General features: G+C 51.1%; 56 protein-coding genes and 2 tRNA genes (2 of these 58 running past the window's edge). 27 read left to right on the forward strand and 31 right to left on the reverse strand.

Annotation, left to right across the window (positions count from 1 at the left end; translation table 11 throughout):
- A protein-coding gene (ribF, locus tag SIL79_RS00770; protein WP_071238256.1) for a bifunctional riboflavin kinase/FAD synthetase crosses the window boundary here: on the reverse strand, window positions 1-503 show its 5' portion. The gene continues 433 nt to the left of window position 1, outside the view; the window shows 503 of its 936 coding nt (coding positions 1-503); it begins with the start codon at window positions 501-503; its stop codon lies off the left edge, out of view.
- A 65-nt stretch (window positions 504-568) separates the two neighbouring features.
- Window positions 569-2,128, reverse strand: coding sequence for a murein biosynthesis integral membrane protein MurJ (gene murJ, locus SIL79_RS00775; protein WP_144362143.1), 1,560 nt, complete (start codon window positions 2,126-2,128; stop codon window positions 569-571).
- A gap of 255 nt (window positions 2,129-2,383) precedes the next feature.
- Between murJ and rpsT the strand changes: the two genes are divergently transcribed.
- Window positions 2,384-2,650 (forward strand): 30S ribosomal protein S20, encoded by a 267-nt coding sequence (gene rpsT, locus SIL79_RS00780; protein WP_039034886.1) that lies wholly within the window; start codon window positions 2,384-2,386, stop codon window positions 2,648-2,650.
- Window positions 2,651-2,712: 62 nt separating this feature from the next.
- Here the strand turns inward: rpsT and SIL79_RS00785 are convergent, their stop codons facing one another.
- Window positions 2,713-3,009: an ArsR/SmtB family transcription factor gene (locus tag SIL79_RS00785; RefSeq protein ID WP_025011907.1), complete on the reverse strand. Its 297-nt coding sequence runs from the start codon at window positions 3,007-3,009 to the stop codon at window positions 2,713-2,715.
- A 135-nt stretch (window positions 3,010-3,144) separates the two neighbouring features.
- On the opposite strand from SIL79_RS00785, the gene SIL79_RS00790 reads away from it, so the two are divergent.
- Window positions 3,145-4,548: a M28 family metallopeptidase gene (locus SIL79_RS00790; protein ID WP_144362130.1), complete on the forward strand. Its 1,404-nt coding sequence runs from the start codon at window positions 3,145-3,147 to the stop codon at window positions 4,546-4,548.
- A 73-nt stretch (window positions 4,549-4,621) separates the two neighbouring features.
- Here the strand turns inward: SIL79_RS00790 and yaaA are convergent, their stop codons facing one another.
- Both yaaA and SIL79_RS00800 read right to left on the reverse strand, forming a co-directional pair.
- Complete coding sequence (gene yaaA / locus SIL79_RS00795; RefSeq protein WP_039034888.1) at window positions 4,622-5,398, reverse strand: peroxide stress protein YaaA; 777 nt, start codon at window positions 5,396-5,398, stop codon at window positions 4,622-4,624.
- Between the two features lie 112 nt (window positions 5,399-5,510).
- Entirely contained in the window at window positions 5,511-6,998 is a 1,488-nt protein-coding gene (locus tag SIL79_RS00800; RefSeq protein WP_039034934.1) for an alanine/glycine:cation symporter family protein, read from the reverse strand.
- A 428-nt stretch (window positions 6,999-7,426) separates the two neighbouring features.
- On the opposite strand from SIL79_RS00800, the gene SIL79_RS00805 reads away from it, so the two are divergent.
- The 5 genes from SIL79_RS00805 to SIL79_RS00825 all read left to right on the forward strand — a co-directional run bounded on the left by SIL79_RS00805 (window position 7,427) and on the right by SIL79_RS00825 (window position 14,431).
- Entirely contained in the window at window positions 7,427-9,793 is a 2,367-nt protein-coding gene (locus SIL79_RS00805; RefSeq protein ID WP_039034889.1) for a phosphoketolase family protein, read from the forward strand.
- Between the two features lie 287 nt (window positions 9,794-10,080).
- Window positions 10,081-11,184 (forward strand): OmpA family protein, encoded by a 1,104-nt coding sequence (locus SIL79_RS00810; protein ID WP_039034935.1) that lies wholly within the window; start codon window positions 10,081-10,083, stop codon window positions 11,182-11,184.
- Window positions 11,185-11,429: 245 nt separating this feature from the next.
- Window positions 11,430-12,383 (forward strand): transaldolase, encoded by a 954-nt coding sequence (tal, locus tag SIL79_RS00815; RefSeq protein WP_039034890.1) that lies wholly within the window; start codon window positions 11,430-11,432, stop codon window positions 12,381-12,383.
- Between the two features lie 38 nt (window positions 12,384-12,421).
- Window positions 12,422-14,059 (forward strand): glucose-6-phosphate isomerase, encoded by a 1,638-nt coding sequence (pgi, locus tag SIL79_RS00820; RefSeq protein WP_101094713.1) that lies wholly within the window; start codon window positions 12,422-12,424, stop codon window positions 14,057-14,059.
- A gap of 189 nt (window positions 14,060-14,248) precedes the next feature.
- The gene (locus tag SIL79_RS00825) at window positions 14,249-14,431 is read left to right on the forward strand and encodes a DUF3545 family protein (RefSeq protein ID WP_071477005.1); all 183 of its coding nucleotides are present in this window, start codon (window positions 14,249-14,251) and stop codon (window positions 14,429-14,431) included.
- An 87-nt stretch (window positions 14,432-14,518) separates the two neighbouring features.
- Here SIL79_RS00825 and SIL79_RS00830 read toward each other — a convergent pair whose 3' ends face one another.
- The 3 genes from SIL79_RS00830 to SIL79_RS00840 all read right to left on the reverse strand — a co-directional run bounded on the left by SIL79_RS00830 (window position 14,519) and on the right by SIL79_RS00840 (window position 18,394).
- A complete protein-coding gene (locus SIL79_RS00830; RefSeq protein ID WP_039034893.1) occupies window positions 14,519-15,061 on the reverse strand; it encodes a hemerythrin domain-containing protein in 543 nt (180 codons plus the stop codon).
- Window positions 15,062-15,299: 238 nt separating this feature from the next.
- On the reverse strand, window positions 15,300-16,397 hold the full coding sequence (locus SIL79_RS00835) for a response regulator transcription factor (protein WP_215774113.1): 1,098 nt from the start codon (window positions 16,395-16,397) through the stop codon (window positions 15,300-15,302).
- Entirely contained in the window at window positions 16,385-18,394 is a 2,010-nt protein-coding gene (locus SIL79_RS00840; protein WP_071477003.1) for a hybrid sensor histidine kinase/response regulator, read from the reverse strand. Before SIL79_RS00840 ends, SIL79_RS00835 begins: the two co-directional genes overlap by 13 nt.
- 98 nt (window positions 18,395-18,492) lie before the next feature.
- On the opposite strand from SIL79_RS00840, the gene nfo reads away from it, so the two are divergent.
- Window positions 18,493-19,347: a deoxyribonuclease IV gene (nfo, locus tag SIL79_RS00845; protein ID WP_144362128.1), complete on the forward strand. Its 855-nt coding sequence runs from the start codon at window positions 18,493-18,495 to the stop codon at window positions 19,345-19,347.
- Window positions 19,348-19,392: 45 nt separating this feature from the next.
- Here the strand turns inward: nfo and tpx are convergent, their stop codons facing one another.
- The 3 genes from tpx to SIL79_RS00860 all read right to left on the reverse strand — a co-directional run bounded on the left by tpx (window position 19,393) and on the right by SIL79_RS00860 (window position 21,524).
- Window positions 19,393-19,929 carry a thiol peroxidase gene (tpx, locus tag SIL79_RS00850; RefSeq protein WP_233962797.1) on the reverse strand — a complete coding sequence of 179 codons (537 nt, stop codon included), beginning with the start codon at window positions 19,927-19,929 and terminating at the stop codon, window positions 19,393-19,395.
- Between the two features lie 164 nt (window positions 19,930-20,093).
- Window positions 20,094-20,918: a mechanosensitive ion channel family protein gene (locus SIL79_RS00855; RefSeq protein WP_025009451.1), complete on the reverse strand. Its 825-nt coding sequence runs from the start codon at window positions 20,916-20,918 to the stop codon at window positions 20,094-20,096.
- A 30-nt stretch (window positions 20,919-20,948) separates the two neighbouring features.
- Window positions 20,949-21,524, reverse strand: coding sequence for an OmpA family protein (locus SIL79_RS00860; RefSeq protein ID WP_071477000.1), 576 nt, complete (start codon window positions 21,522-21,524; stop codon window positions 20,949-20,951).
- 577 nt (window positions 21,525-22,101) lie between these two features.
- Between SIL79_RS00860 and SIL79_RS00865 the strand changes: the two genes are divergently transcribed.
- Window positions 22,102-22,239 (forward strand): hypothetical protein, encoded by a 138-nt coding sequence (locus tag SIL79_RS00865; protein ID WP_157822968.1) that lies wholly within the window; start codon window positions 22,102-22,104, stop codon window positions 22,237-22,239.
- A gap of 64 nt (window positions 22,240-22,303) precedes the next feature.
- On the opposite strand, the gene SIL79_RS00870 is transcribed toward SIL79_RS00865, so the two are convergent.
- Window positions 22,304-22,861 carry a DUF4136 domain-containing protein gene (locus SIL79_RS00870; RefSeq protein WP_319618900.1) on the reverse strand — a complete coding sequence of 186 codons (558 nt, stop codon included), beginning with the start codon at window positions 22,859-22,861 and terminating at the stop codon, window positions 22,304-22,306.
- A 178-nt stretch (window positions 22,862-23,039) separates the two neighbouring features.
- On the opposite strand from SIL79_RS00870, the gene SIL79_RS00875 reads away from it, so the two are divergent.
- The 4 genes from SIL79_RS00875 (at window position 23,040) to ruvX (ending at window position 24,886) form a co-directional block, all read left to right on the forward strand.
- On the forward strand, window positions 23,040-23,354 hold the full coding sequence (locus SIL79_RS00875; RefSeq protein WP_319618901.1) for a hypothetical protein: 315 nt from the start codon (window positions 23,040-23,042) through the stop codon (window positions 23,352-23,354).
- Window positions 23,355-23,535: 181 nt separating this feature from the next.
- Complete coding sequence (gene yciH / locus SIL79_RS00880; protein ID WP_144361726.1) at window positions 23,536-23,865, forward strand: stress response translation initiation inhibitor YciH; 330 nt, start codon at window positions 23,536-23,538, stop codon at window positions 23,863-23,865.
- A 27-nt stretch (window positions 23,866-23,892) separates the two neighbouring features.
- Window positions 23,893-24,453, forward strand: a complete 561-nt coding sequence (locus SIL79_RS00885) for a YqgE/AlgH family protein (protein ID WP_162206688.1) — start codon at window positions 23,893-23,895, stop codon at window positions 24,451-24,453.
- A 13-nt stretch (window positions 24,454-24,466) separates the two neighbouring features.
- Window positions 24,467-24,886, forward strand: coding sequence for a Holliday junction resolvase RuvX (ruvX, locus tag SIL79_RS00890; protein ID WP_025009458.1), 420 nt, complete (start codon window positions 24,467-24,469; stop codon window positions 24,884-24,886).
- Window positions 24,887-25,002: 116 nt separating this feature from the next.
- Here ruvX and SIL79_RS00895 read toward each other — a convergent pair whose 3' ends face one another.
- From SIL79_RS00895 to SIL79_RS00925, 7 genes are all read right to left on the reverse strand, one after another.
- Window positions 25,003-26,133 carry an aminotransferase class V-fold PLP-dependent enzyme gene (locus tag SIL79_RS00895; protein ID WP_162206638.1) on the reverse strand — a complete coding sequence of 377 codons (1,131 nt, stop codon included), beginning with the start codon at window positions 26,131-26,133 and terminating at the stop codon, window positions 25,003-25,005.
- Between the two features lie 10 nt (window positions 26,134-26,143).
- Window positions 26,144-26,878: a tryptophan 2,3-dioxygenase family protein gene (locus SIL79_RS00900; protein ID WP_044733990.1), complete on the reverse strand. Its 735-nt coding sequence runs from the start codon at window positions 26,876-26,878 to the stop codon at window positions 26,144-26,146.
- Window positions 26,879-27,051: 173 nt separating this feature from the next.
- On the reverse strand, window positions 27,052-28,065 hold the full coding sequence (gene hemH / locus SIL79_RS00905) for a ferrochelatase (protein WP_162206639.1): 1,014 nt from the start codon (window positions 28,063-28,065) through the stop codon (window positions 27,052-27,054).
- 34 nt (window positions 28,066-28,099) lie between these two features.
- Window positions 28,100-28,696 (reverse strand): glutathione peroxidase, encoded by a 597-nt coding sequence (locus tag SIL79_RS00910; RefSeq protein WP_082014316.1) that lies wholly within the window; start codon window positions 28,694-28,696, stop codon window positions 28,100-28,102.
- A gap of 57 nt (window positions 28,697-28,753) precedes the next feature.
- Window positions 28,754-29,863 carry a hypothetical protein gene (locus tag SIL79_RS00915; RefSeq protein ID WP_319618902.1) on the reverse strand — a complete coding sequence of 370 codons (1,110 nt, stop codon included), beginning with the start codon at window positions 29,861-29,863 and terminating at the stop codon, window positions 28,754-28,756.
- Between the two features lie 157 nt (window positions 29,864-30,020).
- Window positions 30,021-31,133, reverse strand: coding sequence for a PilT/PilU family type 4a pilus ATPase (locus tag SIL79_RS00920; RefSeq protein ID WP_144361728.1), 1,113 nt, complete (start codon window positions 31,131-31,133; stop codon window positions 30,021-30,023).
- Between the two features lie 9 nt (window positions 31,134-31,142).
- Complete coding sequence (locus tag SIL79_RS00925; protein WP_025009461.1) at window positions 31,143-32,180, reverse strand: type IV pilus twitching motility protein PilT; 1,038 nt, start codon at window positions 32,178-32,180, stop codon at window positions 31,143-31,145.
- A gap of 36 nt (window positions 32,181-32,216) precedes the next feature.
- Between SIL79_RS00925 and SIL79_RS00930 the strand changes: the two genes are divergently transcribed.
- The 8 genes from SIL79_RS00930 to SIL79_RS00965 all read left to right on the forward strand — a co-directional run bounded on the left by SIL79_RS00930 (window position 32,217) and on the right by SIL79_RS00965 (window position 39,255).
- Window positions 32,217-32,912, forward strand: a complete 696-nt coding sequence (locus SIL79_RS00930) for a YggS family pyridoxal phosphate-dependent enzyme (protein ID WP_144361729.1) — start codon at window positions 32,217-32,219, stop codon at window positions 32,910-32,912.
- Between the two features lie 132 nt (window positions 32,913-33,044).
- On the forward strand, window positions 33,045-33,863 hold the full coding sequence (proC, locus tag SIL79_RS00935) for a pyrroline-5-carboxylate reductase (RefSeq protein WP_144361730.1): 819 nt from the start codon (window positions 33,045-33,047) through the stop codon (window positions 33,861-33,863).
- 23 nt (window positions 33,864-33,886) lie between these two features.
- Window positions 33,887-34,438: a YggT family protein gene (locus tag SIL79_RS00940; protein WP_039034907.1), complete on the forward strand. Its 552-nt coding sequence runs from the start codon at window positions 33,887-33,889 to the stop codon at window positions 34,436-34,438.
- Window positions 34,438-34,725 (forward strand): DUF167 family protein YggU, encoded by a 288-nt coding sequence (gene yggU, locus SIL79_RS00945; RefSeq protein WP_037467122.1) that lies wholly within the window; start codon window positions 34,438-34,440, stop codon window positions 34,723-34,725. The genes SIL79_RS00940 and yggU overlap by 1 nt, the downstream gene beginning before the upstream one ends.
- 62 nt (window positions 34,726-34,787) lie before the next feature.
- Entirely contained in the window at window positions 34,788-35,222 is a 435-nt protein-coding gene (locus tag SIL79_RS00950) for a DUF4426 domain-containing protein (protein WP_071476997.1), read from the forward strand.
- Between the two features lie 218 nt (window positions 35,223-35,440).
- On the forward strand, window positions 35,441-36,043 hold the full coding sequence (rdgB, locus tag SIL79_RS00955; protein ID WP_028779022.1) for an RdgB/HAM1 family non-canonical purine NTP pyrophosphatase: 603 nt from the start codon (window positions 35,441-35,443) through the stop codon (window positions 36,041-36,043).
- On the forward strand, window positions 36,043-37,179 hold the full coding sequence (gene hemW, locus SIL79_RS00960; protein WP_319618903.1) for a radical SAM family heme chaperone HemW: 1,137 nt from the start codon (window positions 36,043-36,045) through the stop codon (window positions 37,177-37,179). The genes rdgB and hemW overlap by 1 nt, the downstream gene beginning before the upstream one ends.
- Window positions 37,180-37,395: 216 nt before the next feature.
- Window positions 37,396-39,255: a DUF885 domain-containing protein gene (locus tag SIL79_RS00965; RefSeq protein WP_319618904.1), complete on the forward strand. Its 1,860-nt coding sequence runs from the start codon at window positions 37,396-37,398 to the stop codon at window positions 39,253-39,255.
- A gap of 441 nt (window positions 39,256-39,696) precedes the next feature.
- Here SIL79_RS00965 and SIL79_RS00970 read toward each other — a convergent pair whose 3' ends face one another.
- The 5 genes from SIL79_RS00970 to trmB all read right to left on the reverse strand — a co-directional run bounded on the left by SIL79_RS00970 (window position 39,697) and on the right by trmB (window position 45,954).
- A complete protein-coding gene (locus SIL79_RS00970; protein WP_039034912.1) occupies window positions 39,697-40,644 on the reverse strand; it encodes a LysR family transcriptional regulator in 948 nt (315 codons plus the stop codon).
- 315 nt (window positions 40,645-40,959) lie between these two features.
- On the reverse strand, window positions 40,960-41,763 hold the full coding sequence (locus SIL79_RS00975) for a YggN family protein (RefSeq protein ID WP_319618905.1): 804 nt from the start codon (window positions 41,761-41,763) through the stop codon (window positions 40,960-40,962).
- Between the two features lie 2,214 nt (window positions 41,764-43,977).
- The gene (glsB, locus tag SIL79_RS00980; RefSeq protein ID WP_039034940.1) at window positions 43,978-44,892 is read right to left on the reverse strand and encodes a glutaminase B; all 915 of its coding nucleotides are present in this window, start codon (window positions 44,890-44,892) and stop codon (window positions 43,978-43,980) included.
- On the reverse strand, window positions 44,892-45,215 hold the full coding sequence (locus SIL79_RS00985) for a YggL family protein (RefSeq protein WP_025009472.1): 324 nt from the start codon (window positions 45,213-45,215) through the stop codon (window positions 44,892-44,894). The genes glsB and SIL79_RS00985 overlap by 1 nt, the downstream gene beginning before the upstream one ends.
- Before the next feature lie 22 nt (window positions 45,216-45,237).
- Complete coding sequence (gene trmB / locus SIL79_RS00990; RefSeq protein ID WP_039034913.1) at window positions 45,238-45,954, reverse strand: tRNA (guanosine(46)-N7)-methyltransferase TrmB; 717 nt, start codon at window positions 45,952-45,954, stop codon at window positions 45,238-45,240.
- Window positions 45,955-46,124: 170 nt separating this feature from the next.
- Between trmB and mutY the strand changes: the two genes are divergently transcribed.
- A complete protein-coding gene (gene mutY / locus SIL79_RS00995) occupies window positions 46,125-47,231 on the forward strand; it encodes an A/G-specific adenine glycosylase (protein WP_208157501.1) in 1,107 nt (368 codons plus the stop codon).
- A 2-nt stretch (window positions 47,232-47,233) separates the two neighbouring features.
- Window positions 47,234-47,512 carry an oxidative damage protection protein gene (locus tag SIL79_RS01000; protein WP_039034915.1) on the forward strand — a complete coding sequence of 93 codons (279 nt, stop codon included), beginning with the start codon at window positions 47,234-47,236 and terminating at the stop codon, window positions 47,510-47,512.
- Between the two features lie 555 nt (window positions 47,513-48,067).
- Here the strand turns inward: SIL79_RS01000 and SIL79_RS01005 are convergent.
- The 3 genes from SIL79_RS01005 to SIL79_RS01015 all read right to left on the reverse strand — a co-directional run bounded on the left by SIL79_RS01005 (window position 48,068) and on the right by SIL79_RS01015 (window position 49,707).
- Window positions 48,068-48,406: a thioredoxin family protein gene (locus tag SIL79_RS01005; RefSeq protein ID WP_039034916.1), complete on the reverse strand. Its 339-nt coding sequence runs from the start codon at window positions 48,404-48,406 to the stop codon at window positions 48,068-48,070.
- Between the two features lie 172 nt (window positions 48,407-48,578).
- Window positions 48,579-49,154, reverse strand: coding sequence for a YceI family protein (locus tag SIL79_RS01010; protein WP_319618906.1), 576 nt, complete (start codon window positions 49,152-49,154; stop codon window positions 48,579-48,581).
- Window positions 49,155-49,158: 4 nt separating this feature from the next.
- Window positions 49,159-49,707, reverse strand: coding sequence for a cytochrome b (locus tag SIL79_RS01015; RefSeq protein WP_071476904.1), 549 nt, complete (start codon window positions 49,705-49,707; stop codon window positions 49,159-49,161).
- Between the two features lie 376 nt (window positions 49,708-50,083).
- Between SIL79_RS01015 and SIL79_RS01020 the strand changes: the two genes are divergently transcribed.
- Window positions 50,084-50,159: transfer RNA gene (locus SIL79_RS01020), tRNA-Phe, on the forward strand.
- Window positions 50,160-50,166: 7 nt separating this feature from the next.
- Window positions 50,167-50,242: transfer RNA gene (locus SIL79_RS01025), tRNA-Thr, on the forward strand.
- Between the two features lie 273 nt (window positions 50,243-50,515).
- Here the strand turns inward: SIL79_RS01025 and SIL79_RS01030 are convergent.
- On the reverse strand, window positions 50,516-51,634 hold the full coding sequence (locus SIL79_RS01030) for a general secretion pathway protein GspB (RefSeq protein WP_226684737.1): 1,119 nt from the start codon (window positions 51,632-51,634) through the stop codon (window positions 50,516-50,518).
- On the reverse strand, window positions 51,634-53,289 hold the full coding sequence (locus SIL79_RS01035) for an ExeA family protein (RefSeq protein ID WP_215774087.1): 1,656 nt from the start codon (window positions 53,287-53,289) through the stop codon (window positions 51,634-51,636). The genes SIL79_RS01030 and SIL79_RS01035 overlap by 1 nt, the downstream gene beginning before the upstream one ends.
- 167 nt (window positions 53,290-53,456) lie before the next feature.
- Between SIL79_RS01035 and SIL79_RS01040 the strand changes: the two genes are divergently transcribed.
- Window positions 53,457-54,698 carry a multifunctional CCA addition/repair protein gene (locus SIL79_RS01040; RefSeq protein ID WP_071476907.1) on the forward strand — a complete coding sequence of 414 codons (1,242 nt, stop codon included), beginning with the start codon at window positions 53,457-53,459 and terminating at the stop codon, window positions 54,696-54,698.
- A gap of 227 nt (window positions 54,699-54,925) precedes the next feature.
- Window positions 54,926-55,192, forward strand: coding sequence for an Lpp/OprI family alanine-zipper lipoprotein (locus SIL79_RS01045; protein WP_025010519.1), 267 nt, complete (start codon window positions 54,926-54,928; stop codon window positions 55,190-55,192).
- A gap of 130 nt (window positions 55,193-55,322) precedes the next feature.
- On the opposite strand, the gene SIL79_RS01050 is transcribed toward SIL79_RS01045, so the two are convergent.
- Both SIL79_RS01050 and SIL79_RS01055 read right to left on the reverse strand, forming a co-directional pair.
- Window positions 55,323-56,132, reverse strand: a complete 810-nt coding sequence (locus tag SIL79_RS01050; RefSeq protein ID WP_039034921.1) for a putative RNA methyltransferase — start codon at window positions 56,130-56,132, stop codon at window positions 55,323-55,325.
- 9 nt (window positions 56,133-56,141) lie between these two features.
- Window positions 56,142-56,657, reverse strand: the 3' portion of a protein-coding gene (locus SIL79_RS01055; protein WP_319618907.1) for an undecaprenyl-diphosphate phosphatase. Its footprint extends 285 nt past the window's final position; only the last 516 of its 801 coding nucleotides appear in the window; its start codon lies off the right edge, out of view; it ends in the stop codon at window positions 56,142-56,144.

Raw genomic sequence — 56,657 nt, forward strand, 5'->3', positions numbered from 1 at the left:
ACCATGGTGGAACTGACCCTGTGATCGCCAACCAAAAAGCTTTGGGTACTGACTACCGCAAAACCGTGTTGTTCACCGGCAGTGCGAAGCAGCTCAAAGTTGCCCTGACGCGCCCGTCCAAAACAGAAATCGTCACCGACCACCAGATACTTGACCCCAAGTTTACGCACCAGCAACTCTTCGACAAACTCCTTGGCCGGCATCTGGGCAAACTTTTGATTGAAATTGACACACACAAGTCTGTCTATTCCCAGTTCAGCAAGCAACCTGACCTTATCACGAAGCAGGCTCAAGCGCGCAGGGGCATCCTGGCCGCGAAACAGTTCCTGCGGTTGCGGCTCAAATGTCATCAGGGTGGCCGGCAAACCAAAGTGACGCGCCTTTTTGACCAGATTGGCTATCACTTCGGCATGGCCCCTGTGTACACCATCAAAGTTACCTATGGTCAGCACACAACCGCGATGGGCCGGCAATATATTGTGTATTCCGCGAATCAGTTCCATGAAATCAATGACTGCTCAAACGTAAATTGGCGGATTATATAACAGCTCGGCAGCAGAATCAGCCCTCAGTTCCGGGCTTTGAGCCGCCACGGACGGATCCCAAACAGTACCAATGCCATAAAGTACCCTAAAGCACCGCCGAGTATCAGGGAAAACAGATGAGCGAATCGCTCAACAAACGACCACTCAAGCCATTGCGCCTGCTCTGGTGAAAAGTAAATTAACAGGCAAACCATTGCCGCCGTTGCCAATAAGACCTTGATAAAAAAGATAATAGTTTGCTTACTAACTCTATATACACCAGCCAGATGCAAACCGCGATATAGAAGAGACGCGTTGAGTAAAGCAGACAGAGAAGTAGCAATGGCCAGTCCTACATACCCAAATGGCACGGCAAAAATAATATTGAAACCCATGTTGCTAACCATAGCAATGATGCCATAACGCACAGGTGTCTTGGTGTCCTGACGAGCATAATATCCGGGCGCCAGCACCTTGATCAGCATAAAACTCAACAAACCTGAGCCGTAGGCCACCAGAGAATAGGAAGCCATTTCCACGTCATTGACGCTAAAGGCACCACGCATAAAAAGCACCATCAACATGGGCTGAGCCAATACAATCAGCCCCATCATGGCCGGTAAACCCAGCAGCAGAATGGCGCGAACCCCCCAATCCATAGTGCGATCAAACCCCTCCCCCTCTGCATTAACGTGTTTTTTGGAAAGAGCAGGCAAAATAACGGTAGCAATGGCAATACCAAATAACCCCAGCGGGAACTCCAACAAGCGATCCGAATAATAGAGCCAACTGATGGAGCCTGTAACCAGAAAACTGGCGATAAAAGTATCCAGCAGCAGGTTAATTTGTGACACAGAAACCCCAAATAACGCCGGGATCATCAAAGTGCGGATTTTAACCACCCCGGGATGATTCCAGCCCCAAGAGGGCTTGACCAGCGCTTTTTCCTGCAGCAGAAAAGGAATTTGAAACAAAAACTGAATCACACCACCGAAGAACACCCCCCAGGCCAAACCGATTTCAGGCTTATCCAGGGTAGGACTCAACCACAGAGCTGCAGCGATAATGGCGACGTTGAGAAATACCGGAGTAAAGGCCGAAACGGCAAAACGGCCACGGGTATTGAGAATCGAGCCGGCCAAGGCGGTAAAAGTGATAAACCAAAGATAGGGAAAAGTGATCTTCAACATTAACGAAGCCAGTTCAAACTTGGCGCCGTCAGGCTCATCATTAACCCAGGCCATAAACCAGCCTGCACCAAACAAAGCGGTCAATATTGGCGAAGCCAAAACCCCAATCAAGGTCACGACTGTTACCAATAACCCCAAGGTACCGGCTACCTTTGATAATAAGAGTTTGACCTCTTCGCTGGACTCTTTCTCCTGATACTGAGTCAATACAGGTACAAAGGCCTGAGCAAAAGCACCTTCAGCAAACAATCGCCGCAAAAAGTTAGGGATCTTGTTGGCAAAAAAGAACACATCGGCACTGCTGCCCGCGCCCATCAAGTTGGCGACTACCACATCCCGTATTAATCCCAATACACGGGAAATCAAGGTCATGACGCTGACGATAGCGCCGGACCGTACCAATTTTTTGCTCAAATATTCCCCCAGAAGACTCAAGCCGCCATAAACGGCGGCAAGTCTCAAAAATTCCACTTAAGCTCTGTCACATGCCAGCAATTGCTGGTAGAATTGCGCCACATCTTACACGAGTTGGGTTGAGGATAGCCAAATCAGGTTGGATTAATTTATCTTTATGATGGATATTCAATCATTGTCATTGACAAAGTGACGAAAACCGGGCATTCTCCTCGGCCTTTAAAAGTATCAAATCCAGTTTTTAGGAGTTGCACCTTGGCTAATAGCAAGACTGCAAAGAAGCGCGCGCTTCAATCAGAAAAGCGTCGTCAACACAACGCTAGCCGTCGCTCTATGTTGCGTACCTACGTGAAAAAAGTTATCGCTGCTATCAAAGCTGGCGATCACAAAGCGGCTACTGAAGCTTTCGCTGTTGCACAACCCATTCTTGACCGTATGGCAACCAAAGGCCTGATCCACAAGAATAAGGCTGCCCGTCATAAGGCTCGTCTGAACACTCGTATCAAAGCACTGGCTGCTTAATTCGATACCTGTATAAAAAAAACCGGCATTGCCGGTTTTTTTATATCTAAAATTCAATAACATCAATGACAATAGATGTTATTCAACAGCTTGATGATTTCGCGCACTTCTTCACTCTTGAGCGAATAGTACACTGTCTGGGCTTCTTTGCGGGTGGCCACCAGATTGTCTTTACGCAACCAAGCCAGATGCTGAGACAAAGCCGACTGACTCAATCCCAGTTTCTTGTTCATTTCCCCAACGCACATCTCTCCCTCACTCAGGAGATAGCACAGAATAAATAAACGCCTCTCATTGGCCAGCGCCTTCAATAACACGACGGCATGGTCCGCTCGCTGCTGCATCAACTCAATATTCATGACGAGCCTATTCTCCTAATACAAACTCCGTCCCTAATATAGCCTTGCCTTACGGAGATAGTCGGGACATAAAGCACACTTTTTGTTAGATTGTTTTCAAAAATGGGACATACCTAATAAAAACAAAGGAAACACATGAAAAGCTATCGAACCGCCCTGTTACTTCCACTGTTGATTTCATCACTTATTGGCTGTCAATCCCCCTCACCTTCCAATACAAATCAACTGCTTGCTGAGTCATTGCAGCAAAAAGCCCTCAGTTCTGACCTCGGCTTTCAAATTGTGGAATCTTTAACTGTGGAAGTCGGCCCTCGCCTGGCTGGTAGCCCAAAAGACGCCGTGGCGGTTGCCTGGGCGGAGAAAAAGCTACAGTCACTGGGTTTTGACCGTGTTTATAAAGAAGCTGTGGAAGTTCCGGTGTGGGAACGCGGTGAAGCCAGTGCCAGCATAGTGACCCCCTTCCAACAGCCTCTGGTTATCACGGCATTGGGAGGTAGTGTGGCCACTCCTACTGAAGGTATCACGGCCAAGATAGTGCGTTTTGACAGCCTCGCTACACTTAAAGAAGCCAACCCTGATGATGTTGCCGGCAAAATTGTCTTTATCGATCAGAAAACCGAGCGACACAAGACAGGTAAAGGTTATGGCAAGAGCGTAGGGGGCCGCTCACGAGGCGCTATAGAGGCTGCGCGAAAAGGTGCCCTGGCAATAGTTATCCGTTCAATAGGTACAGATCATGACCGTATGGCCCATACCGGCACCATGCGTTATGAAGAAGGCTTAAAGCGGATCCCGGCGGCGGCCATGTCAGCGCCGGATGCCGATCTGGTCAATGCCATGCTCAAGCGTTCTGCCGATATAACCCTCTCTTTGAAGATGTCTCCCAAGAACAAGGGCAGCGCCATTTCCTATAACGTCATCGCCGAAGTCACCGGTAGCAGCAAGCCAGATGAAATCGTACTGATAGGGGCTCATCTGGACTCCTGGGATGAAGGCACGGGCGCTATAGATGACGGTGCCGGGGTCGCGATTGTCACCGCGGCCGCTAAGCTTATTCAAGATTTGCCGGAAAAGCCGGCTCGGACGATACGTGTCGTGCTCTATGCCGCCGAAGAGATAGGCTTGGTTGGTGGCAAGGCTTATGCCAAGGCCCACGCTGCAGAACTGGATAAACACTATATCGCCGCCGAATCGGATTTCGGGGCTGGCCCTATCTACCGCATCGACTTTCAGGTCAATGAGCAAGTGCTGCCCAAACTACAGCAACTGACCCAGGTGATGCAACAAAACGGCGTTGCCGCCGGTGACAACAGTGCCTATGGTGGTCCGGATGTTTCCATGTTGCCGGCCAGTGGCGTTCCTGTGGCCTCCCTGCGCCAGGATGGTACCGATTACTTTGACTACCACCACACCCCCAACGATACCCTGGACAAGATAGATCCCAAGGCGCTGGCACAAAACGTTGCGGCCTATGCCCAGTTCGCCTATTTGATGGCACAGTCTGAACTGGAACTGCGACCGCTGCCTGCCAAGCAGTAAATCACACGCTTTAGAAGCCAAAAGCCGTTCAATAATGAACGGCTTTCTTATCTTTATATAGCGGGAAAGGGTATCAGCTCTGTTCTTCCCGCAGGAACACAGGGGAGCCAGGGCTGGACTCGGCTTCACTGTAATAATAGCCGGCGCTGTTAAATGCCTTTAATCGCTCCAGACTCTGTTCCTCTTGCTCCAACAGGTAACGAGCCATCATGCCTCTGGCCTTCTTGGCGTAAAAGCTTATTACCTTATACTGACCATTTTTACAGTCTTTGAATACAGGCGTGATAATACGTCCGGCAACCTGCTTGGGTTTAACCGCTTTGAAGTACTCGTTGGACGCCAAATTCACCACAATATCATCCCCTTGCTGAGCCAATGCCTGATTGATGGCATCTGTGATGATATCGCCCCAAAAGGCGTACAGGTTACTGCCCCTGGGATTCACCAAAGAGGTACCCATTTCCAGCCGATAGGCTTGCATCAAGTCCAGGGGCCTCAAGAGACCATAGAGCCCGGATAAAATACGCAGATGCTGCTGAGCCCGAGCAACCGTTTCCGGGGCAAGGCTGTCTGCATCCAGACCTGTATATACATCACCACGGAAAGCATAGAGTGCTTGCTTGGCATTCTCCGGGGTGAAATCAGGCTGCCACTCGGCGAATCTGGCGGCATTTAAGCCGGCAATTTTGTCACTGACTTTCATCAAAGAAGCAATATTGGCTGGGGTCAGCTCCCGGCAAACCTGAATAAGCTCGCTGCTGTGCTCGAGAAACTGTGGCAGGCTGTATTCAGATACCGCCGCCGGGTTGTCATAATCCAGCGTCTTGGCCGGTGAAACCAAAATCAGCATATTCACTCCGTCTTATTTGGTATAGAACTGCCCATGATACTGGCAGTAAATAAAAAAACCACGCATTGATAGCGTGGTTTTTCCGATGGCCCCAATCTGGGGCCGGTTTCAGTTACCAGCCTTTGCCACTGCGAACCACAGGTTCACCGGTCCAGATACCCTCTTCAATATGTTCTTCAAGCTCAGGAAACTTGCTCTTATCAAACACAGGTTCTTTGCCTTCACTCAACTGATCGCGGTAATCATTAATCACCCGCATGGCAATACCGGAAAGCAGTACCAAGGCAATGATGTTGACTGTCGCCATCAAGCCCATGGAAAGATCGGCCAAATTCCATACTAAGGTTATTTTCGCCACAGCTCCAAACATCACCATGCCTAGTACGCACAAGCGGAACAGGGGCAACACTTTACGGCTATTATTGGAAAGGAACAGCACATTGGTTTCGGCATAAGAGTAGTTGGCGATTATTGAGGTGAAGCAAAACAGTAAGATGGCAAAGGCAACAAAAAAGCCACCCCAATCTCCAACATGAGTGGTCAAAGCCGCTATGGTCAGTTGGATCCCTTTGTCCCCCTCGCCGATATTAACACTGCTGAGATCGCCAGCCAGCAAGATTATTGCGGCTGTTGCACTACAGATAACAATAGTGTCCATAAACACTCCTATCATCTGTACAAACCCTTGGGAAGCAGGATGGTTTGGTGTCGGTGAGGCGCTGGCAGCGACGTTGGCAGCACTCCCCATACCCGCCTCGTTGGAGAATAAACCGCGGGCTATCCCTGACTGCATCGCCTGAGCCACAGTATAAGCCACCCCACCGGCAGCGGCCTCTTGCCAACCGAAGGCGCTGTTGACTATCAGTTTGAGAATGGTCGGCAATTGCTCAATATTCATCCCGACAACGACCAAGGCGATCAGGATATAAGCAAAAGCCATAATAGGTACAACTACCTCGGATACCCGCGCAACTTTACGCAGCCCACCCATGATGACCAAGCCACTGGTGATCACCAGCAGAATACCTATCCAATAAGTTGCTTTAATGTCAAACCAGTAAGCCTCTTTGACATCAAACACAATTTCCAATGCTCCCGTAATGGTATTGGCCTGAACGGCATTGAAAACCAAACCAAAGGCAATGATCAAGAATACGGAGAAGAGAATCCCCATCCAGCGCTGGCCAAGCCCCCTTTCCATATAATAGGAGGGGCCGCCACGAAACTGGTCATCTTTATCTTTTACCTTATAGATCTGAGCCAAAGTCGACTCAATCATGGCCGTAGCCATACCCAACAGAGCGATAAGCCACATCCAAAAAACAGCACCAGGGCCACCGGCACCTATGGCAACGGCCACCCCGGCCATATTACCGGCACCGACCCTGGCGGCCATACTGGTACAAAATACCTGAAATGAAGACAAGCCGCTGTCACAGCCCTGCCTACTGGTAGCCATCACCTTGGCAGAATGCCCCAGGTGAGTAAGCTGAATGAACAAAAGCCTTAGAGTGAAGTACAAGCCAGCGCCCACCAAGGCATAGACCAATAGTTTTCCCCAAAGCAGAGAGTTCAAAAAATCGACTATGGTTTCTATTATCATAATTGTAAGCTTTCCCGTGACAAACCTGGCCCATCTCTGACGGTATATCGCCAAGTTTGTGGTTAAGATTCCTTCCTGAATGAAAAAGGATAAGCGTCGGCCAGTTTCTTTTCGAATTATCCTACATACCCCAAGGTATGCCGACCGGGCTTGAGGGCGAAGAAAATAGCATAGGAACTTGAAAATACCGCGTGATCAAGATCACACTTAATCACTCGACCGACAGTAAATTCACCATAAAAATACCAGAACAAACTAGAGTTTTAACTTGAACAACAATGGTGTCACACGAATTTTCTAAAAAAACCACCAGCTAAACAAACTTTCAAAACTTGGATGTTGGGCACGTTTTTGTAATAAAACTACAAATATAGTAGCCACAAGATAATCTGATTCACTTTTAGCTAGCTCAAGCGAGGCACGATATGACCCAAAAGCAAGAGATAGGTGCACTGAAGAAATTTGTCCGGGCCACTAACTTCCTGGCAACCTCACAGATTTACCTGAAGCACAATGTATTGTACAAACGCCCGTTACAACACAGTGATATAAAGCCAAGGCTCTTGGGCCATTGGGGAACCTGCCCGGGGATCAACTTTGTATACGCTAACGTGAACAGATTGATTACCAAGCACAAGCGCCCGTTCCTCTATCTGGTCGGCCCAGGTCACGGTTTCCCCGCTGTACAGGCCAACCTCTTCCTCGAAGGCTCTCTAAGCCACTTCTATCCAGAAACCATCCCCTACAACGAAACCGGTATTGAAGATATCTGTCGTAAATTCTCCGCCGCTTACGGTTACCCTTCACATGCCAACCCCGAAGCTCCGGGACAAATCCTTGAAGGGGGCGAGCTGGGCTACTCCTTGTCTGTTGCCTGGGGTGCCGTGCTGGATAATCCAGACTTGATTGCCGCAGTGCTTGTCGGTGACGGCGAATCTGAAACCGGCCCACTGGCTGCATCCTGGTATGCCAACCGCCTGGTTTCTCCCGCCACCAACGGTGCCATACTGCCGATTGTTCATATTAATGGTTACAAGATTTCCGGCCCTACCCGTATGGGACGCATGAGCCACGAAGAGCTGGAACTTGAATTCAGAGGCCTGGGTTACCATCCCATCATAGTGGACAGCGAGCAGGAAGAAGATGTCTACCTGCAGATGACCAAGGCGATGGATACAGCTTACGAGATGATCAACGACATCCAGAAGCGTGCCCGCAATGGTGAAGATGTGGTTAAGCCACGCTGGCCGGTGATCCTGATGCGCACCGCCAAAGGCTGGACAGGTGTTCCCGAATACGATGGCAAAAAACTCGAAGGCAACTGCGAGTCTCACCAGGTAATTGTCAACAAATGCGCCACCGACAAAGGTCATCTGGCCGCATTGGATGGCTGGCTAGACAGCTATAAATTCTCTGAACTCTACTCAATCAACGAGCAGAACCAGATAATCTTCGACAAAGACATCCAGTCGCTGTTGCCACCTGCAGAACTCTGCTGTGGCCGTCAAAAGATGAGCTATGGCGGTGAAGTGGTACGCGCCCTCAGCAATCCTGACCTATCCAAACTGGCCTACGGCCCTGAAGTCCCAAGAGGTCATCGTGGCTACTCCATGCTGAAAATGGGCCAATGGATGCGCGAAGCCTTCCGTCTTAATAAAGACCAGCGCAACCTGCGGATCTTCAGCCCGGATGAAACTTACTCCAACCAGTTGCAAGCGGTATTTGAAGCCACAGATCGTGCCTGGCAATGGCCGATTGAAAGCTGGGATGAAGATATGAGCCGCGATGGTCGGGTTATGGAACTACTGTCCGAAAACCTGCTGTTCGGTATGATGCACGGCTACACTGTCACCGGCCGTCACGCCATGTTCCCTACCTATGAATCCTTCTCTCAGGTAGTGTCTTCCATGGCCGACCAATACTGTAAGTATGTCTATGCCAGTCAAGGGGTTCACTTCCGCAAGCCGCTGCCGGCCTGTAACGTAGTTCTCTCCTCTTTGCTGGAGCGTCAGGACCACAACGGTTATTCTCACCAGAATCCTTCTTTCCTGGGGGCCATGCTTGAGAAACACCCCAAGATAATCTCGGCTTACCTGCCAGCCGATGCCAACACCACTTTGGTTTACACAGAGCGAGCTTTCGCCGACCGTGACAAATTGAATATTCTTGTCGCCGGTAAGAAAGAGCTGCCGCAATGGCTGAGCCTTGATGAGGCCCGTAAACAAGCCAAAGAAGGTGTAATGGTGTGGGATTTTGCCTCTGATGAAAACCCGGATGTCGTCCTGGCAGGTTGTGGTGACTATGTGACTCAGGAATGTATGGCGGCATTGGTATTAATCCGCGAATTACTGCCAAGAGTGCGTATCCGCTTTGTAAGCGTCACAGAATTACACAGCAGTGGCCTGGGCAGCCTTAAATTCCAGGAAAAACCTTGGTTGATGGATGAGATATTTACCGAAGACAAAGGTGTGGTATTTAACTATCACGGTTATCCAAACACCATCAAAAAACTGATCTTCGATTACAAAGGTAGTCATAGATTCAGAATTAAAGGTTATGAAGAAGAAGGCTCAACCACCACCCCATTTGATATGGGTGTACGTAACGGTACTTCTCGTTATCACCTGGTAATAGATATGGCTTACAAATTATTCCAGCAAGGTGTTATTGATGAAACCCGTCACGTCGCGATTACCACAGATATGCTGCAACGTTTGGTTGACCATAGAAACTATATCAAGGCCAATGGTGTAGATCCTGAGTATATCGAAAACTGGATTTGGACCCGCTAAGCTGAACCTTAGCTAAACAAAAAGCAAAAATTTTAGTTAAGAAATTGTTTTGCAAAAATAAAAAAGCGCCTTCTAACAGGCGCTTTTTCTTTAGTTTCAATTGTTAAAAAACCAGGCAGCACAAATAATGAACAATAAAATTATCGCTTGAAAAGTGGAAAATTGCTGTATTTCAATGGATAATTGAGCCAGCTAGCTAAAACACTAAACGGAACCCCACATTAAGTGCTAGTCGTGTTTCCTATACGGGACATATGGGTAATTAAATAGCAATGGACTTGGAGAACATGATGAATAAGACATTTAAAGTATTGTTGCTTGCATCTATGATGCCTTTTGCAGCATCTGCAGCAGACGAGCTCAGCCCATGGTATGTCGGTGCTGGCCTCGGTGTAAACAACTACGAACCTAACTGTGATCAGAAAACCATGAAAACCTGTGGTGAAGACGATCCATATGCTTGGGACGTATTTGCAGGTTACCTGTTCAACGATTACTTCGGTGTAGAACTGGGTTACCGCGATTTAGGTCGTGCCGAATGGACCGACTACAGCAATAAACTCAACGACGTAGGTGTCAAGGGCGCCACTCTGGGCCTAGTGGCTTTCTGGCCTTTCGCCGATAAGTGGAGCCTGTCTGCTGAAGCTGGTGCCATGAACTACCACATTTCCAATAACAGACAATGGGGTAGCGAGTACTACAGCGATAGCGGTGTTGCGCCTTACTTCGGTGCTGGTATCGGTTACAACATCACAGAGAACCTGAAACTGGCCGCCAAGTATCGTCGTTATGAAAACCTCGACGAAGAAAAGTGGAACACTCTGGCGATGGAAAGCAACTACTGGGGTCTTGAACTGAGCTACCGTTTCGGCAGCACTTCAAAACCAGCTCCTGTAGTCGCTCCAGTGGTCGTAGAACCAGTTGACAGCGATAACGACGGTGTCAACGACGATATGGACCAGTGTCCAAACACACCAGCCAACCACAAGGTAGATGCCAACGGTTGCTCTATCTATGTTGAAAAACTGGAAACATTGGAAGTTAAAGCTCAGTTCGATAACAACTCATCTGTACTGAAAGCCGACTCTATGGCTGAAATCCAGAAAGTTGCTGACTTTATGAGCAAGTATCCTAAAGCTGATCTGGAAATCGCCGGCCACGCCTCTCTGCCTGGTAAAGCCGATTACAACCAGTGGCTGTCTCAGAAGCGCGCCGACGCCGTTGCCAAAGTACTGGTTGAGCAGTATGGCATCGATGCCAGCCGTATCAACGCCAAGGGCTACGGTGAAAGCCAGCCGCTGATGCAGGGTTCTTCTGCTGAAGCCAACAAGGTTAACCGCCGTATCGAAGCTCTCCTGAGCTTTAAAGAAAAAGAAGCTCTGCTGAAGTAAAACTGAACTTCTTCTGAAAAAGTCGCTGCCCTGCAGCGACTTTTTTATTTTTCACTCTTTTTTGTCATTAGAATTCCCTCGGCTATGGGAGTACACTTCCTTTAACCGACAACGGCCTTCATTGACAATTTCTCACCATTTTTGTAATTTTTTTTCAATCCTGGTTGGAAACAGAGGCAAAATCGCTTTTAATAGCGTCATGCAATTTCCGCGTAAACGGCCGCAATCTGAGAAGGATGTTTTTCATGGCAAACACACTCACGCAACTCAAATCCGTTACAACCATAGTTGCTGATACCGGTGACATTGAGGCGATCAAACTCTATCATCCACAGGATGCCACCACCAACCCATCGCTGATCCTCAAAGCCTCGCAAATCCCGGAATATGCACCGCTGATCGATGATGCAATTTCCTGGGCTAAAGCTCAGAGCCAGGATCCACAGCAACAACTGGAAGACGCCGCAGATAAGTTGGCGGTCAACATAGGGGTGGAAATTCTCAAGCTGGTACCGGGACGGATTTCAACCGAAGTAGATGCTCGCCTGTCATTCGATAAAGCCGGCTCAATCGCCAAGGCCAACAAGCTGGTAAAACTCTATGAAGCGGCCGGTATCGACAAGTCTCGCATTCTGATCAAACTGGCTTCCACTTGGGAAGGTATCAGCGCCGCCAAGGAACTGGAACAAAAGGGTATCAACTGCAACCTGACACTCTTGTTTAGCTTCTCCCAGGCCCGAGCCTGCGCAGAAGCAGGAGTTTACCTGATCTCACCTTTTGTCGGCCGCATTCTCGACTGGTATAAGAAAAATACCGGCAAGGATTATAGCGCCAGTGAAGATCCTGGCGTAATCTCAGTAACCCAGATTTACAACTATTACAAACAGCATGGTTATAAGACAGTGGTTATGGGCGCCAGTTTCCGTAACACAGGTGAAATCATTGAGCTAGCCGGCTGTGATCGTCTGACTATAGGCCCATCTTTGCTCGAAGAGCTGGCCAACTCAGACATCCAGATAGTAACCAAGCTGCAACCGGCTACTGAAACCCAAGAGCCACCCAAGCCATTGACCGAGGCAGAGTTCCGCTGGGAGTTCAACGAAGACCCCATGGCAGTGGAAAAACTGGCCGAAGGTATCCGTAACTTTGCTATAGATCAGGGCAAACTAGAGACCATGCTCAAGGCTAAACTGAGCTAATCAAGGATTGTTTTGAAACTGAAGATCAGGGACTACTCATGACACATTTGACTCAATCTGCTACCTGGCAGACTCTCAAGGCGATGAGTGCAGATCTGCCTCACATGCGTGAACTCTTTGCCGAAAACCCGCAGCGCTTTGATCAACTGTCGATTAAAGATTGTGGACTGCTGTTGGATTACTCCAAGAACCGCCTCACTGAGGCCGTTCTGCAGGAGTTACTCAAGCTAGCCCAAGAAGCCGGACTTGAACAAAAAATAGCAGCTATGTTTGCCGGTGAAGCAATCAATACCACAGAGCGACGTGCTGTGTTGCACACAGCCCTGAGAGCTCCGGCCGATGCGGATATTCGTGTCGATGGCGTCAATGTGGTCCCTGAAATTCAGCAAACCCTGGCTCAAATGGAGACTTTTGTCGAATCGCTCTATTCAGGTCAGTGGCGCGGCTATACCGGCAAGAAAATCACAGATCTTATCTCCATCGGAATTGGCGGTTCCTTCCTCGGCCCCAAGATTATCTCCGAGGCTCTGCGTCCCTATTGGAACGGTAAACTCCAATGCCACTTCGTCGCCAATGTCGATGGCACAGCCATCACTGAAAAACTGAAGGAGCTGGATCCTGAAACCACCCTGTTCCTGATGTCGTCAAAGTCTTTTGGCACCCAGGAAACCCTGACCAACACCCTCAGCGCCAAAGAATGGTTCCTGGCCAAAGGCGGTTCACAGCAGGATATAAGCAAGCACTTTGCGGCCATTACCTCCAATGTTGCCAAGGCAACGGCGTTTGGCATAGATGAAGACAACATCTTCCCAATGTGGGATTGGGTTGGCGGGCGCTATTCTCTCTGGTCGGCCATAGGTTTGCCCATAGCCGCCTTGATAGGCATGGATAACTTCAAGGCACTGTTGGCCGGCGCCAGAGCAATGGATGTACATTTCGCATCCAGACCTCTTGAGCAGAATATGCCGGTGATCATGGGTCTGCTCTCTGTATGGTACAACAATTTCTTCAATGCCCAGTCCCACGTGGTGTTGACCTATGATCACTACCTCAGAGGGCTTCCGGCCTATTTCCAACAGCTGGATATGGAGAGTAACGGCAAGTCCGTCACTCTGGACGGCGATTCGGTGGATTACAGCACAGGGCCGGTTATTTGGGGCGGAGAAGGCACCAATGGCCAACACGCCTACCACCAGCTGTTGCACCAAGGTACGGCATTGATCCCGGCTGACTTTATTCTGCCGCTGCAAAGCCATAATCCTATCGGTGAGCATCACGCTCAGCTGGCATCCAACTGTTTTGGTCAGACCCAGGCGCTGATGCAGGGACGAACCTTTGATGAAGCCTTGGCCGAACTGGCCGACAGCCCACTCTCAGAAGCTGAGAAACAGCTTATTGCCAAACATAAGGTTATGGAAGGTAACAAGCCGAGCAATACCCTGTTGATGGACAAGTTGACCCCACTTACCCTGGGCGCCTTGATTGCTCTTTACGAGCACAGAACCTTGGTTCAGGGTGCTATCTGGGATATCAACTCATTCGATCAATGGGGAGTTGAGCTGGGTAAAACGCTGGGAAATGAAGTGCTGTCGCGTATCGGTGCAGAACAAGATAGTCAGGATCTGGATGCTTCCAGCAATGCTCTGATCAACCTCTTTAGAAAAGCTAAAATATAGCCTTTTCAGCTTAAAAATCAATAAATACCAGCCAACTCCACTGGCTGGTATTTTTTTGCCCGCCATCTTGTCTATACACCTTCATCAAAGCATCATCCAACTTTAACAAAATAGAAACATTATTCTTGCACCCTGTTTGCCAAGTATGATATTTAAGTGTTGATAAAACATACAACAAAGGAGGTTGCCATGGATCGTTTGGATTATGGTAGTGCGCTAGATGAAGTCGTTGAAAGACCAAGCCGCTCTCGAAGCTCCAGCAAGAAGCGCAAATGGCGAGAGATTGAAGCACTGAAAGACAAACATCGCCTGCTGAAGGAGTTACAGGAGATAGACAGCAGTTTTAATTATGATATCGACAGCCTCCTCTGAATATGAGAGACATTAAAAAAGAGCGCTTGGCGCTCTTTTTTGTTAATCGCTGACGAGTGTGACACGGATTTCTAAACACTACCAAAATTATCTATCGGCAGTATGAATGTAGTTTCTCAACTCATCAAACAACTGGTTATCATCGCTGCTGAACAATGGATCCTCTATCAACTTCAATTCACACATACTTTGGATCTTCTGCCAGTCCTCATCCTGCAAGCTCTTGGCAAGCAGAGGAAAAATTTCCCGCTCCTCGTATAGCATGTGCTTCTCTTGCAAATCCACATACTCTTTTAATTCAGTAACCAATTTTTCCTTGGCCACGACGACATCGTTGAGAATAAGGTTAAGGGTCGCCATCAAGGTTGATGAGGCATCAATCAGCTTTTGATGTTCCTGTTCAAGGCGCCTGGTCGGCTCAGTACGGCTTTCCTTGATAAGAAAGTAGTCGTAAATGATATCTTCTAGCGGATGATGGCTATGTTCAGCATAGCCCTGCATGTACTCAACAACATCCCGTACCAGATTAAAATTGACATGCTCACCTTCGGCCAGCTTCTGGTATTTCCCCTTTAGCAACTTCAGCAATATGGCAATATGCTTGTGGTCATTCATCAATCTTTGCAGCATAGGGCACTCCATCTTAAGTCGGGCCTTTCTAGGTAATAGTAGTAAACAGGCCAAAGATTACTCAATACTAACCATAGATGTTTTCCAGGGACATGATAAAGATCAAGGAAAATAACCTTCTAAATCAACAATTCATAAATTAGTGATAAATACAACACCTATTCTCTAACCACTGTTTGTCCAGTGAGGCTATCCGGCCATACTGTTATTGGCTCTTATCCAAGCTTTAGCAAGCATATCAGCCCCGCAGACTTTCCTCCATCATCGCCAACATTCCTTTGAGAGAACTGCGGATACGATTAAATGCCTCACCGGCAGAACTGGCTTCACGCAGGTGCCGCTCGACCATTGAGGTAAAGTAACTCTCCTGCTCTTCTGTCATGTCCAGCACATGAAAGCTGCTGCGAATTTCAGTAGTGATCCCAGATAAGGTATCGCAAAAGCGTTGATCCTGTTGCTGCATGGAATCACCCAGTTGTTTCATCAACAGGTGCAACCTATCCATCACCCGACGCAGCATCTGCTGGCGCTCTATATCCAATACCCTGGCCTCCAATCCTTCGACCACAACGGCAATCACGTCCCTGAGTCGGCCGTACAACACCTCATCCTCGACCGGCATATTCTTGATCAAGAATGACACATGCTTGTCGTTGCACATGGTTCGATTACCAAAGTCATATAGGCGTCCCTGTTTGTCCAAAAGCTCGAAAATATTGGCTTCTATCGGGCTTATCTGGGTGTTGTCCGGCACAAAATACTCGGCGCTGTCTTTGCGTATTTTCAGACAGGTATTGAGGTTGAGCTGAGTCATCAGTTCAAAAAAAGCATCGGCAAGAGCACGGTAGTTGCTGCAAAGAAAACACTGGCGGAAGAACTGCAACACACAGCCATATTGGGACGATTCACTCATGGACTGAAACGCCATGTTTCTCGACATGGACTCAGCCTGCATCAGAGACTGTTTGCGCTGCTGATATTGCGCCACACTGCGAACCTTGGCCAACAGCTCTTTCAGCTCAAAGGGTTTGGCGATGAAATCCACCGCCCCGGCCTCATAGGCTTTAAGACGCTCATTAAGGGTATTCATACCGGAAACAAATACCACTGACGCCTCCCGCCCCTGTGATTGCAAGTGAGCACAGAGGTCTACACCGCTGGAATCCGGTAGATTGATATCCATCAGGATGATTTCCGGTGTCGCCGACTCCAACGCTGCCAAATAAGCAGCTGCCGAGTCGAAAACTTGGACTGAGTAATCATCCTGCAAGACTTCCTCTATCAAAGCCAGATAATCAAGATCATCATCCACCACCCAGACAGTTAAATTGTCCATAAATCTCCCTTACTGTCATCAGCAAACCTAATTCCCACCTGCTTGAGTGCCAGAGTCAGTCCTGTCAGATCAAAGGGTTTATGCAGTACCGGAAACGGCATCTCATCGGCGCTGGAAATACCTATGTTCTGGATAAAGCCGGAGATCAGCAACACCAGCAGAGAGTGTTTAACATTGAGTTTTTGTGCCAGTTCGTAGCCGTTGATACCACCAGGCATCAACACATCTGTGATAAGAAGCTCGGCATCACAACGCTGCTGCTCGTAACGTTGCAGCACAGTGAGGGGGTCGTGGAACAACTCCACTTCAATCCCCAGTAAATCGCAATAGTCAGCCATCACCGCCAACATCTCCGGCTCATCATCCACTACAATTGCCTTCAAAGGCCGCCGCACCCTGGGCACTTCACTTGTGTAAGAGCCAAACTGAGGTTCAAGGGTCAGTTTTCGACTCTGCGGAAACCATAATCTGAACTCAGTGCCACTCGACCCCGTATTCAAGATGGCGATATAACCCTTGGAACGTTTAACAAAACCGTACACCATAGCCAGTCCAAGACCTGTGCCCTTACTCTTGTCCTTGGTGGTAAAAAATGGGTCGAATACCTTGTCCTGAAAGGCTTTTGGAATACCACTACCGCCATCAATCACACTGATCCATACATAATGCCCAGGCTCCACCTGGGTCTTGCCTATGGCGATCCCGGGCAGATAACCACTCAAGTAGCAACTGCCTGTACGGATCTTGAGCTCTCCCTTGCCCTCCATGGCATCGCGGCCATTGAGCAGCAGATTCAATAAGGCGTCTTCCAGGTCACCTTTGTCGAGCATCACAGGCTTGTTATCCGGTGCCAGCTCAATACTCAGGGTTATTTGACTGGTCAAGGACTTGGCAAACAACTCCTGCAAACCTTCAATCACCTCATTGACCTGGCAAGGCTCGGCATTGAACTGTTCCTGACGCGAAAACGACAACAGTCTGCGGGTCAAATCTGTGCCTCGCTGGCAGGCCTTAAAGGCGGTATTGAGGTATTTTTCAGCTTTGGGATCAGAGACTTTAAGCTGCATTAACTCCAGGTTGCCCTTCAATACCCCTAGAATATTGTTGAAGTCGTGGGCTATGCCGCCGACCAACTCCCCTATGGCCTGCATCTTCTGGGTTCTGGCCACGGCCTGTTGCAACTGATGCTGCTCGCTGTAATCGCGACCTATAACGGCGTATATACGCCGACTTCGGGAAATACAATAACAGTTGAGATGCAATAACTCCCTGCCGCCATCGCCTTTATGACACCAAAGTTCCCCGCTATAACAGCCCTTGCGGCGCAACTGCTCTTTGAAGGAGTCACTTTCTTCGCCTTCAAACAACAGGCCGGTTAAATTGGCGCCAACCAACTCCCGGTTGGCATATAAGGTCACAGCGGTGGCCGCCGGGTTGGCGTAAAGGATAAGTTCTCGCTCAGGTTCGAGACTAAATAGCAGTAATAAACTGTCGGCACCGTCTATAACGGCCTTGAAGCAGAGTTCATCCTCTGCCGACTGTGATGAACTACGGCTGAGCTGACATTGATAGATGGCCCCCACCAAGGGGCCGATATTGGCCTGACATGCAGCCAAAGACTCAAACCAACCGGGAGCCGATGAATGGAAAAACAACAATAGTTCTGAATTTTTGATGGGCCAGACAGTAAACTTCTGCCATTGATGAAGCTCTTGTTGGCTCGCTTCTTTAGCCCATTGATTAACACTGCTCCAAAGTGTCAGATAGATAACCGGATCCCGACACCAGCAGGTGACTGATTCCGACATATCATTGGCACCCAATTCTGAGCGTTCCACCATCAACAAAGCCTCTGCCCCTGAGGCATGTACCAGGGTCTGACACAGGGCTGGCAATACATCCTGTCCCCGGGTCAAACCCAATTGCAATTTAGCCAGTTCAATCAACAGTCGAGACCAATCGCCAGGGAATTCGGTTTGAGCCGCAGAGGAAAACACGTTAAAGTCCCTTTCCGTTGTTTTTCAGTCATTCAAGCATAGACAAGTTTGCAATATTAGCGACTTATCCAGCTTGCCAAATATATAGAGAGGCCTGGGTGACGAGTCAGGAAAGATGGGTTGGAGCCCATGTCAGCGCCCAAGGTGGTGTGGAAAATGCTCCGCTCAATGCACACAAGATAGGGGCCAGTGCCTTTGCACTGTTTACCAAGAATCAACGACGCTGGCAGGCAGCAGCTTTAACCGAGCATTCCATCGCCGCCTTTCAGGAAAACTGCCAACAGTTGGGCTTCAGACCCGAGGCGATTCTGCCCCACGACAGCTATCTGATTAACCTGGGACATCCGGATCCCTTGCTGCTGGAAAAATCCCGCGACGCCTTTGTCGATGAGATGCTTCGCTGCAAACAATTGGGATTAACCTTGCTGAACTTTCATCCCGGCAGCCACTTGCGACAGATAAGTGAGAACCACTGTCTGCGTAACATCAGCGATTCAATCAACCTCGCATTGGCAGCTTGTGATGGTGTTTGTGCCGTCATCGAAAATACCGCAGGACAAGGCTCCAACCTGGGACACAGCTTTGAACAACTGGCGCAGATCATAGACGGGGTTGAGGATAAATCCCGAGTCGGCGTTTGCCTGGATACCGCCCATATGTTTGCCGCAGGTTACGACATTCGTACTCAGGAAAGCTGCCGGGAAAGCTTTGACGCCTTTGGCCGTATCGTGGGCTTTCAATACCTCAAGGGCATGCACCTCAACGACAGCAAGACGGGACTCGGCAGCCGGGTCGACCGCCACGACTCCTTGGGCATGGGCGAAATAGGCAAAACCGCTTTCGAGTATATTCTCGGCCACCCCGCCACCAAGGGGATACCCTTAATATTGGAAACCATACGCCCGGAGATCTGGCCCGAAGAAATAGCCTGGCTGAAAAGCCTTAGCCGCTGACCCCAAGCCAGCGCCAAAGGGCTGCAACACATGGCGTGCTTAGCCTTATGTTTGCCCCTGGCTGATTTCTTTCAAGGCCTTGAGCGCCGCATCGTAATCTGGATGGTGAGACACATCCTTCACCAACTCACGGTACTTGAGCTGGCCATTGGCATCTATGATAAATATCGCTCTGGCCAGCAAGCCTCGGCTAGGGATCAGCAGACCATATTTATTACCAAAGTCGCGCCAGACTGAGTCTGACAATACCTTGATTTTATCAACATTCTCCACCTTGCAGAAACGTTTTTGGGCAAAGGGTAAGTCTTCACTGACGGTCAACATGACCACTGAATCATCAAACTTGCTGAACTCTTTATTGAACCTCTTGGTCTGCAGGGCACAGACGCCGGTATCCAGACTGGGAACTGCACTGATAAGTACTGTCTTACCCTTGAAGTCACTTAAAGTCACCGGGGAAAACTTGTCATCCACCACCTTAAACCCTGGAGCAAGCTGGTTAAGCTCGGGCAATTTGCCCATCAGAGTGACACTCTGGCCCCCCATTCTGACCTCGGCGGCCACTTTCCCTTCTGCCGCCATAGTCGTGGCACTTGCCAAGGTCAATGCACACACAACACTCCACTTTGTCAGTTGCAACATAGTTTTCTCTCTCGCTCCAGCTTTAAATTCACCCTGGCTAATATAGCGCATTATCCGGACACAGGTACAAAAAGACCGGCATCTGCCGGTCTTCTTCTAAGAGCTTATTTGGATGGCAGCTCTTTGACATGCAGATCCATCTGAGGATATGGAATACCAATACCGTTTTCGTCCAGAGACTGTTTAATCTGCTCCATCAGTTCGAAGTAGACACCCCAGTAATCAGCAGACTTCACCCAAGGGCGAACCACGTAATTAACCGAAGAGTCAGCTAGTGTGTGCAGACCCACTGTATAGCCAGGCTCTTTCAGCACTTTCTCGTGATTATCGAGAATGCTTGTCAGTATTTGCTTGGTATGACGGATATCAGCATCGTAAGAAACCCCGATCACCAGATCGATACGGCGCTTGTCCATGGCAGAGTAGTTGGTAATGCTACCGTTCATGATAGTGGAGTTAGGCACTATGATGACCTTGTTATCCGGCGTTTTCAGACGGGTAGAGAAGATGGTGATTTCATCTACAGTACCGGCAACACCTGCGGCTTCAACATAGTCACCCACACGGCAAGGGCGGAACAGTACCATCAAGACACCGGCGGCGAAGTTGGACAGTGAGCCCTGCAGTGCCAAGCCCACGGCCAAACCGGCAGCACCGAGAACCGCAACCAGAGAGGCTGTCTGAATACCTAGCTGCCCCAAGGTAGCGATAACGGTAAATACAAACACCACAGCCCAAGCCATATTGGCAACAAAGGAAACCACTGTCTGATCTATCTTGCGCTTGCCCAACATTTTGGCCGTGACTTTCTTGGCCACATTGGACAAATACTTACCGACAAAGAAAATGACAATGGCAAGCAGTATCTTGATGCCATAGGCCGCGATTAACTCGGGCGCTTGTTTGAACAGCCCTTCGAGATTTTCCATTAAAATACTCCCTTAAAAACCTTATTTAACTTACTTTTTTAAATCGACCACAAACTCAACCCTGCGGTTAAGGCTGCGACCCGAGACACTGGTATTATCGGCGGCAGGCTGCTTGCTACCATATCCGTGAGTACTGAATTGCGCCCCCGGAAAACCATAATCCTCAATCAGCACCATTTTGGCACTTTCGGCCCTGGCTTCGGACAAAGGTTGATTTATGGCATCTGAACCGCTGATGTCGGCATGTCCTTCAATATGCAAGTTTACCTTATATTGATGAAGAAATGCTTTCATTCTGGCAAGTTGCGGCCACTGAGCCAGGGGGATCTGCGCCGAACCCAAGTCGAAATACAGCCTTACTGGATTGGCTGTACCGCAATTTTGGGGATAGACGTCACCTGATGTTGTAGGTAAACAGATATCTGTCAGGGAGGGGGCTTTGTCCAAGACACAACCATTGGCGCTCACGGGTGCCTGTGCCGGGGTATCGGGACAGGCATCTTTTGCATCAGGGACACCGTCACCGTCAGAATCTTCCCAGGCAAACACAACGCTGCTCAGCAACAGCAGAGGAATCCCCCCTGCCAAGCCCAAATAACGATTCACCCAGGCCTCCCTAACTATCAATCCTTCAACTGTATAGATGAGTTTCAGGCAGAACACAATTCACCGCCGGTTCACTTTGCTTTAGTGCGCCAAGTCACAAGTCACCGGCTAACACATTGTATAATCGTCTTTAATTTTAGCCAAGATAAACCAGTATCTGCGGTAGTAAGTTGCTACAGCAGCTGAAATCTTTTGCATATAGTTACCTTTTTATAAAACACCTTGATGGGCCGATAGACTTGAGCCACAAGCAGTAATAGAGCCCGTTAAACAAAAGGTTGTAGCAAAAGAAGCTCCCAGAATACCGGCTTCGATAAAAAAAGCGTTGAACAAACTGGTTTCCAGCGCCAAGGCAATAGCGGGAACCGTCACCCAAATGAGTCGGCCTTCCCCCCTAGGGTATGCAATAACCTGAGTCCAATACCACGCGCATCACGGTTATTGCCGTAAAACCGCTTAACCCCTGGGTTGTACAAGTAGTTCCACTCAATGGCATAAGACTTAAGAAAACACTCACGCCTGTCACTGTGTCCACAGAACTGCCCTTGGTCCAAGAGGCAATGTGTAAGGGGGGGAATTGCTGGCCGTAAAACTGGATTTTGAACTAGACGGCTGGCAGGCCAATGTGTATGTACTCCAGTCATCGGTCAGCCAGATATCCAGAGTCAATGTCAGAATGCGGCAACTGCTGCGCGAACGGCTTAAAAAACAATAAAGCGGCTTTGCGCCGCTTTATTCCGATACTGGATTTCCTAAATGGACCTAGTGGAACTCAGAGGTTATTTTTCCACCTTGGGCGGGAAGTTACTCATCACACTGGCTACCGCCTCGTTAACCTTGGCAATTCGCTTTTGCGGAGTATCGCTGTCGCGAATGGTGTCAGCCACCGAGCCACGCCAGATGAGCTTGCCGGACTTGGCGTCGACCAGATCCACAATCAAGGTACCAACTTCATATTCGCGTACTGTGGTTTGGGTCTGCATATTGCCACCCCAGCCCCAACCTGGCCCCCAATATGGATTGTAGCCATAGTTGGTGTTGAAAGTGTCGACATTGATTTTCTTGTCTACCTTGGTCAGATAGTTAACCAGAATATCGGCGTTTTCCTTGGTAGTAATCTGCAAGCCCTTTTGTGCCAACTGCCGATCCAAGGCATCACGTACTCGCTGATCCATCAAACCATCCAGATGATAGCTGGTGTCTTCGGATTGCTTTTCCACCCAGGCATAACTCTTGTACTGGCTGAAGTTCACACCCGGGTCATAATCCCAGCCAGTATTCAGTGTACTGCAAGCACTTAACATCAGTGCCATTGCGGCTGTTATCAGATACTTCATCGAAATTTCCTCGTTTACCCAGGCCTGGAAATGGCCACAAAAACCCATGAAATCAGCTTACATTTCAATCTTCTGCTCTACAACTGAATTTAACAAAATTTAGTTTACCGATTCAGCTTGACTTCAGCATGACACTTAATGATAATGATTATCATGTAGATTAATCCTTGGGTGACTCATGCTTTGGTATCTCGCATTCTTTATTATTGCCAGTGGCGTTTTGCTGACTCGCAACTCTCTGCTGCAACAAACCCAGCAACTAGCCGGAATAGGCAGCATCAATCAAGCCAGGCGTTTGCTTATCCTGCCGCTGCTCATTCTCGGTTGGCTCGGTGCCAGATTGGTCGAGCAACAGATTTCACCTTTTGATCTGGCCGCTTTCGGCTTCGTGCTGACGACACTGACACTACTACTTCCCAAGCTCAGAATACTGATGCTGCCCTGCGCCTTTTTATCTGTGATGGCAGTGCTTGGCGGAATACTACTTTCCTGACATCTTCTTGTGATTGCCGGCGTCCAAGCCGGTTGCTGATCTTGTTCCCTGCGCAATTTCAGTTTTTTACCAGCCACCTTAACGGTGGCTTTTTTTTGATTTCAGCGGCTTGGAGCAAGCCATTGGGCGCTTAGACTAAATCTGCTAGACTGCGCCCATAAACCATAGATCAGCATCAACAATGAAAACAGATCCTAATGTCAGTTTGGTATACAGTACCGACAAAGGCCGTATCAGCCAGCCCAAGGAAGAAACCGCCATCCCAGCATCCGATGGTATAGTGCGGATCCATAAAGACAGCAAGGGCCGCAAAGGCAAAGGTGTTTCAGTGATCAAAGGGCTGGGACTGGATGCCAAGGCGCTGAAAGAACTGGCGCAAAAACTCAAGAAGCAATGCGGTTGCGGTGGCACGGTAAAAGCGTTCGACATCGAGATTCAAACCGACAATCGAGAGCAACTCCAGGGCCTGCTGGAGAAGCTGGGCTACAAGGTGAAGCTGGCCGGCGGCTGACAGGCAACAAGTACCAGGAGCAGTATGATGGACAGTTTGCAAAATCATTTTCTTATCGCCATGCCTTCGCTCGATGATACCTTCTTCGAGCGTTCACTCATCTATGTGTGCGAGCATGACAACAAGGGTGCCATGGGCCTCATGGTCAACCGTCCCATAGGCATTGAGGTTGACGAGTTGCTGCTGCAGATGGAGTTGGCAGAAGAGGTATCCCTCAAGCCATCAGTAGACAACAGCGTACTGGTGGGCGGCCCGGTCAACCCTGAGCGGGGCTTTGTACTGCACAGCAGTCAACCCTATTGGGCCAACAGCACTGCCATCAATGACGAGATAATGCTGACCAATTCACGGGATATTCTGACCTCCCTTGGCACCTCAAAGGCGCCGGAGCATTTTCTGGTGGCGCTGGGATACGCGGGTTGGAGCCGCCACCAGCTGGAGCAAGAACTGGCGGAAAACAGCTGGCTGACCATTCCCGCCACACCCGAGATACTGTTCAATACTCCCCATGAGCATCGCTGGCTCAAGGCCACCCAATCACTGGGATTCGATATCTGGCAAATGTCCAGCCAGATGGGACACGCTTGATTACAGAGGCAAAATGACTGCAAAAACCGTACTGGGCTTCGATTTCGGCACCAAGAGCATAGGCATAGCCATAGGTCAGCAGTTGACCGGCAGTGCCAGCCCACTGACATCCATCAAGGCAGTGGATGGTATTCCCGATTGGCAGCAGATAGCGGCTTTAATCGAAGAATGGCAGCCGGATCTGGTGGTGGTGGGGCTGCCACTCAATATGGATGGCACGGAGCAGGAGATGACCCAGAGAGCCCGTAAGTTTGCCAACCGTATTGCCGGGCGTTTCGGTGTCAAGGTGGCCACTCAGGATGAGCGCCTGACCACGGCCGATGCCAAGGCCAGATTATTTGAACTCGGTGGCTTCAAGGCGCTGACCAAGGGCCAGATCGATGCCGTCTCTGCTGTGCTGATCATCGAAAGCTATTTCGAGAACCAGTACTGAAATCTCAGGCGGCTTAAAGACTCCCGGAGAATTTAAGCCGCAGCTGGCCCAATCTTATTTCTGCTTCCCCAGGAATGAGTCTCATCTGTTCGGCCCCAGACCCTGCCCCCAAGCTATCAGGACCTTTTGCCGGCCAACTGTCTGAGCCCCTGCAACAAAGCCTCCATATCCTCACCATCGGTATAGATATGCGGCGAAAAGCGAAAGCCGAACCTTGGGCGCAAGTCCGTCTTGATCCCCACTCGATTGAACACTTGCTGCGCCGCCTGCCTATCGGCGAAATCGACTACCACAGTGCCACTGCGCTCACCGCTGATATTGGGCGTCACCACCTTGAGTTCATGACTCAAGGCACAATCCAGGATCCCCTGCCCCTGGCGTTGATTGTGTTGATAGATTTGACTATCGCCGAAAGCGCGCAGCTGCTGCAGTGACGCCGCTGCCAGCATGTAAGGCAATACGGAAGGCGTGCCCCCCCAAAACCTTTTTGCTCCCTTGGCGTAGCGAAAATCATGGATATCAAACTCAAACGGCGCCTCATGGGAGAACCATCCCAGATCCACAGGCTCCAGCGTCTGGGCCAACCTATCGCTGAGCCATAAAAAGGCCGCCCCTGGGCCAGCACAACACCATTTAACGCAGGAACCCAAGACAGCATCAGCCTGCCACTGCCCCAAATCTATCGGTATGACTCCAAGAGACTGGGCAATATCCACCACAGTCATTACTCCTAAGCTTCGGGCCAGAGCGCAAATTTCACTCACTGACTGTAACTGACCGGTTTCAGAAATGGCATGGGTGATAAAGGCCAGCGCCACATCCTCTCCCAAAGCCTGTTGCCACTGACTCAAAGACACCAGCCCGGCTTGCGGCTCAAGCAACTGCAGGCGGTAGCCCTTCTTCTCGGCCTGTTGCAGTACAAACCCCATGGAGGGGAAATCCAGTTCAGTGGCCAAGATCCGCTGACCGGGCTTGGCATTCGGCAGGGCGCCGACCAGCTTGGATAAAGCCGAAGAGAGATTCAGCTGCGGGCAAAAGCCACTGGCGGGAACTCGGGTCAAAGCCGCAAGTTGCTGCAAAAACTGCTCAACCCCCTCGAGCCACACAGGCCAGGCGTCACCGCCTTGATGCTTCCAGGCGCCGAGAAACTCGCCGGCCGCAGCTTCGCAATCTTTTGGCATGGCGCCCACAGAATGGGACAAAAAATAGTGCCCTTCGGGCAGATGAAAACGCGATTTCAACGACATTCCAGGCTCCTCAGTCGGCAATCGAGTCACGTTTGACACCGTAAACACCGCCCCAGATATCTGTCATCTGACCACGAATTTGCCATAGTTTAGGGAAAAACTGCATCTTCATACCTGAGTTGAGGATTTCGGTGCTGCGCCCCTTCAGCGACATGCTGTCTATGCCTATGCTTCTGTGAATGAGTTTGATGTGGTGGTAACGGAAGTGCTGAAACAGCTGGTCGTACTCTATCATGGCCTCGGCCACCATATAGCTTTCATCATGACGGTATTCACTGTTGTATATCTGCTCGACCGTCAGCCCCTTTTGCTCAAGATAGACTCGCTCAAAGGTGAGCCACAGCGGCTTATAAAGCTGCAACAGGGTTTTGAATCCCGGTGATTCCTGACCACTGCCGTTGCCCAGCTGCAGCCGAATTGCCTGATAATCCTTGATGGACATGGTATCAAGAATACTCAGTTGCTCGATAAGAAACCCCATCGCCTTATGTACCCGGGCAAACAGGGTCAACACCTTAAAGGTCTCCCCTGCGGCCATACGCTCATCAATCTCCAGCAGGGTGTAACAGATGAGCTTCATCCACAACTCCTCCGACTGATGCACTATTTGAAACTGCAGCTCATCGGCGTTACACAGCTGCTCATAGGGCTTCTGACAGCTGAGCAATTTGGGAGTATTGAGGTACTTTTCATAATCCAGTCGACCCTCTCCGGCCATGCTGGCATATATCTGCTCGCGATCCATGATGCCTTATCCTTATTCTTCTGTTGTTAACCATAAATTAACATTCAACTTGCCAAGCTAAGGCATAGAGTGGCAGGCAACAAGGGCAGCGAAGCGATCCGCAAAGAAAGGTAGTGTCAAATATTGTTGGCAGGGCTGCCGGATTGCAGCCCTGAATAGGGGGGAAAGAGCGCTTACAGATAGGGACGAACCAGCTCCGCCATCATCTCTATATGGCTCGGTCTGTCGTTGAGCGCCGCTATATAGCGGAATGACTTACCACCGGCCTGCTCGAAGAACTCACGGTTCTGCCCGGCAATCTCCTCCAGAGTTTCCAGGCAGTCGGCGCTGAATGCCGGACAGGCAACGGCTACATCTGTGATCCCCTGCTTTGGCAGAGCCATCATGGTTTCATCCGTGTAAGGGCCCAGCCATTTGGCCTTGCCGAAACGGGACTGGAAGCTGCTGATCACATCATCCTCTGCCAGCCCAAGACGCTCGGCCAACAATCTTGAGGTCTTGATACAGAAGCAGTAGTAAGGGTCGCCCAGCTTGAGATTTCGCTCCGGCATACCATGGTACGACAGCACCAATTTCTGCGGTTTGCCGTGTTGGGCAAAGTCTGCTTCGATGGACTCGGCCAGCGCCTCGATAAACAGCGGATTATCGTGGTAGGTATGGATAAAATGCAGCGACGGCAGGTAACGCCATTGAGTCAACTCTTTGGCTATGGCATCAAACGCAGAGCCCGTGGTAGGGCCGGCATATTGAGGATAGAGCGGCAGTACAACCAGTTTATCAACCCCTTGGTTGTGCAGGCGTTTGAGCACATCGCCCACCGCCGGGTTGCCATAACGCATCGCCAAGGCAACTTCGGCTTCAACACCTTCGGCCTTGAGCTTTTCTGCCAAGGCCCGGGTCTGGCGCTCACTGATATCCATCAGTGGCGAGCCCTTATCAGTCCACACCTCACGGTAAAGGGCCGCCGATTTGGCTGGCCTGACCCTGAGAATAATGCCATGGAGAATAAGCTTCCACAGCGCCTTGGGGATCTCCACCACCCTGGGATCGGAGAGAAATTCGGCCAGATAACGCCGCACCGCCGCGGGTGTCGGTGCGTCCGGCGTCCCCAGATTCAACAGCAATATCCCGGTTTTACCACGCCCGGCGTGGCCCTTGTCTTTATCAAGACCGATAAACTTAGCCAAAATCACCTCAGATAGAAAACGAATAAGTCAGATATTAAAGCACAGATTCAATCGCTTTGATCAATTCATCGCTATCGGGTTTGACTCTGGAGTTAAAGCTCTGCACCTGTTTACCGTCGCCACTGACCAGGTACTTGTAGAAGTTCCACTTGGGCGCCCCGGCCTGTTGCCCCAGATAAGCAAATACCGGATTCACATCGCTGCCGCGAACCGCAGAGGTGGCCACCATGGTGAAGGTCACGCCATAGTTGATGTAACACACCTTGGCGGTATCTTTCTCTTGGTTTTCTTCCTGGAAGAAGTCATCGGATGGGAAACCTATCACCACCAGCCCACGCTCGCGGTAGTCCTTATGCAGGGCTTCAAGCGCCTTGAATTGAGGCGTGAAACCACAGTTGCTGGCGGTATTGACCAGAAGCACAGGTTTACCTTGGGTGAGTTCACACAGGTCGACAGACTCCTGGGAATGGAGCTTTCTCAACTTGATATTGAGGTAATCGGGGCACTGACCGGCAACAGCCACCGTGGGCGCCAAAACCCATGCTGTAAAAGCCAAACCAGTCAAAGCCAGTCCCTTCAATGTCGGCACGGTTAAATTCAATCTTGCCAGGGGCTTGAATGTCTTCAGCATAACACCTCCATTTGTTTGATCTCTTGTTTGCACTCTACAGCAGTTTAGCTTCAGCTGTTAAAAATAGAAGCCGACATTGATATTCAGCCTCGAATGCCAGCTGCTGTCACCTTCGGCAATACCTATGCCCGGGCCGTTGACAAACCACATGTTTTTACCGGCAATCCAGTCGACATAAGAGTAAAACTTACCGGCACTGATGGCGCACCCAGTGACATTTTGCACCGAGTCATCCAACCCGGTACCAGAGGCAAATACCTGGCTGTAGTCGTTGTAACAGTTGAGCTGAGTAATAGGGCCCCAATCAACATCTATGCTGCGCGACAAATTAAATGTAACCACATCGGCCTCGGCCGCTATCTCAAACGGATAGGCAAAAGCCGACAGCGCCAGACGCTCGCCGGGCATGTCATAGTCATAATGCAGATACTGCACCTGAGTCTGCCAGGCATGCCAATCCATTTGCCAATGGCCGGCTACCGCCAGACCATCAGTGTCTTCACCGGCAACAGCGCCAGCCATGGGCTTGTAGTCCAAACGGCTGTATTGCACAGAGGCACCCAGTTTATGGGCAAACTCGCCATACTTCAGGCTGCGCTCTAGCCTGGCGTTAAACTGCCCGGCTTCTTCATAGGGAGCATTTTCTGTGGTAGCAATATCGAAGGAATAACGCTTGAAGCGACTGCCGTCGCCATATTCATCATTGGCAAACCAGGCGAGATCGTAACGCCAACCGTCCTTGCTGTAGTGCCAGTGAATACCGGCATCATAGTCATCCTCAAAGCCGAGATAATAAGTCGCACCAAACCAGAAGGAATGAGCTGCATAGGGCAGCAAACCGAAAGGCACCTGGGTGACCCCGAGGCGAATGTCCGAATTTTCTGAAAAACGATAGCCAAAGAAGGCATGCTGGATCACATCCTGATCCTGATACCAACGATACTGAGCCGATGCAAACAGTTCTCCATTGTCGTATTTGACATCGGCACGAAACAGCTCGAACTCTAACTTGGCATCGTCATCATAGTCTTTCCAGCCATAGTTGACTCGTACCGCCCCGCCGATATCCAGCTCGTCGGAAACCGGCACGGCCGCGGCCGGCAGAGTGAAACAACCGGCCAGCGCCAGACCCAAAGCTGAAAATAAAGTGGTTTGCCGCAATTGCATTCCCCTTCCATCCTTTTCACAAAACAGGCGCAACACAATAACAAAAACACAGTTGTTTTTCGAACAATCCACTCAATATCAACACAAAAGGCGTCAGAGTGACGCCTTTTCATCCAAGTAGAGTAGTTAAAATCCTACTGAAAACGGTATCAACCTATTAATCCATATCCAGGGTGACCCCCTCCATGAAACCTGAATTACCTGTGTCGTTGCTGTGGAGTTTAATCATAAGTCGCAGGTCGTTCGGCGAATCAGCATGATGCAGTGCATCGGCGTAGCTGATCTCCCCTTCACAGTAGAGCTTGAACAGCGCCTGATCGAAGGTTTGCATCCCCTGCTCGTTGGACTTGGCCATGGTCTCCTTAAGCACGTGCAGCTCGTTCTTTTGAATAAGACTGGCCACCCTGGGAGTGTTAATCAGCACTTCGATGGCGGCGCGCCGACCGCTGCCGTCCACCTTGGGCACCAGCTGCTGGGCCACAATACCACGCAAGTTAAGCGACAGGTCAAACAAGAGCTGTTGGTGCTTACTCTCAGGCACCAGGTGCATGATGCGATCCAGCGCCTGGTTGGCGTTATTGGCGTGCAGGGTTGCCATACACAAGTGGCCGGTTTCGGCGAACGACAGGGCAAACTCCATGGTTTCCTGGGTACGGATCTCACCGATAAGGATAACGTCCGGCGCCTGGCGCAATGAGCTCTTGAGCGCCGCATCAAACGACTCGGTATCTATACCCACTTCCCGCTGGGTGATAATGCTCTTGCCGTGTTGGTGAACAAATTCCACCGGATCTTCGATAGTAAGTATGTGTCCCCTGGCATTGGCATTACGGTAACCGATAAGTGCCGCCAGTGAGGTGGACTTACCCGTACCTGTTCCCCCTACCATAATCACCAACCCACGCTTGCTCATCACCAAGTCTTTGAGGATGGGCGGCAGATACAGCTGCTCCACAGTAGGGATCTTGGTTTCGATGCGCCGCATCACGCAGCCCGCCGACTCCCGTTGCCAGAAGGCACTGACCCGGAAACGCCCCAGCTCCTTGGCGCCCACGGCAAAGTTACATTCACGGGTCTCGTGAAACTCTTTTTTCTGCTCCGGCGTCATCAAAGATTCGACAAACTCCAGCGACTGCGCCGGGGTAAAGGCGTTTTCCGCCAAGGGTCTGAGTTCACCGTCCACCTTGGCACTGGGAGGAAAGGCGGCGGTAACAAAGAGATCCGAGGCCTTGCGCTCCACCATAGCCTTGAGAAAAGGTCTGACGTCCATGGGGACTCCTTAGAAATTCGCTTGTTTGTTGGAGCTCTTGGCCATGGCATCCTCCCGACTGATCAAGCCGCGATTCACCAGGTTCTGCAGGCTCTGCTCCAAGGTTTGCATGCCATGAGCCATACCGGTTTGGATAGCAGAATACATCTGTGCCACCTTGTCCTCACGGATAAGGTTTCGGATAGCCGGGGTACCCATCATGATCTCATGGGCCGCCACCCGGCCGCCGCCAACCTTCTTGATTAGGGTCTGGGAGATAACCGCCTGCAACGACTCAGACAACATGGTACGCACCATGTCCTTCTCGCCTGCGGGGAATACGTCAACCACACGGTCAATGGTCTTGGCCGCCGAGGTGGTGTGCAAAGTACCGAACACCAAGTGGCCGGTTTCTGCTGCTGTCATCGCCAGGCGTATGGTTTCCAAATCCCGCATCTCACCGACCAGAATGACATCCGGGTCTTCACGCAGAGCGCTTCTGAGGGCGGCGTTAAAACTGTGGGTATGGCGGTGCACTTCCCGCTGGTTGATAAGGCATTGCTTGTTTTGGTGCACAAATTCGATAGGGTCTTCAATGGTGAGAATATGATCGTGGCGGTTCTCATTGACGTAATCTATCATCGCCGCCAGGGTAGTACTCTTACCCGAACCTGTGGGGCCGGTTACCAGCACCAGGCCGCGAGGATATGAAGCGATTTTCTTGAAGATTTCCGGCGCGCCCAGTTGTTCCAAAGTCAAAATATCGCTGGGAATAGTACGAAAAACCGCGGCGGCGCCGCGGGACTGATTGAAGGCATTGACACGAAAACGCGCAAGATTGGGAACTTCAAAGGAAAAGTCGATTTCCAGAAACTCTTCATAATCCTTACGCTGCTTGTCATTCATTATGTCGTAGACAAGTCTGTGAACCCCTTGGTGATCAAGCGCAGGGACATTAATCTTTCTGACCTCACCGTCGACGCGTATCATGGGAGGCACACCGGCCGATAAGTGCAGATCCGAAGCGTTATGCTTTACACTAAAGGCCAATAATTCAGTGATTTCCATAGTTTGGGATATCCGTTCAACCAAAAAGTTTACATCATGACAACAATAGCAGACAGACTGGCACTAGCCCAGCGCAGGATAGCTCAAGCGGCGCAAATTTCGTCCCGAAATGCAAGCGAGATCAAGCTGCTGGCTGTCAGCAAGACCAAACCGGTCGCCGACATTGAACAAGCTTATGCCGCCGGGCAACGTTGCTTTGGCGAAAACTATGTCCAGGAGGGGCAACAGAAAGCCATGGAATTGGCACAGCGCTGTCCCGATATAGAATGGCACTTTATCGGCCCGCTGCAATCCAATAAATCAAGAATTGTCGCCGAGCACTTCCATTGGATGCACACCCTGGAGCGGGAAAAGATCGCCCGCCGCCTGTCGGAGCAGCGCCCTGAAGGCATGCCTCCACTGGAAATCTGCATTCAAATCAATGTTTCGGGTGAGAGTTCCAAAGCAGGAATAGCAACACAGAGCGAAATGTTTGAGCTGGCGAGCCTGGTGGACTCATTGCCCAACCTCAAACTCAGGGGACTGATGACAATTCCCAGTGCCGGTGAAGGACCAAGGCTTGAGGCGGAGCTGTCGCACATGCAGCAACTGTTTGCCGAACTGAAGCTCAAGTTTCCACAGGTGGATACCCTGTCCATGGGTATGAGTCAGGATCTTGAACTCGCCATCGCCAAGGGCTCTACTATGGTCAGAGTCGGCAGCGCTATTTTCGGCGAGCGTAACTACGGCTGATAAACCAGCCAATAAGATCTGAGATTGGCCGCTGAGACCTTGTTTTTGATAGTATTGGCCCAAATACTAATATCTCCCGCACGGTCAAAGCCGATGCGGGATACACTCCAATCACAAGTGACAGGGGACAGCATGGCTCAAAAGAAAATCTGTTTTATCGGCGCCGGCAATATGAGCCGCAGTATCATCAGCGGGCTGGTGGGCAGCGGTTATCCGGCTGAATTGATCCAAGCCAGCAACCCAAGCACAGCTAAACTCGATGCCCTCAAGCGCGATTTCGGCATCCTCACCACCACAGACAACCAAACCGCCTGTGACTGGGCCGATATCATAGTGCTGTCGGTCAAACCGCAACTGATGCAGCAGGTGTGTGAGCAACTGGCAACACTGCCGCTGGCCGACAAGCTGTTTATTACCATAGCGGCAGGGATCCCGGCCGCCAGATACAATGACTACTTCGGCCAACAGATTAAGCTTATCCGCACTATGCCCAACACCCCAACCCAACTTGGCTGTGGCATGACAGGCCTTTATGCCGCAAGTGGGGTTGAGCAGGCGGATAAAGATCTTTGTCAGCAGATTATGGCCAGTGGCGGCGAGACCCTGTGGGTAGACAAAGAAGCGGATCTCAATTTGGTGATCGCCTTGGCGGGCAGCTCTCCAGCCTATTTTTTCCTGTTTATGGAAGGCATGATGGATGCGGCCAAAGAGCTGGGGCTGGATGAATCCAAGGCCAGGTTACTGGTGCAGCAGGCGGCGCTGGGTGCCTCACAGATGGTGATTCAAAATCCTCAGCTGAGCGCCGGCCAACTGCGGCAGAATGTCACCTCCAAGGGCGGTACCACCCATGAAGCAGTGGAAACCTTCCAACGGGGTGATCTCAAGGGACTGATCAAGCAAGCAATGAACAACTGTATTGCCAGGGCTGAAGCCATGGCCAAAGAATTCTAAACGACCCAAGGGCGAAACTTTTCATGAATGACGCATTGATTTACCTGATTACAGTCGTATTCGACCTCTATTTTATGGTAGTCATACTGAGGATCTGGCTGCAGCTGGTGCGGGCAGATTTTTATAACCCCTTCAGCCAGTTTATCGTCAAGGCCACCCACCCCATTGTGGCGCCCATGCGGCGGATACTGCCCTCCATAGGCAGTCTGGATACGGCCTCTGTGGTGCTGGCACTGCTGGTGGTGGTGGTCAAAATACTCTTGCTGACCCTGATGGCGGGCCAGGAGTTCAACCTGGTTGCCACCTTGATGTTTGCGCTGGTGTCCTTGTTTAAAAAGGCTGGGGTATTGCTGTTCTGGATCCTGATCATCCGCGCCATCCTCAGTTGGGTCAGCCAGGGCCGCAATCCGATTGAGTATGTGATGATGCAGTTGACCGAGCCACTGCTGGCGCCCATTCGCCGCTTCCTGCCCCCCATGGGCGGGCTGGACTTGTCGCTGCTGGTGCTGATGGTGTTGATGAATTTCATTAACATACTGCTGGCCAAGACGATTCCTTTCTGGGCCATTGCCTGATGAAAGCTGTTAGCTGGGAGCAGCAGGACCTGTTGCTCAATCTCTATATCCAGCCCAAGGCCAGCCGGGATCAACTGGTTGGCCTGCATGGTGAAGAGTTCAAGGTGGCCATTACCGCGCCACCTGTGGACGGCAAAGCCAACGCCCACCTGACCAAGTATCTGTCCAAGGCCTTCAAGGTGCCCAAGGGGCAGATAGCCATAGTCAAGGGAGAGCTGGGCCGCCATAAGCAGGTGCGTATTGAAGCGCCCAAGATATTACCCGCAGAAATCGAGGCCTTACTCTGATGCCATGGCAGCAGACAAGGGACTATAATCAACTCAACACACTTAACCTCAGGTAAAGCATTATGTTGCGCAAATTTTTGACCCTGCTTTTGTGTCTCGGCTCTCTGACCGGTGTCGCTCAGGCCGAACAGAAACAGACCGTCGGCCATTTCGATATCCACTATATGGCGCTGGGCAGCACCTTTTTGACGCCATCCATCGCCAAGAACTATGGCATAGAACGCAGCCGTTATACGGGTATCATCAATATCGCCGTACTGGATACCAGTGAAGAGGGCAATCCGGCAGTACCGGTCGAGATATCCGGCCTGGCCAACAACCTTATCGATGCCAGAATGCAGTTGAAGTTCCGTGAAATTCGCGAGGGTGATGCCATCTACTATATTGCCGAGGTGCCCTATCGTGACGATCAGGAGATTAACTTTCAAATCCTGATCAAACACGGCAACGAGCTCAACACCACTCTGGCCTTTAAACAGAAATTCTACGTCGATTGAGCTGTACATTCCGTCAATAGAGCGCCGCCGAATGAGCGGCGTTTTTTATGGCCGCCCCGAGGGGTATTGACTGCCGACTTAGAGAAACGACAGCAGCCATTAGGGCTCAAACCTTCCACGGCTCTACTTGTTTTCGCGCCTTTTCATTGTCGCTGAGTGAGTAAACTCTTTTGCAAAATGGTACTATTGCCGGCATTGCGAAATAAGGAAAATCCAAGATGAAACAGATAGTGCTTGCCAGTGGCAATAAGGGAAAACTCAAAGAATTCGCCGAGATGTTCAGCGCCTTCAATATTGAGGTGTTGCCACAAAACCAATTCGACGTGCCTGAAGTGGCGGAAACCGGCACCACTTTTGTTGAAAATGCCATTATCAAGGCGCGCCATGCCGCCGAAATCACCGGCTTGCCCGCTATCGCCGATGACTCAGGCCTCGAAGTTGATGCTCTGGACGGCGCTCCCGGCATCTATTCTGCCCGTTACAGTGGCGCCAACGCCACGGCCGAAGGCAACTACAACAAGCTGCTTGGCGCCATAGAGGCAACGCCTGCCCCCCGTACCGCCCGTTTCCAGTGTGTACTTGTGTATATGCGTCATGCCAAGGATCCGACTCCCATTATCTGCCAGGCCGCCTGGGAAGGTGAAATAGGTTTTGAACCCAAGGGTGACAATGGCCATGGTTATGATCCCGTATTCATTCCCTGTGGTTACCAGCAAACTGCCGCCGAGCTCAGCAGTGATGAAAAGAACCATCTCAGCCACAGAGGCAAGGCGCTGAAATTGCTGCTTGAAGCCTTCAAACAACAGGGGATCCTCGGCTAATGCTGACGCTGCCACCGCTAAGTCTCTATATTCATATTCCCTGGTGTGTGCAGAAATGCCCTTACTGTGATTTCAACTCTCACGGAAAACAGGGTGAGCTGCCACAGCAGGAATATGTCGATGCTCTGCTTGGCGATCTCGACGCCGACCTGCACTATGTTCAAGGCCGGCAACTGCACAGCATCTTTATCGGTGGCGGCACCCCCTCCCTATTCGATGCTGCCCAGATAGGCAGGCTGCTGCAAGGCGTGAATCGGCGCATTCCCTTTACCGATGACATAGAGATCACCATGGAGGCCAACCCAGGCACTCTGGAACATGATGACTTCAGCGCTTACCGCGCAGCAGGTGTCACTCGCCTCTCCATAGGTGTGCAAAGCTTTGCCAAAGACAAGCTCAACCTGCTGGGGCGAATTCATGGCAAGGATGAAGCAGTCAACGCCGCCAAAGGCGTTGCTGCAGCCGGATACCAGAGCTTTAACCTGGATCTGATGCACGGTCTACCGAACCAGAGCTTTGAAGAGGCCATGGCCGATATCGACACGGCGGCGGCGCTCAATCCTCCGCACCTGTCCTGGTATCAGCTCACCATAGAGCCAAACACCCTGTTTCATTCACGCCCGCCGCAGCTGCCGGACGATGAAGCGCTTTGGCACATCTATGAACAGGGCCAGCAAAGACTCGCAGCCCTTGGCTACCAGCAGTATGAAATATCCGCCTACGCCAAACCCGGTTTTCAGTGCCGCCATAACCTCAACTATTGGGAGTTCGGTGATTATCTGGGAATTGGTTGCGGCGCCCACGGCAAGCTGACGCTACCGGAGCAGGACCGCATAGTACGCACGGTAAAGATAAAACATCCAAAGGGTTATTTGGCCACAGAGGATTATCTATTTGAGGTAAGTGATGTACTGCCCAAAGACAGGGCGCTGGAGTACCTGATGAACAGGCTGCGACTGATGAGCCCCATCCCCTGGAGCGAATTTGAAGCGCGCACCGGCGTTGCGGCCAACACCCTGGATAAAGGCATGCAGCAGGCCGCCGAGCGCGGGCTGGTGGAGATCACTCCCGGCTACTGGAAGCTCACTAACAAGGGACATATGTTCGTCAACGATCTGCTGTCGCAGTTTTGTTAACTCCATCTCTTCTTAGCCTCCTCTTGCTGCTGCCAAAGCGAAAGCAGCAAGAGGAAATATTTTCTAACATTTACGCCAATACTTAATTACTCAACTTCATTAGGATTAACTTCTTTAGACGCAAATGAGCCATAGCAGTCGCGGTTTCTGTGCGTCTTTCCTGACTCGGGCCATCGTCATCCGGCCTGCCATTGCCAAGCAAAAAGGAAGTTGTCCATGCCTATAACCATAAGAAAAAGTCTGTTGACGCTGGCCCTTGGCGCCGTTTTAAGCAGCAGTTATCCCCTTCTCGCCCAAGCCTCCGTCTCCGGGCAGAGTAACCAAGCATCAAACCTGGCTCCTGAGGTCATCAAGGCCGAATCCGCCAAAGCCAACGCCCTGTTTGAAGCCATCTTCAACGAGGATGTCGCCGCCAGCTCGGTGCGGCAGACCTTTCTTGGTATCAAGACAGATTACGGCAAATGGGACTCACTGGGCGATGCGGCCGATGATGCCGCGCTTGCTCGCGCCAAGCAGCAGCTTGAGCGCCTGTCACAACTGGATCCGACAAAGTTGGACTCACAGAGTAAGTTGAGCCTGGAGCTGTTAACCGCCAAACTGCAACGCCAGATCCGCGATGATAAGTTCCGCCACTACAACTACCCGGTCAACCAGATGTACGGCATTCACTCGCTGGTACCTTCATTGTTGATAAACCAACACTCGATAGCCAACGAAGCCGATGCCCGCGCCTATATCAGCCGTATAGCCGGGGTTCCTGAGCTGTTTGAGCAGCTGATCACCGCCCTCGAGGTTCGCGCCGAGGAAGGCATAATCGCCCCCAAGTTCGTATTCCCCCACGTACTTTCAGACAGCCGCAATATTATTCATGGCGCGCCGTTTGATGGTGAGCCGGACAGCGCTATCTGGGCCGACTTCAAGGGCAAGTTGGCAAAACTCAAGCTGAATGAAGACACCCAAGATAAACTGCTGGATCAAGCCGCCATCGCCCTCAAAGAACAATTGAGGCCAGCTTACCAAAAGCTGATTGCCTATCTCGAAACCCTGGAAAAACGGGCCGACAGCAGAGATGGTGTCTGGAAATTCCCGAGCGGCAGCGCCTTCTACAACAATGCCCTGGCCAATACCACCACCACAGAGATGAGCGCCGATACCATTCATCAATTAGGACTGGACGAGGTCGCCAGGATCCACGGCGAAATGCGCGCCATCATGGACAAAGTTGGCTTCAAGGGCGATCTCAAAGCCTTCTTCGAGTTTATGCGCCAAGATGAGGACTTCTACTTCCCGGACAATGACGCCGGCCGCCGGGCCTACCTGAGAGAGGCCATCGCCCTTATCGATAACATGAACTCGCGCCTGGATGAAGTATTCAAGGTAAAGCCCAAGGCGCCTTTGATAGTCAAACAGGTGGAAGCCTTCAGGGAGAAGTCTGCCGGCAAGGCTTTCTACAACCAGCCCTCGGCCGATGGCAGTCGCCCGGGAACTTACTATGCCAACCTCTATGACATAATGGCTATGCCCAAATACCAAATGGAGGCACTGGCCTACCATGAAGGGATCCCCGGGCATCACATGCAGATAGCCATAGCCCAGGAACTGGAAGGACTTCCCAGCTTTCGTCGCTTCGGCTCTTACACGGCTTATATCGAGGGCTGGGGCCTTTACAGTGAGTACTTCCCCAAGGAGATGGGGCTTTACAGCGATCCCTACTCAGACTTTGGCAGATTAGCGATGGAGCTATGGCGCTCCTGCCGTTTGGTGGTAGATACCGGGATCCATGCCAAGAAATGGACTCGAGAGCAAGCCATAGCCTATTACATGGATAACACTCCCAATGCCGAATCTGACGCAGTAAAAATGTTTGAGCGGCACATAGTTATGCCCTCGCAGGCAACCGCTTACAAGGTGGGGATGAACAAGATACTTGCGCTTAGAGCCTACGCCAAGGAGGCGCTGGGTGAGCGTTTCGACATTCGCGCCTTCCACACTCTGGTCTTGAAAAACGGCCCCTTGCCGCTGAATGTACTGGAGCAGGAGGTAAAAGACTGGGTAGCCGCGCAAAGCCAAGCTTGAAACTGAATCAACTGCCTCTCCCATGAGCGGCTTTTTATGCGCTTGATTCCGTCCTGAAAACAGGCATAAAAATACCCCGGCCACCTGGGCCGGGGTAAACCAAAATCAGGATGATGGTTTTAAGGCCGACATTGTTTTAGTTCGAAAACCTGGGTCGGCATTGATAAGGGCTTAACACTCTGTGTTGAACCAAGCAGTCTACAGCAGGAGGGGTCAGTCCCGCGGCACACCCGTATGTTGGTTCCACCCGAATCAACTGCAACCATTGTATTGATTTCAGAACAGACTGCAACTGGGTTATTAAAAATCTTTAAAGCCCATCAAATAATAAAGCGGTTGAATAAACCAATAAAACCCTAACATCCATATGATATATAAACAAAAAACACCCAAGCGGAACTTGAGTGTTTTTCATTGTTCTATTATAAGAACGATATTTCTTTATTTTTCCTGGCGTTGGGCAAACAGATCTGCATATTTTTTGTCCCAATAAGGTGGCGTACCTATATGATCCTTGATGAACTCGATAAAGGCACTCACCTTGGGGGCCAAGTGTTTACGTCTTGGATAAACAGCCTGCAGCGGCAGATGATGAGTCAGTTGCCAATCGGGAAGCAGAGGAACCAGAGTACCTTTTTCTATTTCATCTTCCAGCAGATAACTGGCGAGATAAACCACCCCAAGCCCACTGACAGCGGCAGACTTAAGCGCCGGCGCATTGTCGACTCTGAAATTACCCGAAACCCCTATCTCACAGTAATCATCGCCCTTCTTGAATTGCCAAACGCTGTGCTCATGCCATTCACCGTGGTAAACCAAACAGTTGTGCTCCACCAGCTGCTCCGGACGGGCCGGCATACCGTGAGCTGCAACATACCCGGGGGATGCCACCAGCAGGAACTGACACTTCATCAGCGGGCGGGCCACCATTCCCAGAGGCAGTTGCTCTGACATGGTCAGCAGCAGATCCAGGCCTTCACTGACCACATCAACCTTATGGTCCAACAGGCTCACCTGCAGCTCGAGATCCGGATGACGGGTCATAAACTCGGGCAGTGCCGGAATAATATGCATGGTGCCGAATGACTGGGAGATACCTACCTTGAGCACGCCTCGGGTGGCATCATTAAGGTTGTGCACACTGGCCACCGCCTGATCCGCATCCCGGAGCAGTTCTTCCCCTTGCACATACAGCAGATTACCGGCTTCGGTGAGGCTTAAGCTACGGGTCGTTCGCTGGATCAACTGGATCCCGAGTTTATGTTCAAGATCGGCAACCTGGGTACTGACCTTGGATTTGGATATTCCAAGCCTGCGCGCCGCTGCACTGAAGCTGCCGGCACGGGCGACATGAGTGAAAATAGCGATAGGTTCTAACAGTTCTAACATGAAAGTCGCCTTAAGCCGTTTACAACACTGGTAAAAGCTTTCCTGGAAAAGCGACGGGCCTCACCGTCAAGACCCCAAAATGGGGTGTGGGCTGCCGGGTTTTGGAAAGCGCACTGGGTAGAGTCACTGAGTCCTGACTTGGGTGTCAGTTTTATTATTTTTGCGAAGTATACCAATTCTTTGTTATTGACTCTAACCCAAGGATAGCTTTGAGCCAAAAAAACCGCCGCAGTGATGGCATAATCAACAGACAACCAATAAAAAACCCCTGTATCAAGGGAGGGGAAGATACAGGGGGAATCACCAGCTTAAATCTTATTGCTGCAGTTCAACCTTGCCGGACAGTACCTGGAATTCGCCCAGCTCAGGGATCTGCTTGCGTAACTTGTCTTCCAGCACCAGCAAACGTTGGAAGTTGTCGCAAAGCGCGTCGGCTCTCTGCTCCATCTCCTGGGCACGAGACTCCATTTGCACTTCAATATCCTTGCCCATCTTTTCCATCTTCTGGCTGAAGGCATTGATCTTCTCATCAAAGGTTTCGCCCTCACCTGACATCATGGCGCTGCCCATAGCCATAATTAAACTGCCTAGCGACTGCTGCACCAGTTGCTCTATCTCTTTGGAAAACTCATCACCAAAGGCGTTTTCCAACGACTCTTCAGTGGCCCCGAGGAAGTACTGGTCACCATTGCGATGAGCCACTTCATAGACTCTCTGTTGCAGACTGCCCATAGTTTCATCCAACTTGGCAGCGGCGGCATCCCCCAAGAGTGGTGTCAGGGCCATGCTCAGGGCCTCGCTCGCCATGGTGACGGCATCTTCCACCAAAGAGATGACTTCGGGTAACTGCTGAGCCATGGCATCCGAGTACTCGTTGACAAGCTTGCTCTGCTCGGCATTCAAGACCACTTCTTCACCTTCCACATAGAGGCGGCCCGGCTCAATTCGATAGTGTTCTTTCCCTTGATTACTGACACTCAGCTTCTTGGGTTCCAGTGAGATGTCGTAGTTGAGCGACATCTCGCATTGCTCATCTCTTGGCTCAAAGTTGATCGCCATAGCAGGCGCCGCCGCAAACAGTGCACACACCAAAGATATTCCACCAATCGCTTGTTTCATTCTGTCTTCCCTCTCGTTTTAATCTGCCGAGTAAACTTGATTACCGCTTATGGCTCAGAATAAAGCAGACTTTGTGCCAAAGTTATAATTAACTGATATTAAAAGAATTAATATCAAGAAAGGCAGCAAAATATGAAAATCCACCATCTACGAGTGGCAAATTTTGCCAACTTGTAGCCGTTATGATGAATAAGACACAAGAAACCAAAGAAAGGTTTAACAGGGAATACTCAGGATGGCCTAGACAGTTCCTTTTCTTCACTGCATTCGGGATTAAAAGCCATGATAGCCGCTGTGCCAGCAGCTTAAAGTCGTGGAGCAAGTGCATCCATGCACAAGGGCCAGTTCGCCCCTTCGAACCAATTGGCAACAATGCCAGCGACGGCTCCAAAGGGGACCTGGTGCAACTCTTCCCACACAGAGTTGTTTTGAGCTGCAGACATACGCCTATTTTCCAGGCACAGGCGGAACTGTGACCGTCGAAAACAGGGCCGAATTTTGTTCCAGACAAATGTCGGCATACACTCCATCCATGGAGATAAGGGACGTATTAACGCCGAGTCACAGGATCGCCTGTGCGAAAGGCGCACCGCAGGTGATGGGCTGCAACTTAGATTACAGCTAACACCAAGTTTATTGGTGAGATTTGGTTCAAAGCCATGATAGCCCCTGTGCCAGCGGCCTAAAGTCGTGGAGCTTCGAGCGGGGTCGGTGTAATTCTGTGAGAATGGAGTAGCTTGAAACATCTGAAGTGTCCGCAGACATACACCTCATTTTCAGGCACAGGCGGAACTGTGACCTTCCGAGCCAGGGATGGCGAGGCAGAGCTTACAGGGATGTACTTGCAGCGAGTCACAGGATCGCCTGTGCGAAAGCGCACCGCAGGTGATGGGCTGCAACTTAGCTGGCAGCTAAAACCAGGTTTATTGGTGGGATTTGGTTCAAAGCCTGATAGCCGCTGTGCCAGCGGCCTAAAGTCGTGGAGCAAATGCATCCATGCACAAGGGCCAGCTCGTCATCCATGACTCGCGCTCGAAAGCATGTTGCTACGCAACTCTCGCCAAACCACACCGGGCAAGAGGCTTTGCTTGTCCAAAGCCCCTTGCATCCCCAAGGACACCCCGACGTAGCCGAAATCCCCGCTGGCTTATGAAACAAACTGGCTACACTCAGGACTCGCCAAATGCATCCATGCATAACGGCCAGCTCGCCTTCCTTGGCTCGCGCTCATGAACTTGTCGCTTCGCAACATTCGCCTTGCTCGACCTTCGAGCCTCGACATCCCTGTCTCGGCTACGCCAATTTGCAACAACGCCAGCGGCGGCTCCGAAGGGGAGTCGGTGCAATTCTGTAAGAGCTAACTTGTTTGAAGCGACCTATATGCCCGCAGACATACACCTCATTTTCAGGCACAGGCGGAACTGTGACCTTCCGAGCCAGGGATGGCGAGGTAGAGCTTACAGGGACGTACTTGCAGCGAGTCACAGGATCGCCTGTGCATAAGCCTGCGGCAGGCAATGAGCAACATCCGTTGCCGGAAGTTCGGCCAATACGAGCTTAGATACTTTTAGCTGGAAGCTATGCTAGCCGCTGTACCTGCGGCCTAAAGTCGTGGAGCTTCACCCCACTCCCGAGGAAAGGGGGCTGTATCGACTCGCCCCCTTTCCAAACCCCCAGCGACCCGCCACGCAGCGGAAAACCCCTTGTGCTTATGATGCCAATTCGCTATCGCGCCAGACGCTCAGAGTCACATCCATGTGACTCTGGCCCAGCTCAACATCCTGTTTCGCGCTCGTTAGCTCGTCGCTAGGCGACACTCGCCCCTGATTCGACTGAGCTGCGTCAGCATCTGCCGGACAGGAGTCCCAATGCCGTGAAGGGCTGGACGCCCGTGAACGGCCATGCCTCGCTACGCGATTATCATCAACGCCCTGCGGCCGCTTCGAGCGGGAGTTGGTGCAATTCTGCAATCATAGCGTTGCTTGAAATTGCTTATATACCCACAGATATACGCCTATTTCCCTGGCACAGGCGAAACTGTGACCGTCGAAAACAGGGACGTATTCACAACAACTTCCCTGTTTAACGGCCAGCGCACCGCAGGTGATGGGCTACATAGTGGCCGGAAACCCGGCAAGCGCCTAATGTGCAACTTTAGGCTGAAAGCTATGGTATGGCGTAAAAAACAAAGGCAGCGGAATGCTGCCTTTGGGATCAGAAAATTGAGCGGCCAACAGCCAGCCTGAGTTGCTCCAGCGCTGCCGTTCCGGCGAGTGAGTTGCCGCTGCGGTCAAGCTCAGGCGACCAGACACAGATGGACATGTCACCGGGGATCACCGCGATTATGCCACCACCGACTCCACTCTTGCCCGGCATGCCGACCCGGTAGGCAAACTCACCGGCGCCATCATAAAGCCCGGATGTAGCCAAAAGTGCATTGAGTCTGCGGCTCTGCAGCGGTGATATCAGCGCTTTGCCATCCAATGCCTTACCGCCTTGGACCAGATACATCATAGCCCGGGAAAGATCGGCGCAGCTCATTTTCAAGGCGCAGTAATGGAAATAGCTTCGCAGCACAGTATCCACATCATTGTTGAAGTTACCGAAGGACTTCATCAGATAGGCAATGGCAGCATTGCGGGCACTGTGCTGATACTCGGAATCGGCCACCACCTTGTCGTAGCAGATATGCGGATTACCCGCCAAACGGCGAACCACTTCCAGCATTCTGTGCTTGGGCGCTCCGAGGCGACTCTGCAGCAAGTCGGCGATGACCAGTGCCCCGGCATTGATAAAGGGATTACGGGGAATGCCGCGCTCCAACTCCACCTGCACCAGAGAATTAAATGAGTGACCCGACGGCTCTTTGCCTACCCGGCTCCAGATTTCGCTTTCTTCATAGAGTGTCAGCGCCAATGTCAGGCTGAACACTTTGGAAATACTTTGAATGGAAAAAGGCTCTAAATAATCCCCTGCCCCCACTGTGGTGCCGTCGGCCATGGTAACGGCAATCCCCAGCTTGTTGGCATTGACCCGGGCAAGGGCCGGAATATAATCCGCCACCTTACCCTGGCCAATCAGAGGGCGAACCCTGTCGAGCACCTGCTCAAGCAAGGCCTCGTCCGGGATCAACTCCACCAAATGTCGTACAGCTCAGTGACTTCCAACTCGCTGATTGGCTGAGCTTCCCAGAATGCCTTGACTGCGCTTCTGTCATCTTCGGTGCACTTGCCAATTCTTTGGGTGGCAATAATGCCTTCCCACTCTCTGTGGCCACCACCGTGGAAGCCCAAGCCTCTAGGTTCTATAACTTCATCAATAAAACGGTCGACCAGGGGATCTATCTGTTCCTCCGACACAGAGTCGGCAAAGCGCCAACTAACGTCAAATCCCAACTCCTGGAATTCATCAACACGCAACTTCTTGCGCAAACGACGACTGCGAATAGCCATACTGCTTCTCCCTCAGGTGTAATTACTCTGTACGTTCGAACATCAGATCCCAAACACCGTGACCCAGGCGCTGGCCGCGGGCCTCGAACTTGGTCAACGGACGATAATCCGGCCGTGGCACTACAGTGCCATCGCTGGAAAGGTTGCGATAGCCGGGGGCGGCATTCATCACTTCCAGCATGTGTTCGCTGTAGTTTTCCCAATCGGTAGCCATGTGGAACACACCACCAATTTTCAGTTTACGGCGCACCAACTCGGCAAAGGCCGGCTGCACTATGCGGCGCTTGTGGTGGCGTTTCTTGTGCCATGGGTCGGGAAAAAACAGCTGCAGCCGCGCCAGAGAATTATCGGCAATGGCATGCTCCAGCACTTCCATGGCATCGTGATGGAATACTCTCAGGTTAGTGACTCCGGCTTCGCCGGCATCGGCAAGACAGGCGCCCACACCAGGCTTGTGCACTTCGATACCGATAAAGTTAAGCTCAGGGGCTTCCTTGGCCATGGTCACCAGTGAGGCGCCCATACCAAAACCTATCTCCAGCACTGTATCTGCCTCACGGGCAAAGACGGCGTTCAAATCCAGAGGCTCGGGAGAATAATCCAGCCCCATGCTGCCCCAATGCGCTTCCAAGGCCTGGGCCTGGCCCTTGGTGAGGCGCCCCTCACGCAGCACAAAGCTTCTTACTTTGCGCAGATACTTGCCTTCTTCGTTAAACTCGGCCGTTGTGACTTCGCTCATTTTTGCCCCTAGAGAGGTGTGAAAAAGAAGGGCATTATCCAAAGTTCACCATACAGTGCAAGCCCTGATGCTGAAAAAGTATACCAACAATCCACAAGAACGAAATAAGTCAATCATTTGAGGGGATCAATCTCCTTGTTTCGCCCCTTGGCTGCGGCTACACTGCGCCGATGAACAAAACAGCCTCTTTCGCAGAACGTATCGTAAAATGGTACGACTTGAATGGTCGCAAGACTCTGCCATGGCAACAGCAAAAGACCCCATACAAAGTATGGATTTCTGAAATCATGTTGCAGCAGACTCAGGTCGCGACCGTTATCCCCTACTTCCAAAAATTCATTACCCGTTTCCCCGATGTTGTCAGCCTGGCCAATGCCGACATAGACGAAGTGCTGCATCTGTGGACAGGTCTGGGCTATTACGCCCGCGCCCGTAACCTACACAAGGCCGCCATCAAGGTGCGTGATGAGTTTAACGGCGAGTTTCCAACCGACTTTGACTCGGTACTGGCACTGCCGGGCATTGGACGCTCAACCGCAGGTGCTGTGCTGTCGCTGTCTTTGGGGCAACATCACCCCATATTGGATGGCAATGTCAAACGGGTACTCGCCCGCCACGGCGCCATAGAAGGTTGGCCCGGGCAAAAGGATGTGGAAAACCAACTCTGGCAGCTGACAGAAGCGCTCACGCCCAAGGCCGAGATCCAAAAATACAACCAGGCGATGATGGATATAGGTGCCACCATATGCACCCGCTCCCGCCCCGCCTGTGACCAGTGCCCGGTCGCCCGCGACTGCAAGGCGCAGCTAATGGGGCGCCAGGGCGACTTCCCCGGCAAAAAGCCGAAGAAGGCGATTCCGGCCAAAGAAGCCTGGCTACTGGTGCTGGAACACGATGGCGAGATCTTGCTGCAGCAAAGGCCCCCCGCCGGGATCTGGGGCGGCCTCTGGTGTTTCCCCGAGTTTGGTAACAGACAAAACCTGCAGCAAGCCGCCAAAGCCTTGGGGCTTGCAGAGCACAGCATCACTGAGCTGCCCGGTTTTCGTCACACCTTCAGCCACTTTCACCTGGACGCTCAGCCTATGTTGCTGCGACTAAAGAGCAAAGTAGCCACAGACATGCTGCTGGACCAAGGTCACAGCGCCCAGAGTAAAGACAGGGTAATGGAACCCAAACCCTGTCTCTGGTATAACTTAAACCAACCTTCCCGGGTGGGACTGGCCGCTGCAACAGAGCGGGTATTGGCCAGCCTGGAACCGAGTCTGACCAAGGAGTAAACATGGCACGCACAGTTAACTGCGTCTATCTCAAGAAAGAAGCCGATGGCCTGGATTTCCAACTGTATCCCGGCGAACTCGGCAAGCGCATTTTCGACAACATCAGCAAAGAGGCCTGGGGCCTGTGGCAGAAAAAACAGACCATGCTGATCAACGAAAAGAAACTGAATATGATGAATGTCGATGATCGCAAACTGCTGGAAGAGCAGATGGTCGCCTTCCTGTTCGAAGGTCAGGAAGTACAGATTGAAGGTTATGTGCCACCGGCAGAAGATGAATAAGCCGCCATAGCTGTAGCGAGCGAAATGAGAAAAGGCCCTTATGGGCCTTTATCTTTTGCTGTCGCGACGAGATTTATCGGCCAGTTCGTGGCGAATTCAGGCACGAACACCATCCAGGGCTCACCGGCGATATACTCGATTGGCAATGGACTTGGGACCTTGCAGCATCTGTGCTGTGTGGACAGAACTCTTGGTGCGGTTTGTTTATGACTGCAGGCCTGTAAAGGTTTCGAGGTTGTCAGTTATAGTGAGATGTTAGTTAACCACTGGTTGACAATCAACAAGCGATTAGGTGGTTCTCGACCAAAAAGATTATAATTTGATATTTCTTTATCCTTAATCATCTTCTCTTGTGTTGCCTTATCACCAAAGTCAAAATTGACTACGGGATCTAGTTCACAAAACTCAGTTTGTTGAATATCAGTAAAATTGGACTGCCTTCACTGCTCTCTTCATAATCTAACCTCAATCCCAGGCGCAGGTGCGACTTGCGTTGAAACTATATTTAATAGCTTAATCAAACAAGCATCGAATACTGGCACATCATTGTTTGGGCTAAAACGACTCAAAACTGAGCCGATAGGGCCTGTCAATTGCCTCTCGCAGATCCGCCAGAGAAAATACCCGCTGCAACTCGGCAAACTTTTCGCCGCCAAAATAGACCTGCACCACGGGCAGACTGAAGATACTCATCTGGGCAGATAACTGCTGGCCAGGGCCCTGACAATCGATATAGGCCGCCTGCAATAGTGGATACTCGTCGGCCAACATGGCGCTTATTCTGGGCTTCAACGCCTGACACACGCCGCAATGCTCGCCGCCGAACAGCAACAATACCGCGGGTTGGCTTTCGAGCAGTTGTTTAAGCTGCTCAAGGGTTTCGATATTCAACATGGTTTCAACTCACAACTCACCGGCGGCTCAGGTATCCGGGCCTGATTGTTTTTATTGGCGCTCATTGTGCCATATCGGCGCTGACTTTCGGTGACTTTCGGTGACTTTCGCTGCCAGTTTACAAGCCAAAGAAAAAGGCGCCGACGGCGCCTTCTGTAAAAACTATTGTGGGTTACTGTTTAACCCCTTCAACCACCAGGTCGAGTTTGACGTGAGTGGAAGCCGGGCCCAGATCGGTAGTAATCTTGTAATCCTTGAGGGCAAACTCGGTAGAACCGACAAAACCGGCGCGGTAACCACCCCAAGGGTCCTGCCCTTCACCGATAGCCTTGGCATCTATGGTCAGCGGCTTGGTGACCCCATTGAGGGTAAAGTCACCGGTAATCGCCAATTCGCCATTGCCTTTGTCCTCCACCTTAGTGGACTTGAAGCTGGCCTTGGGATACTTGCCGGCATTGATGAAGTCGGCCGAACGCAAGTGCTTGTCCCGCTCGGCATGGTTTGAATCCAGGCTTTGGGTGTTGATGGTCACATTCACCTTGGCATCTGCCGGGTTGGCCTTGTCAAAGCTGAAGCTGCCTTCAAATTCGTTAAAACGCCCGACCACAAAGCTGTAGCCAAGATGGTTGACTCTAAAGTTGATAGAGGCATGGGCGCCCTGGGTATCAATCACATAGTCGGCGGCATTCACGGCGCAAGGCAATAACAGGGCGCTGCCAAGCATACCGGCAAACAGGGTCTTTTTCATTTTGCTATCCTCTCTTGAGTTTAATCATCCTGACGAGTGTCTGATCTTTGTCGATAAAATGGTGTTTCAGCGCCGCCAAGGCATGCAGCACCACCAGGGCTATCAAGCTATAGGCGGCGTATTTATGTATCGCCCCGGCGATATCGGCCTGATTGTTAAACAGCTCACCGACACCCGGCAGCTCAAACCAGTCAAATACCGCGATACCCCGGCCATCGGCGGTGGAGATCAATATGCCGCTCAACATAATCAGCAGCAGCAACAGGTAGAGTCCCCAATGCGCCAAACGGGCCGCCTTCTGCAGTAAAGGCTTGTCCGGTATCGCCTGTGGCGACGGGCTCAGTAGTTTCCACAACAATCTGACCAAGGTAAGCGCCAACAGCAAAATGCCGATACTCTTGTGCAAATGCGGCCCCTTCTGATACCAGGCACTGTAATAGGTCAAATCAACCATCCAGTAGCCGAGCCCAAACAGGCCTATCACGGCAATGGCCGATAACCAGTGGTTCAAAATGCTGACAAGGCCGTAGCCCTGACGAGTGTTGGCAAGCATTTTCTATCCTTAAGCTATGTCTTAAGCACATCATATGGAAACTAAATGAAAACTAAAATCATTAAATATTGGCTATTTATTTCGAAATTTTAGAAAGAAGGACAAAAGGTGGGCTTAAAGAGCCACAGTGCTGCGGGTAACACGGCAGATTGAGGCAAAGATAGTTTGATGCAATGGGCGGCCTGCTGGCTTTTCAAGCGATATCAGTTTGATTTCAGCTCAAAAAGCCCAATTCTGAGCATTAACTGAGCGAACACAGGATTTATGCCGAAAAAGCACTTGCAGGAAAAAATTCAGAACTATATTATACGCGCACTCCGAACGACACGGGCCTCAACCCCCGGTTCGAAGTAGATGACTGACACTCAGTTCAGTTGCCCGAATAGCTCAGTTGGTAGAGCAGCGGATTGAAAATCCGCGTGTCCCTGGTTCGATTCCGGGTTCGGGCACCACAATTTAGCCGGCATAGCTCAGTTGGTAGAGCAACTGACTTGTAATCAGTAGGTCCCGAGTTCGACTCTTGGTGCCGGCACCATGAAACAACAAAAACGCCACTCACTGAGTGGCGTTTTTGTTTCTGTAACTGTCTACCGGCCCAACTCCTTGTCTCTAATCATTAATCTTCCCCATGTCGTAGTCATATATAGCTTAGAGCCATAGCAGAACCTGGTATTAAAGGCCTGTTCAAACAAACATCATTCAGAGTGCTTGTTTAAACAGGCCAGACGGTGAAGATTGACTCTGGATGCAGAGGCTATCCGCCCCATTGAAAGTCCATTTTCAGGTTCATCGCCAGTTTAAAACCAGGTCAGATTGCCGGTACCCTAAACCTCTGCCCTTGAATTTCCAGCACCACATCTCTTGGACGGATCTCAACAACCTTTAATATTCCTTTGATACTATCGCCCTCCTGCAATTCGGCACCGTCTACATTCAACCAACGCTTGGAAGGCTCTGAAGCGTATACATGGGCACTGATATCAAATTCAGGCACTTGCAGTTGCAGTCCGGCAGGCAAGCCACCATAGGGAGGCACCTCTTCCTCAGTTTTGGGAATGGGGTCCAATTCAGGAGGCGATACAGGTTTTTCCGCCGAGTGTCGGTGCTCAACATCGGCTAATGCAGCCTGAAACTGAGCCACCAATTCATCCTGGCGGCGACTCTCGGCACTGGATAGTCCCACATCCTCAGCCGCATCATTGACCTGGCGCTTGAGTGACTCGAGCACTTCAAGTCCGCGGCGGTTGGGATTGGCTCCCAGGATAATCGGCTCCTCATCCGCTGCCTGTATCGCTTGCCGCTGATTTGCAAAAGATGAACTGCCAGACTGAACTTGCTCAAACTGCAGCTCTTTGGCCGCTTCAGCCACACTGGCAGCCAGCGTATCATTATGATTAAGCTCAGTACTCGCTAAAGCCTGACTCTGATTGGCTTCGCCCCTTTGGTTTAGATTTGTGCTACTCACAGCTTGGGCATTTTGAGGCTGTGTGCTCTGCGGCTGTATAGTTTGCGATTGGGTTAGTCGAGATTGAACCACTTGAGCCTGAGGTATAGGTTGAGCCAGAGGCAAAGCAACTTTTCCGGCTAAACGCACCTCAGCAGCCCTCTCAGCCGCTTGGTTTGGTTGCTTGTCTCTTTGAGGATTATCTTGTTTCCTGGCTTGCTGCTGGGCACCCTGTGGCGAGGCTTGCGCCTCAACTGAAGATGTCTCGGGAGACTGAATCTTTTTGCTGTTATCCAACATGTGCCACCCCCAAGCCAGCCCCCCTCCTGCCAGTACAGCGACTACCAATACTGCCAGCGGCTTGAAATAGGCTCTGCCAGATGAAGGTTGACGATATTGCGCCCTGGGGGTCAACACAGGATCCAACTGCTCTCCCATTTCCTGCTGTTTGGCCCGGGTCACCGCATCAAGAAGAATAGACATCAGCTCTCTCCCCCCGCATACAATCTGGGCCCTTGATGGCTCAGATACAGGTTGAGCTGAACCAAAGTCTGGCTACCGGCAATACCGTCCGGCTTCAAACCATGACGACGTTGAAACTGTTGCAACGACTGCTCCAACTCGCTGTCAAAATAGCTCATTAATCTGGCTTGGCGCCCATCTACCTGCGCCAGAGTATTTTCCAGCCACTGCACTTGAGCCAAGCCGGCACTGGGGCCTATCGCCTTGAGCGGATCTTTGGGGGCATCCCAGATAATTTCAAAAGTGCCGCTGAAATGACGGTTGAACCAATCAACACTGACCCAAAGTTGCTGTTCATTGAGTTGTAGCAGTAACTGTTCACCATCTTTAGTAACCAAAGTGCCGTAGAAAGGCTGCTGTTGTTCATCTTCCAGATAGACCACAGCCGGATAATTGAGCCGTAGCAAGGAGTTGAGATTACCCTGCTGCTGATAACAGGCAAGCCCCTGCTGCTCAGCGGCCTGACAAGCGCTGATGCCTGAATATGGCACCTTGTCCCAAAGCGCAAACAGCGCCGCGAAGGCAGTATCTATATTGCGGCTCTGATCTATGGCCTGCGTCAGGATCCGTTGTGCCCGGTTGACAGCGGGCTTATCTGCGCCAGCTGGATTGACAGAAGGATGGTTAACAGCAGCTTGATTACCGGAAACCTGAGTCTGCTTGGCATCTGTCCCTGAATGAAGTTGGCGCCCGGACTGATCTTGGGCCACAGCCTTCTCCGGCTGCGCCAGGAAATAGTAACCACCGGCAAATGCCAAAAGCAGCATAGCGGCAGCAGAAGCCGGTAACCAATAATTACGCTGTTTGATTTTCTCTCCCAGCACCTCTTCGGCGGCAGAGGCCACCATCTTGGCATCAATAGGCGTTCGCGACTGACCATAACCCGCCATCAGTGCTCGCTCACACAAGAGGTTGATAAGCCTTGGAATACCACCACTGAATTTATGCAGCGCCCGAATCGCGCCGCGATTGAACAGGGGTTCGCTACGTCCGGCAACCTGCAACCTGTGCTGCACATAGAAACCCACTTCCTCTTCAGTGAGCGGCAACAGATGGTACCGGGCGGTTATACGTTGCGCCAGTTGCCGCAACTCCTGACGCTTGAGCAGTTGCTGCAACTCGGGCTGACCTATGAGGATCACCTGCAACAATTTACGGGTATCAGTTTCCAGATTGGTAAGCAAGCGCAGTTGCTCAAGCACTTCGGCCCGCAGATGTTGGGCCTCATCAATGATCAATACTGTGTTACGTCCGGCCTGATGGTTAGCCAGCAGAAAACCACTGATATGATCGGTCAACTGCTTAAGGGTAGGTGCCTCACCATAAGGAATTTTCAACTCATCACAAAGTGTGGCCAGCAGCTCAAGCTCGGTTAGAGATGGATTGAGGATAAAGGCAGTATCCGTGTTATCCGGTAGTTGCCGCAACAAACAACGGGAAACCGTGGTTTTCCCTGTGCCCACTTCGCCCGTCAGCAGCACAAAGCCCCCCGTCTCTCCCAGGCCATAGGTCAAATGCGCCAAGGCTTCCCTGTGTCTGTCACTGAGAAACAGGTAACTGGGATTGGGTGCAATTGAAAACGGGTTATCGTTCAGTCCATAAAAGGCCTTGTACATAGGCACTACCATCCTTCTTTGTTAGAGACAGCTCAGTTTAAGGCAAGGTCATAAATTGTAAAACCCCGGCCGCCATTTATGTGATGCACGGGAAAGTCCCCAGCGGCCCGCTCTCATGGTATCCTGAGGCCATTACCAAAGCAGTCGATTATAAGGAATTCACAAGCGTGCAGATTTATCTGGTTGGCGGAGCGGTACGCGATAAGCTATTGGGCTTGCCTGTCAAAGACAGGGATCATCTGGTCGTCGGAGCGACTCCGGAGCAGATGGTCTCACTGGGATACCGGCAGGTGGGCAAGGACTTCCCTGTGTTTCTGCACCCCAAAACCCAAGAGGAATATGCCCTGGCAAGAACCGAGCGCAAGACAGGCTTGGGATACGGCGGTTTTTCCTGTTATGCGGCGCCCGACGTCACTCTGGAAGAAGATCTATTGCGGCGGGACTTGACTATTAATGCCATAGCCCAAAGTGAGGATGGCGAACTGCACGACCCCTACAACGGCCGAAAGGATATCGAAACCAGGGTGCTAAGGCATGTCTCCCCCGCTTTCGTTGAAGACCCGCTACGGGTACTCAGAGTGGCCAGATTTGCCGCCCGCTTTGCGCCTCAAGGTTTCAGTATCGCCCCAGAAACCCTGGCTCTGATGCAGGAAATTGCCGCTGGCCCCGAGCTTGGCGCACTAACGCCGGAGCGGGTATGGCAGGAACTGGATAAGGTGCTCGGCTGCGAGCAGCCCCAGGTGTTCTTTGAAGTTCTACGTCAGGCCAAGGCTTTACAAGCACTGATGCCGGAAATCGACGCCCTGTTCGGCGTACCGCAACCGGCCAAATGGCATCCTGAAATCGATAGCGGCATTCACACACTTATGGTTTTGGAGCAAGCCGCTAGACTGACCCAGGACAAAGCGGTGCGTTTTGCCGCGCTGGTACACGATCTTGGTAAGGCTTTGACCCCGGCCGACATGCTGCCCAAACATCACGGTCACGGCCAGAAAGGTCTGGCACCTATCCGCAATCTGTGTGAGCGGCTCAGAGTGCCTTCTGAGTATCGAGATCTGGCGTTGCTGGTCAGCGATCAGCATCAAAATATTCATAATTTGATGGAGCTCAGACCGGAAACCATAGTGAAAATCTTCGATAAAGCCGATTTCTGGCGCAAGCCAGAGCGCCTGGAGCAACTGGCGCTGGCCTGTGAGGCCGATGCCAAAGGCCGCACCGGGCTTGAACAAGCCCCCTACCCTCAGGCGCAGGCGTTGAGGCAGCTTTTTGCGGTGGCAGCAGCGATAGATGTCAAACCCATAGTAGCAGCAGGGCACAAGGGCCCGGCCATCAGGGTAGAACTTGCTCAGCAGCGGATTGCTGCAGTACGTCAAGAAAAGCAACTGTTACTGAATTCCGCCGTTTCCTGAGAGAAAGGCAAGATATTGACAGTGATAATTTCAGTTATGTTAAAAAAATAGCGAAAAAAACTGGCTATTTTCCCAAAGACTTGGCAATTCAATGAGTATTCGATAAGGTAAAGTGGCCTGTGCGTGAATATTCGTAGCAAAATAAATTGACTATGACATAATTAGGCGGTGTCGGCTGTTTTGCAGTCGAGCCATTAAAAATCCAACCTATCTAAAGGGATTTCTTCATGAACAAAAAAGTACTGATGATTGCTGGCGTAGCAATGACTGCTCTGCTGGGTGGCTGTGCCAACACCACTGCTCTGGAAGAAAGCGTTGCTAACCTGGGCAACAAAGTTGATCAATTATCAGCCGAAGTTAGCTCTCTGAAAGCAGAGCAAGGCAAACTGTCTGCTGACGTTAAAGATGCCAAAGCTGCTGCTATGGACGCTCAGTCTGAAGCTAAGCGTGCTAACGACCGCTTGGACAACGTTGCTTCTCGTTACAAGAAGTAATTCAGTCCCGGATCGGCAACACCAAGGTGTTGCCGATTTGCTTTTCGCTGAAGCCTACAATGGCTTCCATTCAGTCCTGTTCAAGATTCCAGCTAACCTTCACTTTTCAGCCTAAATCCAAGGCTCAAACTCAGTTTCGTTTAATCACCAACAAACGGTAATCCAGCTCCAATCCCTTGATGGCCCGTCCGGCAATCGAGCGCTTCTGCTTTTCACCGGCACGCCAAGCATAAGGGGTGGTTTCCAGAAGCGTCAACGCCTGTTCGCCACTGACATCCAGCGAAAAACTCAAGCTCTCGGTTTCCAGCACTGTCAACTCTGCAGGCAGGCTGATACTGAACTCGCGCAGCTTAAGGTCAGCATTCAATTGTTCACGCAACTGCCATAAGTGCCTGGGCCCGGGTGCCAACATCATAAGATGTGCCCCCGGCTTCATCACCCTGGGGATCTCCTTGCCCTTGAGCTGACCATCGAGCAGAGTCACCAGTGAAAACTGCGCATCTGCGAAGGGCAAACGCTTGGCAACACTGAGAAAAACCTGCGCCTCAGGCAATGCCTTGGCTGCAGCGAAGGCAGCATTTTGCGCATCACAGATTAACAGGCGTTGCAGCTCTTCCGGCAGTTGCAGCATCTGCTGCAAAGCGCCGTCTCCGGCGTTGGGGTCAAGTACAGCTTCACAGTTTTCAGCAAGTCTGGTCAGCTTGAGATTGAGCGCCTGATGCAAAGGCGCCATCAACTCAGACTGCAACAAAAAACGCCGGGCCCGCAACGCCTGGCGCGACAAGGCATGTACCGCCGCGCTCTTGGGCTTGGCCAGCAGCCAATAGCCGTCTTCCTGGCGATCGAAGTGATGTTTGTTGGCGCAGTAAAAACCTCTGGATGCCAGATGTTGCCTGAGTTCACTCTGGCAAACAGGGCACTGAAATTGCACTGAATTCATCTTAAGGCCTCACAGAAAAATAAAGCCGCACAGAAGTGCGCCGAGCGCCAAACGATAGATCACGAAAGGCAGCATGCCCATCTTGCTGATGATCTTCAAAAACAGGTGAATACAGGTGAAGGCCGCGACAAAAGAAAGCACCACACCCAAAATCAAGGCTTGCCAGTCAATCACATGCCCGCCTTCGAGCAGATCTTTGCCCATCAGCAGCGCCGCGCCCAGGATCACTGGAATCGACATCAAAAAAGAAAAACGCGCCGCCGCCTCGCGATTAAGCCCCAGCATCAGGGCCGCAGTCATGGTGATCCCCGAGCGACTGGTGCCGGGAATAAGCGCCAATGCCTGGGCAAAACCTATCATCAATGCCTTGCGCCAACCGGTTTGATACTCAGTAAGTTCAAGCCGAGCCATCTTATCTGACCACCAGAGCAGCAAACCGAATACCACAGTAGTAATGGCGATAACACCCGGCCCCCGCAGATAAGTTTCAACCAAATCTTTGGCCATAAAACCAAAGATGACTGC

This window comes from Shewanella indica, assembly GCF_033842865.1.
Classification (GTDB): Bacteria; Pseudomonadota; Gammaproteobacteria; order Enterobacterales; family Shewanellaceae; genus Shewanella; species Shewanella indica.

What these genes read in the sequence shown, in the direction of transcription:
- SIL79_RS00785 (WP_025011907.1), bottom strand. Translation starts at nt 3,009, where the DNA reads ATGAATATTGAGTTGATGCAGCAGCGAGCGGACCATGCCGTCGTGTTA.
- SIL79_RS00790 (WP_144362130.1), top strand. Translation starts at nt 3,145, where the DNA reads ATGAAAAGCTATCGAACCGCCCTGTTACTTCCACTGTTGATTTCATCA.
- yaaA (WP_039034888.1), bottom strand. Translation starts at nt 5,398, where the DNA reads ATGCTGATTTTGGTTTCACCGGCCAAGACGCTGGATTATGACAACCCG.
- SIL79_RS00805 (WP_039034889.1), top strand. Translation starts at nt 7,427, where the DNA reads ATGACCCAAAAGCAAGAGATAGGTGCACTGAAGAAATTTGTCCGGGCC.
- SIL79_RS00810 (WP_039034935.1), top strand. Translation starts at nt 10,081, where the DNA reads ATGATGAATAAGACATTTAAAGTATTGTTGCTTGCATCTATGATGCCT.
- tal (WP_039034890.1), top strand. Translation starts at nt 11,430, where the DNA reads ATGGCAAACACACTCACGCAACTCAAATCCGTTACAACCATAGTTGCT.
- pgi (WP_101094713.1), top strand. Translation starts at nt 12,422, where the DNA reads ATGACACATTTGACTCAATCTGCTACCTGGCAGACTCTCAAGGCGATG.
- SIL79_RS00825 (WP_071477005.1), top strand. Translation starts at nt 14,249, where the DNA reads ATGGATCGTTTGGATTATGGTAGTGCGCTAGATGAAGTCGTTGAAAGA.
- SIL79_RS00830 (WP_039034893.1), bottom strand. Translation starts at nt 15,061, where the DNA reads ATGCTGCAAAGATTGATGAATGACCACAAGCATATTGCCATATTGCTG.
- SIL79_RS00835 (WP_215774113.1), bottom strand. Translation starts at nt 16,397, where the DNA reads ATGGACAATTTAACTGTCTGGGTGGTGGATGATGATCTTGATTATCTG.
- tpx (WP_233962797.1), bottom strand. Translation starts at nt 19,929, where the DNA reads ATGGCGGCAGAAGGGAAAGTGGCCGCCGAGGTCAGAATGGGGGGCCAG.
- SIL79_RS00855 (WP_025009451.1), bottom strand. Translation starts at nt 20,918, where the DNA reads ATGGAAAATCTCGAAGGGCTGTTCAAACAAGCGCCCGAGTTAATCGCG.
- SIL79_RS00870 (WP_319618900.1), bottom strand. Translation starts at nt 22,861, where the DNA reads ATGAAGTATCTGATAACAGCCGCAATGGCACTGATGTTAAGTGCTTGC.
- SIL79_RS00875 (WP_319618901.1), top strand. Translation starts at nt 23,040, where the DNA reads ATGCTTTGGTATCTCGCATTCTTTATTATTGCCAGTGGCGTTTTGCTG.
- yciH (WP_144361726.1), top strand. Translation starts at nt 23,536, where the DNA reads ATGAAAACAGATCCTAATGTCAGTTTGGTATACAGTACCGACAAAGGC.
- SIL79_RS00885 (WP_162206688.1), top strand. Translation starts at nt 23,893, where the DNA reads ATGGACAGTTTGCAAAATCATTTTCTTATCGCCATGCCTTCGCTCGAT.
- ruvX (WP_025009458.1), top strand. Translation starts at nt 24,467, where the DNA reads ATGACTGCAAAAACCGTACTGGGCTTCGATTTCGGCACCAAGAGCATA.
- SIL79_RS00895 (WP_162206638.1), bottom strand. Translation starts at nt 26,133, where the DNA reads ATGTCGTTGAAATCGCGTTTTCATCTGCCCGAAGGGCACTATTTTTTG.
- SIL79_RS00900 (WP_044733990.1), bottom strand. Translation starts at nt 26,878, where the DNA reads ATGGATCGCGAGCAGATATATGCCAGCATGGCCGGAGAGGGTCGACTG.
- SIL79_RS00910 (WP_082014316.1), bottom strand. Translation starts at nt 28,696, where the DNA reads ATGCTGAAGACATTCAAGCCCCTGGCAAGATTGAATTTAACCGTGCCG.
- SIL79_RS00915 (WP_319618902.1), bottom strand. Translation starts at nt 29,863, where the DNA reads ATGCAATTGCGGCAAACCACTTTATTTTCAGCTTTGGGTCTGGCGCTG.
- SIL79_RS00920 (WP_144361728.1), bottom strand. Translation starts at nt 31,133, where the DNA reads ATGGACGTCAGACCTTTTCTCAAGGCTATGGTGGAGCGCAAGGCCTCG.
- SIL79_RS00925 (WP_025009461.1), bottom strand. Translation starts at nt 32,180, where the DNA reads ATGGAAATCACTGAATTATTGGCCTTTAGTGTAAAGCATAACGCTTCG.
- SIL79_RS00930 (WP_144361729.1), top strand. Translation starts at nt 32,217, where the DNA reads ATGACAACAATAGCAGACAGACTGGCACTAGCCCAGCGCAGGATAGCT.
- proC (WP_144361730.1), top strand. Translation starts at nt 33,045, where the DNA reads ATGGCTCAAAAGAAAATCTGTTTTATCGGCGCCGGCAATATGAGCCGC.
- SIL79_RS00940 (WP_039034907.1), top strand. Translation starts at nt 33,887, where the DNA reads ATGAATGACGCATTGATTTACCTGATTACAGTCGTATTCGACCTCTAT.
- yggU (WP_037467122.1), top strand. Translation starts at nt 34,438, where the DNA reads ATGAAAGCTGTTAGCTGGGAGCAGCAGGACCTGTTGCTCAATCTCTAT.
- SIL79_RS00950 (WP_071476997.1), top strand. Translation starts at nt 34,788, where the DNA reads ATGTTGCGCAAATTTTTGACCCTGCTTTTGTGTCTCGGCTCTCTGACC.
- rdgB (WP_028779022.1), top strand. Translation starts at nt 35,441, where the DNA reads ATGAAACAGATAGTGCTTGCCAGTGGCAATAAGGGAAAACTCAAAGAA.
- hemW (WP_319618903.1), top strand. Translation starts at nt 36,043, where the DNA reads ATGCTGACGCTGCCACCGCTAAGTCTCTATATTCATATTCCCTGGTGT.
- SIL79_RS00965 (WP_319618904.1), top strand. Translation starts at nt 37,396, where the DNA reads ATGCCTATAACCATAAGAAAAAGTCTGTTGACGCTGGCCCTTGGCGCC.
- SIL79_RS00970 (WP_039034912.1), bottom strand. Translation starts at nt 40,644, where the DNA reads ATGTTAGAACTGTTAGAACCTATCGCTATTTTCACTCATGTCGCCCGT.
- SIL79_RS00975 (WP_319618905.1), bottom strand. Translation starts at nt 41,763, where the DNA reads ATGAAACAAGCGATTGGTGGAATATCTTTGGTGTGTGCACTGTTTGCG.
- SIL79_RS00985 (WP_025009472.1), bottom strand. Translation starts at nt 45,215, where the DNA reads ATGGCTATTCGCAGTCGTCGTTTGCGCAAGAAGTTGCGTGTTGATGAA.
- trmB (WP_039034913.1), bottom strand. Translation starts at nt 45,954, where the DNA reads ATGAGCGAAGTCACAACGGCCGAGTTTAACGAAGAAGGCAAGTATCTG.
- mutY (WP_208157501.1), top strand. Translation starts at nt 46,125, where the DNA reads ATGAACAAAACAGCCTCTTTCGCAGAACGTATCGTAAAATGGTACGAC.
- SIL79_RS01000 (WP_039034915.1), top strand. Translation starts at nt 47,234, where the DNA reads ATGGCACGCACAGTTAACTGCGTCTATCTCAAGAAAGAAGCCGATGGC.
- SIL79_RS01005 (WP_039034916.1), bottom strand. Translation starts at nt 48,406, where the DNA reads ATGTTGAATATCGAAACCCTTGAGCAGCTTAAACAACTGCTCGAAAGC.
- SIL79_RS01010 (WP_319618906.1), bottom strand. Translation starts at nt 49,154, where the DNA reads ATGAAAAAGACCCTGTTTGCCGGTATGCTTGGCAGCGCCCTGTTATTG.
- SIL79_RS01015 (WP_071476904.1), bottom strand. Translation starts at nt 49,707, where the DNA reads ATGCTTGCCAACACTCGTCAGGGCTACGGCCTTGTCAGCATTTTGAAC.
- SIL79_RS01030 (WP_226684737.1), bottom strand. Translation starts at nt 51,634, where the DNA reads ATGTCTATTCTTCTTGATGCGGTGACCCGGGCCAAACAGCAGGAAATG.
- SIL79_RS01035 (WP_215774087.1), bottom strand. Translation starts at nt 53,289, where the DNA reads ATGTACAAGGCCTTTTATGGACTGAACGATAACCCGTTTTCAATTGCA.
- SIL79_RS01045 (WP_025010519.1), top strand. Translation starts at nt 54,926, where the DNA reads ATGAACAAAAAAGTACTGATGATTGCTGGCGTAGCAATGACTGCTCTG.
- SIL79_RS01050 (WP_039034921.1), bottom strand. Translation starts at nt 56,132, where the DNA reads ATGAATTCAGTGCAATTTCAGTGCCCTGTTTGCCAGAGTGAACTCAGG.